Origin of the sequence: Niallia circulans NBRC 13626 (genome assembly GCF_001591585.1) — a bacterium.
Classification (GTDB): domain Bacteria; phylum Bacillota; class Bacilli; order Bacillales; family Cytobacillaceae; genus Niallia; species Niallia circulans.
In genome coordinates, this window is sequence record NZ_BCVE01000027.1 from 1 (window position 1) to 57,671 (window position 57,671).

Genomic DNA, 57,671 nt, shown 5'->3' on the forward strand with positions numbered 1-57,671 from the left:
AAACCCACAAGCTGCATAGAACGCTGCTCCACTAATGACTCTTTATAAATTCTTCACTGCTTTCTCCATTTCCGTTTCACCAGAAACTAAATCAAATGATTTATTAAACACATTTTTTTCTTTTATAGAAGCCATGATTGTCGCTGCTACGTCTTCTCTTGGGATCATTCCTCTTTCTAGATTCTCAGCAGCTGTAACCAAACCAGTGCCAGCATCATTTGTTAATCCACCCGGACGAATAATGGTGTAGGTTAATCCACTCTCCATAAGAATACGATCGGCATAGTGTTTTGCTACATAATATGGTTTAATTTGTTCACTCCAGTTTTCTCGATGATGTGCCTGCAACGCACTAACCATTACAAACCGTTCTACCCCTGCACGCTTTGTTGCCTCCATCATTTTCACAGCACCATCTAGATCAATCAATAATGTTTTATCATACCCCGTTTTCCCACCTGAACCTGCTGTGAATACGACGGCATCACAGCCTTTCACTGCAGACTCTAGCTGTTCCACCGTTTCTTCCAAATTACCTAAAGCAGTTTCTACTCCGATTTTTTCAAACGCTTTCTGCTGTTCTACTGTTCTTACCAATGCTCTAACAGAAAACTCATTACTTTCATGTAATAATGTCACAAGCTGTTTACCTATTTGCCCGTTTGCTCCAACCACTAATACTTTCACAGCAAACTCCTTTCTAATCCATTTTCTACTATTATTTCATCCAATTGCTTCTTTTTCAAATAATACAATACAAAAGAACATGTTGTTTCTTATAATAGGGAAACCAAATATGATAGAATGGATGAATGACTAAATTGAGTGTGAATACAGAGCTCAAAGTCTAAGGCTTATCAAACATCCATCATTTACTTTCAAAGTAACATAGGAGTGTAACTTAAAATGAATAAAAAAGATATAGCAAACATCCGAAAACAATTCAAAATGAATAATGATCTACTTAGAATAACAGATATGTTTAATGTTTATGTCATGAAAGAATCAAGTGATATATTTCATTATCAAAGTCAGCCCTTTGGCATGCTTGATCAAGATCAACAAGAATTATTTTTACATAATTTCAAGAAATTACTTGCTGGTAATTTGGATGAAAAGCTGTTTGAATTAAAGTTTCAAAGAGAGGCAGAAAATAATAGTCAGCTTATTTTACATAAAGGATTACTTAGCTCTGAAACAGAGGATTGGAAAGAGCAAATGCTGCTGCTGGTAGACAAGATGCTTAATAGCAGACAATATGACAAAGATATTGTCATCACATTTATTCGCGGTGAGTATTTAAAGCCAAAGAAGCGCCGCAGTGAAGAGTCTGAAGAAAGTGACCGAGATACAGTTTTCTCTCATCCTTTCATTTTATGCAGTATCAACAACACCCAAGAGCCGAAAAAAGAATTGCTTTTTGACTATGTAGAGAAAGAATTTAAATACAATATTGTTGTTGACCCCATTATTAATCTGAATGCGCCAATGGGTGGATTTCTTTTCCCAAGCTTCACAGATAACGCAGCAGATGTTAATCATATTCTCTATGCTGCCGGCAAGACCCATGAGCCAGATTATCAATTTATTGAAGAAGTTCTCAACGGCGAGGAAATGATGACTGCTCAAGATGATAAAATTGTGTTTGAGGAAATCATTAAAGATGTGACTGGAGATCAATTGAGCACCTCTACTCTTTCCAATGTTTATGAGGAAATTAACCGAATGATTGTCGAAAATGAAGAAGAAGAGGTTCCAAAATTAGACTCCAAAGACGTGGAACAAGTCTTAAAGATGAGCGGCGTAGAGGACATTAGTCCAGAAAAAGTCGAGTTTGCCTTCAAAAAAATTATTGATGATGATAAATATGAATTAAAAGCAAGTAATATCTTGCCAAAATTCACGTCAAAATCGATTAAGATCAGCACCAAGATTGCTAACATTGCCATCAGCCCTCCTGACTTAAGATACGTGAAGCAAATCGAATTTAGCGGCAAACGCTACTTGATGATTGAAGTCGAAGAAGACACCGTAATCGAAGGATTTACAATGATTCCCGAAGCCTTCGGCGGGAGTCCAGAAGAAGACTAAGATTCAAAGAGGCTTCTTCTTTATAAAGAAGAAGCCAATAAATCTATTTTGAACTTACTGCTCTAGTCGCCACTAACGCCTTTATTGACTAGATTGTTTACTTTTATGGTTTTCGCGAATAATCCTGTATAAATAAGAATAGTCCCTACCATTACAATGAAGCCAATGTAGACAGACATCATTGTTGGAATTAAGAATGCCCCGATAATAATACTAGCTCTTGCAATTAAATCTGCTCCACTAAATGATAGGTTGGAAAAAGCAGAGTATGATCCACGTTTATCGCTTGGAATCATATTCGCCTGCTCTGCATTTCGAATCGGTGAATAAATTAATTCGCCCATCGTTGCTATCAAATTAAATAAAACGAGCATGTACCACGTATTTGCCGAAGTAACAGTCACATATCCAATTCCATATATAATAAGACCTGTTATTAAAGCATTCTTTTTATTCATCTTATCTGTGAACCGATTAATAATAAAAGTAAAGCAGACTACGAGCAGCATATTTTCTATATTTAATATACTTAGCATTCGTACCCCAACAATTTCAAAACTCCCAATACGAACTGCTTCAAAAGTTTCAGCAAGGCGAATCCCAATATAACTATTTAATGAAAATTCAGCTGCAAAAATAAAGGTGGAGCCTGTAACCACTTTTACAAAGGCTGTATCTTTAAATGCCACTTTGTAATTGCTGATTAAGTCAACCAAGACATTCTTGTGCTTTTTCTGTAACTGATCTGTGAACTTGTCCTGCAGCCAAACCCCGTAGGCAATTGGAATCAATGTAGATGTGCAAGTCAGCATGATGAATAATTCTTTCTGATGATTCAAATATAAAAGTCCTCCAAGTGCTGCCCCAATAGCCATCGATAAATTAATCAGCCAGTAATCGAGCGCATAAATAGCTTTTCGATTTTCTGGTGTTGTGGAATCAATAATAATCGCATGCATTGCTGGTCGCCCTAGACTGCTTGTGATAATAAATCCAACGTATGCCAAAGCAAACAATACAATTATTTTATTGGTCGGAAATAGACTGATCGTCATGATTAAAAAGAAGAATGCATTCAGCCAGGATGTTATCATTAAAACCTTTTTTCTCGGAAAGCGATCAGAAATATATCCTCCAACTAAATTGATCAAAAATCCGATAACCACAGTAGTGATCAAAAATAAGCCCGCCCAAATTTTGTTTAATTCCTGCGCAAAGAATAAAGCCATAAATGGCATAACTGCTGATGATACCGCCCGATTAAAGAAAGAGGTAATCATCCTAACTTTGATATTTCGCGGTAATTCCTTCCATTTCATGTTGTCTCCCCCTTGTTATTACTGTATATTAAACTAGACGAATAATTCTAAAAATAGACAATTAACAAAACAATGTCCCCTTTTAGGAGGAAAAAGAATGGATAACAAATTACTTACACTTTGGAGATATTATCCTTCTGGCAGTATTCGAATGGAGGAAATTTCTGAAACCTTGCAATTGAGCTCGAAACAAACAACACGTTATTTAAAAAAATGGATGGAGGAAGGCTGGCTATCATTTACACCCGGACGAGGACGCGGAAACATCTCAACTTTGTTATGGAAAAAAGAGGTAGAAACTTCTTACGAGGAAGAAGTTTTAAAGCGATTTGATCTGGAACCAGTAGAACAAACAAGCAAATACTTAATGTATGATTGGTCCACAAACAGTAAAATGAGATTAATGAATAAATTTCACACAAAACTTGGCTTTGTCCAAGAGTCAAATGATAAATTAATCGTACCAAAAAGATATCCTTTCCATTCCGTCCATCCGCTTGAGGCTGGAGATGTCTTCAGTGCGCATTTAGTGGCAAATGTGTTTAATCGGCTTGTCACTCATACAGAAGATGGGAAAGTATTACCTGAAATTGCCCATAGTTGGGATAGCACCCCTTCTAAATTAAGACTCTATCTAAAAAAAGACATTAAATTTCATGACGGTTCTGTTCTGACAGCAAATGATGTGGCCGAATGTCTTGACAAGCTTCGGGCACATGCTTATTACAAAGATTTATGGACACCTGTCGAAAGAATTGAAGTAAAGTCTCCACTTATACTCGATATTCTCCATCCCAATGGATGCAGCTATATCCTTCCTATGCTTAGTATGATGTGTGCAAGCATCTATAGAGAGACGAATGAAAAACTATTGGGCACTGGTTACTTTATCCTGCAACAAAACAGTGATAAGCAGACAACTTTAACTGCTTTTCAAGATCATTTTCGAGAAAGACCATTAATTGATGTAGTAGAATTCATTCAAGTGCCTGAGGATTTTAAAGGAATCTATCATTCTCCTATGGAGGAGAATACCTCTTCCTCCTTCGAAGTAGAAAGCGACTCGGGGTTTGGTATTATCGTAATGAACTCCTGTAGAGATTCTGCTATTAGACAGAAGAAAGTAAGAGATTACCTTCATTGGATTATCGCTAAAAACCGTCATACTATTGGTAACCTAAGTCCAAGACTAATACCGAATGATAAGAGTATAATAGTCGGCCAAAATCAACAGCTGACTATTTCTGAAGTAGAACGGCCAATATTTTCTAAACCAATTGTGATAAGAGGTGCCAGACATACTGCTAATACTACACAATGGCTTGCAGAAATATTCGCAAAAGAAAATATCCCTACAGATATTCAATGGTTTTCCTTTGCTGATATATTAACAAAGCATCCCGAGACATTAAACGTAGATCTTTTCGTACATGGAGAAGTTTTTGAATTCAATCAGGATTTTTCCTTTTACCACTTTTTAATGAATGGGTTTTCCCCACTTTCCCAAATGATAGCAAATAATGAAACACTTACAAACTTAATGGGTAAATATAAGGAAACACCATTTGAACAATGGACAGCTTTAAATCTAGAAATCGAAAAAGAATTGATTAATCAATCGATTATGATTCCCCTTTATTATCAAAAGCGATATATTCCATTTTCAACCGATATAAGCAATATTAAAATTAGCCATTTTGGCTATGTAGATTTTTCAAAAGTGTGGGTTCGGCCGAAGGAATGAGTGGTATAGAAAAGAGACATTCTCAGGATTTTTTTATGCATCGTTTTATTAACTAAGCAAAAACAGCACATAGAGTTCCAGGAGATAAGGCAATATAAAAAGAGAAACTACTGGACTCTATGGAAAGGAACTAAACAGATGAAGATTCGCTTTGGCTATGTGGCTAATGCACTAGGATTATGGGATGCAAGTCCTTCAAAGGCTTTAACCTTCTCCCGATATTCAGCACTCCCTAAACAGGAAGCTACAGAAAAGCTATTAGCTGTTACAGCTCAAAATTTAAAAAATACGAAAAGAATTCTCTATTATAATGCTGCCAATGAAATTCCATTGTATCGCTTATCCAGTTCGTTAGTCCCCTTAGCAACGCATCCAGATGTAAACTGGGATTTCATAACTCCTTTTCAGGAACAGTGGAGAGAACTTGGCCAATTAGTTAAACAATTTAAACTGCGGGTTAGTTTTCACCCCAACCAATTTACGCTTTTTACTAGTCCTAGGGAAGAAGTAACCATAAATGCGATAAAAGATATGACCTTCCATTATAAAATGCTAGAAGCTATGGATGCCCTTGATAATAGCCTTATTAATATTCATATTGGTGGATCCTATGGTGATAAAGAGACTTCTTTACAAAGATTCCAGCAAAATATCCAGCAACTTCCTATGGCAATTAAGAACCAGATGACCCTTGAAAATGATGATAAAACATATAATGTGAGAGAAACACTGATAACCTGTGAGCAGGAAAACATTCCCATGATCCTTGATTATCATCACCATATGGCCAATAAAGAAGATATTGACTTAGCCCTTTATTTGGAGCGAATTTTTAGAACGTGGGAAAATCATAGAATGGTTCCTAAAGTCCATATTTCCTCCCCGAAATCCACTCTGGCCTTCCGTTCTCATGCTGACTTTGTCTCATTTGATTTTGTACAGCCCTTTTTTAAAATGGCTAAAAATCTTAATCAAGATTTCGACGTTATGATAGAAGCAAAACAAAAAAATCTGGCTATGTTTAAGCTTATCGAGGACATTGCCTCTATTAGAGGAGTAAAGAGAGTTTCCGGTGGAACAATAGAATGGTAGGAATGTTTCTCTACATTTGAATACTAACAACGAGGTGTAATGGATGACTATTGTTCGACTTGGATATGTCGCAATGAGCATGATGGTAAAAAATGCATCCCCTTCAAGGACGATGACATTTAAACAGTTTCAAAAAATAGATGACCGGGAAGCAGGCCTTCGTAAGCTGGAACGAATCGCCTTGCAAAATCTCCATAATACGCTTCGGCTCCTAAAACATACTGCTGCTTCCGATATCCATTTTTACCGCCTTACCTCCAGGCTGATTCCATTAGCCAATCACGAAGAGCTTCTTGATTGGGATTATATGAAACCTTTAACAGAGCCTTTAAAGGAAATAGGTGAATTTGCCAGAAAGCATCAGATTAGGATTGATTTTCATCCTGATCACTTCGTTCTCCTTAATTCCAATCAAAAACATATATGGAAGAACTCAATTAAAACTTTAAGATTACACTATTTATTATTAAAGGGAATGAGGATTGATACAACTCATCGCTGTGTTATGCATGTGGGAGGAAATTATAAAGATACCGAAAAATCATTGGAACAATTTATTGATAATTGGATGCTAGTCCCAAACTCTATTCAAAATATGATCATGCTTGAAAATGATGATACCTCTTTCACATTGGAAGATACTCTTTACTTATGCGAGAAATTAGGGATTCCGCTTGTGTTTGATTATCATCACCATCTCGCCCATCATCATAATCCCAATTGGGAAGATAACTGGAGTCGCATTCTTCAAACATGGAGTACATCTCCATTACCAATTAAAATGCATATTTCGAGTCCCAAAGATGAAAAGCATTTCCGTCATCATGCCGATTATATTGATATAGGTATGTTTTTCGATTTCCTAAACCGCATAAAAGGAAGCATTCCTGTTATCGATTGCATGATAGAAGCTAAAAAGAAGGATGAGGCTCTTTTTAAGTTAATAGAAGAAGTGAGCATTAGAAACGATGTAGAAATGATTGATGGCTCTTCTTTCCGTCTTAAATAAAGGAAAGAAGAGCCTAAAATAATTCATTAATTGCCTAGTGTTAACTCTTGTGCAGGTTCGCCATTCCTATTTAAAATTCGAATAACGTCAGGCTGCACTTGAAGGAACACATAATTTGGATCCATTGGGCCTTCAAACCATTGTTGTAATGACTCGTTCCAAAACTGCTTTTTTAATGTTTCAGAATTATTAATAGAGCAAGTTCCAGCTATTTCAACATAAGAATCGCTTTGTCCTTTTTCTTCATAGCCTAACAATACAGAAACATGAGGGTTTTTTTCTATCTCATCCATCTTTTCTGTATCCATTTGAGCGGGCGAGTACAAAGTTAAATCTTCATGGTAGAATGTCATATACCGGGAATGGGGTTTATTATTTTCCACAGATGAAAATACTCCTGTTCGATGACCTGAAATAATGTTAATAACTTGTTTCTTTAAATTTTGATTTGCCATATTCTGCTTTGCTCCTATAATTACTGTTATTTTTCAGCTATTAATGTTCTAAACGATTCAATTCCTGAATGCATTCTTGTACAAGGGTAACTCCTTGGCTCATGGTCGCTCCCCCGCCAAATGCAGCAGTTACGCCTACTGCTTCTAGAATTTCCTGTTCGGAACACCCTTGATCTAAGCATCCCTTTGTATGATAGATAATACAATACTCATCCTGAGCATGAAGGCTAATTCCTAAAGCAATTAATTGCTTTTGCCTTTGAGTTAATGCACCTTCTTCAAAGCAGGCTTCTGTAAAAGCATTATATCTACTTGCAAACTCAGGCATTTTTTGTGTAAAATCACCTATTCCCTTTTTAAACGACAACAAGGTAGATTCTATTGAATTGCTAGCTTCCATTTCCAAACACTCCTTTTTTTGATTAAGCTGTACATCAAACTTATTATAAGTAAACTTCAAACGAATTAATTATCCCTTATTCATTTCCCATAACTTCCATAAAAAGTGATACATAACTGGTGATTGGGAAGGGAAAAATGGCATTATATTCAATGTAGAAAGTGAGTGAATGGAACTGTATAATGAAAATCATGCCTATCAAGCTGGAGACATCGTCTATGTTTTTTACCGAAACCCGCATACCCAAGATGTAGCGAATATCCAAGCAGCCGCTGTTGTAAAAAATCCAGACAATTCTAATGAACTATCTTTATTTCTATACGAAAATTACTACCCTCTCTCAAACGAAGTTGCTGTATATGCTACAGAAGTAGAAGCTCAAGAAGCCTACTATTATTACTATGGAGATGTTTCAGAAGGGAGATTGGAATGATTAAACCCTTCACTCCAAAGCTTGTCTATTTTGAACCGGAAGCATTAGAGTATCCATTAGGGAAAGAACTGCTGGAGAAATTCAAGAAGATGGATATAGAGATTCGCTATACCACTTCCCATAATCAAGTTAGAAATCTTCCTGGCGACAATGATTTTCAACGTTACCGAGTGGCAAAGTCAACGCTTGTTGTCGGCATTCGCAAAACACTCAAATTTGATACATCTAAGCCCTCTGCCGAATATGCCATACCTTTTGCTACCGGCTGTATGGGACATTGTCATTATTGCTATTTGCAAACTACAATGGGAAGCAAGCCATACATCCGCACCTATGTAAATGTCGAGGAAATTTTAGAAGCTGCCGATAACTATATGAAAGAACGTGCTCCAGAATTTACACGTTTCGAAGCATCCTGTACATCTGATATCGTTGGAATCGATCATTTAACCCATACGCTTAAACGTGCCATTGAACACTTCGGGGAATCAGAGTACGGCAAACTGCGATTTGTCACAAAATTTCATCATGTTGATCACCTACTTGATGCGAAGCACAATGGAAAAACCCGCTTTCGCTTTAGTGTCAATGCAGATTACGTCATCAAAAACTTCGAGCCCGGGACTTCTCCTTTGGAAAAGAGAATAGAGGCTGCTGGAAAAGTCGCAAGAGCCGGATATCCCCTAGGATTTATCGTGGCACCCATTTACCTCCATGAAGGATGGGAAGAAGGCTATCTGCATATGTTTGAACGCCTAGATGCTGAGCTGCCCCTAGAAGCAAAGAAGGATTTAACATTTGAGTTTATCCAGCACCGCTTTACAAAGCCTGCTAAAAGGGTAATCCAAAAAAATTATCCAATGACTAAATTAGAGCTAGATGAAGAAAAACGCAGGTATAAATGGGGGAAATATGGAATAGGAAAATATATTTATCAAAAAGAAGAAGAAGAAGACATAAAGGATCACCTGCATTCTTATATGAAAAAATTTTTCCCTGATGCTAAACTAGAATATTTTACGTAAAAAAAGAAAAAGGTCTTTTATGTATGAGACCTTTTTCTCCATTGATTATTATTTTTCCGTTAAACTTCTGGTACCGCCTAACAATGGTAGTCTTTGAGTATGCGGTATCTCTACACTTCCAATCGGAAAAGGATTCCGCGATTCTGGACCATGAAAGTCACTACCTCCAGATACAAGAAGATTAAATGCTTCTGCCATTCTCCCCCAATAGTTTTGTTCCTTATCGGAATGTTTGGAATGATATACTTCGATACCATCTAACCCATAATCAATTAACTGTTGAAGCTGAAATTCATGCTTATAGATACCTGGATGAGCTAGAAATGCAAGACCGCCAGCTTTGTGGATTAGTTTAATGGCATCCTCTGCGGAAAAACTGCCTCTTTCTTCAAAAGCAGCCTTTCCTTTTTTTAAAAGCTGTTCATATGCATCCTTACTGTTCTGAAAATAACCTGCTGATACTAGTTCATCTGCAATATGGGTTCGAACAAGTACACCCTTTCCAACACGAGCAAGGCAATTGTGAAAAGAAATGTCATAGCCAAGATTTCTTAATTTCTCCACTATTCTTTTTCCCCATTGAACTCTATCCTCCACTCTCCAAGAGACATGATCTTTTAATTTAGGATGCTGCGGATCAAATTGATAGCCTAATATATGCAATTCACCTTGAGGACCATCTGTATTAAGTTCAATCCCAGGGATAACCTTTAATGCATCCTTGCTATAAGATAAAGCTTCTTCATACCCAGTTAATACATCATGATCCGTTATCGCAATAATTTCCAACCCTTTTTTGATACTATCCTCTACTATTTCTCGTGGTGTCCAGAAACCATCAGAATAGATGGAATGTATATGCAAATCCATCATGCTTTTCCCTCCTAGTCTACCTGCTCCCTGCCACCACAGCTCTTTCCTCTACTCCACTATATACCCTCAAGGAAACAGCGTCTCCTGGCAGAAATCGTTTTTCAAAAACAGATCCATACACATTAATTGTCTCTTCCCCCACTTGAACGCTATAATGAATTTCATTCCCTTGAAACTGGGCAAACTGGACGATTCCTGTCATCTCGTCTTGCTCTGCCTGGCCAAGCCTCCATTGTTCAGGACGAACAGGGTAAAGATTTTGGGATTTGATCTCCTTTGAAATTCCGATGTCTTTCCAAGAAACATTAGGAAACTCTGCGGGAATAAACCGATCCTCTCCAATCCACTCTCCTTTGATCAGATTGCTCTTTCCAACAAATGTTGCAACAAATACCGACTGGGGATTATTATAGATACTTTCCGGAGTACCAATCTGCTCGATTCTTCCATTATTCATTACAACAATTCTATCAGCCATCGCCAAAGCTTCTCCTTGATCATGGGTAACATAAATAATGGTCGTTCCCAGCTTCCGGTGAATCCTACTAATCTCTCTTCTCATCTCCATACGGAGTTCCGCATCAAGTGCACTTAATGGTTCATCCATCAAAAGAAGAGACGGCTTTGGAACGATAGCACGAGCAAGAGCAACTCGCTGTTTTTGACCTCCAGAAAGTTCAGCCGGATAGCGTGTTTTCAATTGGGTAAGGCCCACCATTCCTAATGCTTCTCCAACTCTAATCTCCTGCTCCTCTTTACCATTTGTTCTGCCAAACCGATGATGCTTAAGAGGAAAGCGAATATGGTCTTCTACTGTCATATGCGGCCATAACGCAAAGGATTGAAAAACCATACTTATATTCCTTTTCTCAGGTGGCACGAGTTTACTAGAGCTTGCTGCTAACTCATTATCTATCGTAATCGTTCCTTCTGTCGGTTTCATGAACCCTGCCAAAAGCCGTAATAACGTCGTCTTTCCACATCCAGAAGGACCTAGAATAGCGATAAATTCACCATTTAGCAATTCTAAGTTAATATTATTTAAGGCTGTAAAGCTTCCATAGTTCTTTTTTAACCCATCAATACTAATCACTCTTCATCACCTTCTTCTTCCAGATTCTTTCTAATAAAACAAATAGAATGCCCATGATCAATACAGATCCCACAATTAAAGTGGAAAATGCCGTTGAGTAAGTGGTGTATCCAGCTTGCTCAAAACTAAAGATAACAACACCTACCGTTTCAGAACCGCTAGACCATAATAAACTGGACACAGTCAGCTCTGTGAGAGCAGTCAGAAACACAAGAGCAGCGCCGCTTAATATACCAGGCATTAGCAAGGGAAAAAGGATGCTTCTCCATTTTGCTAATGCTTTTGCCCCTGAAATTCTTGCTGCTTCCTCCATAGAAGAATCAATTTGCGAAAAGGCAGTCAGGCTTCCCCGCATCTGTAATACCGTAAAGCGAGTGATATAAGCAATAAGCAAAATCCATATTGTGCCATAAACTCCTGGCTGAAAGCCTGGCACCGGCTGTAGCCACATTAAGATAATCGCTAATGCAAATACCGTTCCTGGCAAAGCATAAGGAATAGTTACAATAATTTCTGAGACCCTCACCAAAACAGATGGCTTTTTAAAACGAAGATAGGCAATAACGGTTCCAATTACCATACAAATCAGCATGGTTACCAAGGCAAGCGTTACGCTATTTCCTATCGCAGCTCCCGTTTTAGCATCCTCAAATAATAGATACGAATAATTTTTTAAGGTAAGATTTTCCCATGAAAGGGATAATCCATATGCCTTGATAAAGGATGTAGAAGCCATAACGACTAATGGTAAAAGTGTCGTGAGCAACAGGAACATCCAGAGCACTATTTCCACTGCATTTCGCCAGCCCCTTGGGAGAAAATACCTTGGCTCTATATCTCGTGCTGCTGTTTCACTTACATTGCTTTTTCTTATAATTGCCCATTGGAGGACTGTCCCAAGTAAAGCAATTACACCAAGAATAACGGAAAGAACAGCAGCTCTTGCAAAGGCAGATGGTCCATATCCAATAATCTGTTCGTAAATATACGTACTCAAAACGCGGATATTTGCTGGTATACCAAGAAAAGCCGGAATGCCAAAATTATCAATATTAGATAAAAAAGCAAGAATACCACCACTCGCAATTCCCGGAAGCGCCATTGGAAAAATTACCTTTCGAAAGACAACTCCCCCAGATGCCCCAGAAGTATTGGCGGCATATTTCAGTTCCCTTGGTATCCTGCGAAATACTTCCACACTCATCAAATAAACAAGGGGATAATGGGAAAGCCCAAGAACAAAAATGATTCCTCCCATACTGTACAAATTAACTGATTGATGGAAAAGAAATTGGATAGGGCCGTTTCCTCCAAAAAACTGTACCCACGCAAGGGTTGAGATATACGATGGTATCAAAAAAGGTAAAAAGATGAGTAATTGCAGCCACTTTTTTGTCCTGATATTCAAGTATGCCATGATAAATGCAAGACCTACTCCTAAAATAAGGGAGAGCAATGTGCTTGCGACCGTAATAATAACAGTGTTTTGAATCGTCTTCCACGTTGCCTTTTCTATCATTACTTCCTGATAAAGTTCCAGACTAATTCCTTCTCCAGAGGAAATGCTCAGCCAGACAAGACGCCAAACAGGAAGTAAAAAGATAAAGACAAGCAGCAGAAATCCAGGAATCCCCCACCACTTACGGGAAAAATAAGAAAAGGAGAGCGGAAATAATGCTTCCTTCTTCCTTTCAGAGCTCTGAATAGATGAGTTCATTATGTCCACTCCTTCATAAAAAGTGTTCTATTCACTAATTACTGTTTCAAATTCTTTCTTATCACCATCTCTGGCACGATATAATTCTTGCACATCGGTAGAAAGGACTTTCATTTCATCAATCGTTTTAAGTCCCTCAGGAGCTTCAATTTCTTTGCGAATTGGTGTATATCCAAGCTCGGCAGCAAGCTTTTGTCCTTCCTCGGATAGAACGAAATCAACAAAGGCCTTTGCTGCCCCTAAATTCTCGGCGTCTTTCATAATTCCTATTGGTTCAGTGATAACTGGCACCCCTTCTTCAGGATAAATTAGCTCCACTGGAGATCCTTCTGCTTTCGCGCGTGTAACTAGATAATCTACAACCATCCCATAGTCTTTTTCTCCACCAGCAACACCCTTAAGTACATCGCCATTCCCTTTTGTAACCGTTACATCATTTGCAGCAATATTTTTGTAAAAATCCCATCCTAAGTTATCTTGACGAGTGAATACTCCTAAATTATAGGCAGCAGCACCGGAATATAATGGACTTGGCATAATAATTTTTCCTTTTGCTTCTTTAGAAGTAAGGACATTCCAGCTTGTTGGCATTTCTTTTACTTTTTGCGTGTTTACAACTAATCCAGTTGCCATGACCTTCGTTCCATAGTAAGTATGATCTGGATCCACAAGCTCAGCAGGAATTTCAGCAGCTTCTTTTGATTCATATGCTTTGAGCATATCCTCTTCTTTTAAACTTTCAAATGTTACTGCATCTGCTACCAATAGAACATCTGCTTGAATCTTGCCAGCCATTTTTTCCGCTTTAATTTTTGAAATGACTTCCTCTGTTCCGGAACGGAATGTTTCTACCTTTACATCAGGATATTTAGCTTGAAATCCTTCTACTAATTTAGCAGCATCTGCATCGGGCTGTGAGGTATAAAAATGAAGGGATCCCTCTAGCTTCGATTCTGATGATCCTGTATCTTTAGATGCATTACCGGGCTCACTGTTTTCCTTACTGCCACAGCCTGCTGCAAAAACCATCAATATTCCAAACATTAATACAAGCATCCACTTACGCATAATCTATTTCCTCCTCATCTGTACTAGCAATATTTAAATGAGCAAACCAACGTTCAATTTGTTCTTTTTTTCTTCTATGAAATGTTCTAAACTCAATCGGTGATATGGTCACAAAGCCTGTTCTCAACAAGGTGTAATCACTATCTGCATTAAGGTCCTTCATATTGTGAAGCTGATCCTTCAGCCAGTAGTACACTTGTCCATGTGGATCATTCAGTCCAACATATGAATATCTGGCAACATCCATATCCAGAGGGACAATACGTACTCCCTTATAAACTTCCCTTGAAAGGTATGGTAAGTTCACATTAAGAAAAACTCCTTTTGGAATCTTGTTTTGCAGAAGTACTTCCACAATAGGATAAAGCAGCTTTTTTACTTTCTCATAATTGATATCCATATCAGAAAAGGCATTTAATGATACTGCTACAGCTGGAATTCCATAAAGCAGCCCTTCCACCGCTCCAGCCATGGTGCCTGAATAATAAAGATCACGCCCTAAATTTGGTCCAAGATTTATTCCTGAAACAACAAAGTCTGGCGACTCTTTCATCAGCACTTCTATTCCAAGCTTGACGCAATCTGCCGGAGTTCCATTAACAGCCCAGCACCCTTTTACACCAGGAAAAAGCGGTAGTGGTTTTGCTTTTAAAGGAACTCTTAATGTTATCGAATGACTGACAGCACTTCTTTCCTGATCTGGGCAGGACACATAAACATCTGCAAAATGCTGAAGCACTTCAACTAGAGCCTGAAGACCTGGAGCGAAAATACCATCATCGTTTGTTACGAGCACTTTCATTGCGGTACCCCCTTCATCATTTCCAGGCTTTTTAAATAATGAAGATTATGATTCCACCAGTTTAAACTTTCTGATGCATCAAAGCCCTCTACTACAACAGGAAGATCATTTATCGATATGAATTCATTCAGCATATTTCTATCCAGAATACCCATACCAAGAGGAACATGCAGCTGAGCTCGTGAATTGTCACTAATATGAACTTTGTCCACATTTATTAACTGAGCAAAGGCTTGCTGTGGAGTTCCTTCTGAAATATGAGCAACGTCAAAGGTTGTTTTCAGTTCCGGTAAGAAGCTCGCGATTAATCGATTCATTATTTCCGGAGCTGTCACGAATTCCTTTGTCTTTACCTCCATCAATTCTATGCTTAAGGTTTTCTTGTACCGCTTTGCTGTTTCGATTAATGTAAAGATGGATTCCATCATGAAAGCTTCGTATATTTCCTGTTTTATCTGCGGAAGTGTCAACCTCCCCGGATGAAACGTTATCGAGTCTGCCCCTATCTCATCTGCTAACTTAATAGAATTCCGTATCTGCTTTACAGAGCCTTCTCTTATTTCTTTTTCTAAAGAACTAATATTTAAGTCCCAACTCGCCGCATGCATAGTTAGGTTGATAGACTGATCCCGATTCGCTTCACGAATTTTGTTTGGATCTGTACCGTGAAACCACACATGTTCTGCCCAAATTTCTAATCCTGATAACCCGCTCTGCTTAGCAAGCTGGACCACTTGATCTACCGGATAAGCCCAAGCTAGTGTGGACGCAAAATGCATAAAAGTACCTCACTCCTTTTGATTACATTAATTTCTCTATTAATTTAAATTTTAGAAAACAAATATAAAGCTACATTAGGGAGTAGTGTAAAGAAATCATTAAATAAAATTCTGTTTATTTAAGATGAAGGGATTGATTTTACAGGAAAAAAGCAAGCTTTTGTAAAAGAAGCGTAAATTATTTACATTCGATTAAAATACACAGCAATTTATGTAGGAGAAACTAACATAGGTTTGAAAAGACCTAGGAAGATTTCTAATAGCTAAGTAAAAGCAAAATTATTCTAAAGAAAAAATGCCTCTCCGAATAGGAGTTGCTTCAGCTTGTTTGTTTTTCTCTGTTCCCTTTTTCCTTTCCTCCTCTTCCTTTGGGGCATAGAGAACGCTTTTCTGCTTGCTTTAATATTGAAAAATAAATAAAACAGAAATTGTGCTTGTAAATGCGGATTTTGTTCGAGGTTAACGAAACTTATTGATTTCGTTATTCGTATAGGATAGTAAAAATAGCGAATGGTGTTGATAACGATGTTTAAATCTGAATTAGTCAATTTAGTTTTGAAATTTGTTTGTTATGCTCTATTTATGCTTTTTATTCTCTTTAGTGTTGTTGATTATTGGTTAAAAATTGCTTTTGTCGTTCTTATTATCCCTCTATGGGTAATTACGGATGTTATAAAATATAGAAAAAAGAAAGAAAACCATGAATTTTAAAAATAAAAATGCCTGCTACCACTGGCTAATCGAACAATCCGATTCTACCAGGAGTAGAGGCATTTTTTCTAATTTATAATTTCATTAAACATTGGCCCAAATTCCAACACTCTTAATTTTCTTATATTCAGGCTGCCAAACTGCATCAACCACAGCCTTTGTTACATCCGTAATCTCGGCTCTTGCAATTCCTTCCTCTATAGCCGCTTTTGCGACTTCAACTGCCACATAGATAGATACATCATGTAATTTCTCAATCGAAGGAAGTAACGATGCCCCTGGTTGGTTCGTTTCGCACATCTCGGCTACCGCTTTGGCGGCTGCGGCAAACATTCCTTTGGAAATAATTTGCGCTTTTGCAACAATAGCTCCAAGCCCTAAACCCGGGAAGACAAATGCATTATTCGACTGCCCGATTTCATAAGAAACACCATTATATTCTACATCAGCAAACGGACTTCCAGTCGCAATTAGTGCTTTTCCGTCCGTCCATTTAATTAAGTTTTCCGGCATTGCCTCAGCAAGATTAGTAGGATTGGACATCGGCATAATGATAGGACGTTCTACATGCTTTGCCATTTCTTTCACGATTTCTTCCGTAAAAGCACCGGCTTGGCCAGAAGTACCAATTAGGATGGTTGGCTTCACCTTTTTAACTACTTCCATTAAAGAAATGATCCCATCCTCATTTCGATTCCATTGCTTGACTTCTTCTGCTCTTCTTACATAAGGCATTTGAAATTTCAAAACATCTGGTGTTTCATCTGTCAGTAATCCTCGATAGTCAATCGCCCAGAAACGCTCATATGCTTCTTCTTTAGTAAGTCCTTCCAGAGCCATTGTATCAACCATTTGGTCTGCATTGCCGATTCCTGCAGCCCCTGGGCCAAAGACAACGATGCGCTGATCTTTCAATGCACCGCCTGTTACTTTTAATGCAGACATAATCGCTGCAAGCGTTACAGCACCTGTTCCTTGAATGTCATCATTAAAAGTAAGAATTTTGTCCCCATATTTATCCAAAATATTGCGGGCGTTCACATTGCCAAGATCCTCCCAATGAAGTAGTACTTCTGGGAAAAACTTTCTTGCGGTATGAATGAATAAATCAATAAATTGATCATAACGTTCTCCACGAACACGGGCAAACTTATTACCAATATAAATAGGGTCATCAATTAAGGACTGATTATTCGTACCAACATCTAGTACAACCGGCAGAACTCGGCTAGGATCAATACCAGCAGCAGCTGTATATACCGCTAGTTTTCCTATTGCAATATTAATACCACCTACTCCTTGATCTCCAATACCAAGGATACTTTCCGAATCAGTGACAACAATTAAATCTATATCATTTTTGGCTTTTCCTAGATTACGAAACGCCTTTTCCACCCCTTCCAAATGATCAATGGAAAGATATAATCCTTCTGGACGATGGTAGCTATGAGAGTAAGACTGGATAGCATCACCGACAGTCGGTGTATAAACAATCGGCAGCATTTCTGCAAGATGTTCCTTTAAAAGTCGGTAATATAGAACGACATTTCGGTTATATAAGTCATTCAGTAAGCCATTTTTGAAAAGGTTGGTGGTCCGCATTAAATATTGCTCATAGACTCTATTTACTTGTTCATCAAGCGTAAGTACTTGGGGCGGTAACAGACCGTCTAGACCAAGGTCTTCCCTTTCCTCTTTTGTAAAAGCTACTCCTTTATTTAAAAAGGGATTAGAGAGAATTTCTTTTCCTTTTAATGTTGTGATAATTACATTATCTGACACAGTCATTGTGGGTGATCCTTCTTTCTATTTAAAATGATGATCAAAAGATCGCTTTCTTTTGTTCCTATGTTATTACTGTTTGTACTTTCTCACTAGTTTATTTAACTTAAATTCATTATTTTGTAACTAAATAATGCAGTACTCCTTTTTACCTGTCATGCTGCACTCGCCATCGATTTTTTAGTCTTCTTTCTTTGCGACCTTTTAAATACATAGCTAACAATAATCGGACAGATAATGGCAGATACAACACATGCTGCTGCAACTTGAGCAGTAGCTGCTGGGGCTATAGAAGATAAGGTCGGATCTGCGGCTGCAACCACAGCTGGTGTAGCGACAGCATTCCCAGCAGTAGAGCCTGTTGCTAAGCCAACAATTGGATTTTCTTTAAATAATTTCAAAAGAAGATAAGCTCCAATTCCTGTAAATGCGGCTATTAATCCTAGTAATAATCCAGGTCCTCCTGCTTCTACAATGGTTCTAAGATCCATTCCTGCTCCTAATGGGAAAGAAAAGAATGGAATTAATAATAATTTACTGCTACCAAGAAACTTTCTCATGTCCGGATCAATATTTCCCAAAATCATTCCAATCAAAATTGGGATTAAGACACCTACAAGTGCCTGGAAAGGAATGGCTGCAAGTCCGGATGCTCCTAGTGCAACTAGCGTGAAAAATGGTCCGTCTTTTAAAGAAAATAATGCATATGCTCCTACATCTGTTTCATCACCATAGGAAGAAGCAAGCGATGCATATAATCCTCCATTCGCATTTAATAGGGCTGCAAGAATTGCCAATGGTGATAACCCTAATATTCCAGCAGGTCCAAAAAACATGGCGACTGCAATCCCTATCCCTGCCCCTACTATAAATTTACCTGTTAGTAAGATGGCACCCTTTTTGATTGCCTTTGGGGCAAGTTTGAAATTAATTTGTGAACCAATCAGAAACATAAATAAAGCAAGAATGGTGGATGATGCTTCCTTGCTGAATAAAGCTGTTGTAAAATGGCCAATTTCTAAAAATTGCGGAAAAAATGTGTTAGTTAATACCCCTAAAAATAACGGTACAACCATCATACCACCTGGAATTTTATCAAGTGTCTTCTTAATTGGAATATGCATTTTAATCCTCCTAACAAAGTTTTTACTCCCTATCGACTTCATTTGAGCCTTTATCAATACGTTTGAGATTGTTATGCTCAAACTGCTTTTGTTTTTTACAAGTTCATCTTACTCCCCTGTTAAACGCTTTCATAGTTTATGAAAGTTTAATAATTCTTTTTGTAAATAAAAAAAGTAAGCAGCCTTCATACTGCTTACAAAAAGTTTTTTATTCTGTGTTCTTTTAATCGATTATATTCATGTTGATAAACAGGTCTTCCAATCGTTCCATAGATTACCTTAACTTCCAGTATTCCTAAATCTTTTAAGAAATTTAAATACTTTCTAGCAGATACTCTTGATATACCTACTAAGTTCGCAGCATCATCGGTCGAAAAGGGTTCCTCTTTTAATTTTTGAACTGCTTCCCATACTTGTTTTAACGTATCCTTTGTTAATCCCTTCGGCAATTCTTCCACTGTCACAGTTTCTTCTCGATGCAAAAGAAGCGCATCCAACTCTTGTTGACTAATGGAAGCTTGCTTATTGGTAATCCTAGTTTGTTCTAGATAAGTTGTCAGTGCTGTGTTAAATCTTTCAAACTCAAATGGCTTTATTAAATAATCGACTACACCATGTCTTAAAGCCTTCTTAATGCGCTCAAGATCAGAAGCAGCTGAAATCACGATAACATCAATAGCAAGATCATTTTTTCGTAGATAAGCTAATAGCTCCAGTCCAATCTTACCAGGCATAAAAATATCTAAAAGGATAAGCTCTATTTTTTCTTTTTTTAATAAAGAAATCGCATCATCTACTGAATTGGCGGTTGCAGTTAAATGAAACCCATTGATTTGAGAAAGGTATCGTTTATTAATTTCTGCTACCATCGGATCATCTTCCACAATCATCACATTAATCATTTTATTCATCCTCTGCTTTATATGGTATATATACGGCAAAAGTGGTGCCCTTTCCAGGCTTGGACGAAATAATAAGTTCCCCCTCTAGCCTTTCAATCGCCATTGCCAATAAATACAATCCAAATCCCCGATTATTTCCTTTAGTAGAGAAGCCTTTATCTAGCACTTTATTTTGAAGGGCATTCGTCATTCCTATTCCAGTATCTTTCACTTCGATGGTTAAAATTTCTTCTGCATAATCCAAGGTAAGATCTACCTTTTTGTTTATGCTGTCTACCATTGCCTCTATTGCATTATCAAAGATATTTCCGATAATCGTAATTAGTTCATTTGTAATCTCCGGGTCTGCTGGTTTTGGAAGGATATTTTCACAAGCAAAGGAAAGGGAAACGCCTGATTCTCTAGCAAAACTTAGCTTACCAATCAAAAACCCAGCAAGTACAGGATCTTGAACCTTCTTCGTAACAAAGCCTACCTCTGTTTCCCGGTGATTAACCGTTTCACTTACATAATTAGCAAGGGTTTCATATTGTTCCGTACGAACTAAACCAAGGATAACATGGAGTTTATTCATAAACTCATGCGCCTGAGCACGGAGCGCATCCGCATAATTGCGCACCCCTGTCAGCTGCTCAGCTAATTGCTGAACCTCTGTTTTATCACGGAATGTGGCAATAGCCCCAACTACTTGATTTTCTACCACTACAGGAACTCTATTTACCAAAATGGTTACCCCATGCAAGTTCTGCTCTTGATCCAAATCCATTTCACCGGATTTTATAATGCGTGTTAACCGAGTTTCTGGTAAATAATCTTCAATGTTCCTTCCAATAGCATCCTCCCCAATGCCCGCTTTTTGAAAAAGCTTACTAGCTGCCTTGTTCACAAGCGTGATTTTTCCCTCTTGATCAATGGCTATAATGCCTTCACGCACAGACTGCAGCATCGAGCTTCGTTCTTCCAGAAGCTTGGCAATAGCAAAGGGTTCGAGCCCTAACAGAATTTTTTTGAAATATCTCGCCAGCACTACAGCCCCAATTATGCCAATGAGAATTCCTATTAATGTCCCTATTCCAATCCCCATCCGTCCTTTGTGGACAGCTTCTGTTACACTCTTTAAAGAAATTCCTACTGCCACTGCACCAATTTGCTCTTCCTCAGCGTTTTTTATTGGCGTAAATGCCCGCATCGATTTTCCAAGCGTTCCTTTGGAAATAGAAACATATTCCTTTCCATTAAGTACTGGTCCTTCATCCCCTCCACTGAAATGCTTTCCAACTTTACTAGATTCCGGATGGGATAGACGGTTTCCGTTCATATCCATCACCACAACAAAGTTCACATTCGTTTGTGCTTTAATTTTATTGGCAAACACCTGTACATCTTCTGTATTTTCTCTGCCTTCAAGAACTTCTATTACTTGCGGAGTTATCGCCATCATCCTCGCAACATTCAGTGCCTTCTCTTTCTGTGTTTCTTCCACGCTGGAGGTAATACTATTACTGATAATCAAATCCGTAATGCCAAGAGACAATGCAACAACTATACATACAAAAATAATAATGCTAGCTTGTAAACTGAATTTGCCTTTTTTCATATTCTCCTCCAAAGTGTTATAGGGTTAATTGTTTTAGTCATACGTAAATAAAAAACTGCTGCGCTCAAAAAGGGATAGAAGCAGACTCCATTCTCTATCATAAAGGCTATCATTTAATAAAAGAGTTTCTATCTGTTGATATATATGGCCATGAAAACTAAAAAACCTTCCCCTGTTAAGAGAAAGTTTTTTTAATTTATTATATACTTAAATAAGCTATGGGGCCTTTTTGTAATTAAAAAAAGTCCTTCCTTACAACAAAGAAATGCTGTCATAGGTTGGTTTTGTTTTCATAAAAAATGATAAGTGTTCTTTTAAAAATGCCACATAACGGTCAATCTCTTCTACTGTAGAGTATGGCGAAATAGTGAAAAATTTATGCGCATATACAGGGATTTGCTTGTTTGAATTTGCTGCTTTTACTAGGCACTGCTTTTTTGTATTTCCAAAGAAGATCGTATCTCTTTCAGCACCGATTATTTCTGCAAACGCATCATTAAATTGATTAATTTCAATCATTTCCTCAGCAGTTAAAAGACCGTTCCTTTCTTCTATCCATTTTGGCTCTTCTGGATAAAAACGGAAAGTGGTAATCGGTGAAACCTCATTCGTAATGGCAGCATTCGGGATTTCTTTTGTCAGCGTCTCTCTAAATTTACTATTCACACGAATATAGTTAGCTAGCAGCTTTTGATAGCCCTCCACACCAAATGCTAATAACGATGCATAAATTGCTAACGCACTTCCCATTCTCGAACATTCTAATGTATAGCCTGTATGATAGCTGCCGTAACCACGATTGCCAACATAAGGAGTTTCCTCTTCGTCTAAATCAACATACTTAAGACTCTCTCTGTTTTTAACCAAAAATAAACTCGTAATATACGGTGTTTGTCCTAGCTTATGGAAATCAAATACCATACTATCAGCAAGTTTGATTTGTGTAAACTTCTGTTGATAGGATTGCAAAACTTCCTTAACATCTTCTGCCAATTGAAGAGGATTTCTCTCAAAATCATAATTATTAAAAAAGGTATACATTCCTCCCATCGCTGAGTCTGCATGAATATAGAGCGGGCTTAAACAATGTCTGCGTTCTAACTCCTCCGCAAGCTGCTTAATTCCCTTTATGTCATCGATTCCAAAGGTATCTGTTGTACCCATTGTTGCCAGAATATAAAGAGGCACCCCACCTTTTGCAATAACCTGTTCTATTTTCTCCTTTAAATCTTCAAGATTCATAGAATGATCTTGGTTCACCTTGACTCGAACCATATTTTCTACCCCAATTCCGGCAGCTTCTACCGATTTATATAAGCTGTAGTGAGATAGCTCCGAACAGAAGCAATAAAGATTTTTCGGAATGCCCATTAGGTTAGAGGAAGGAGCATAACGAGCAATAGCGAGGCGTAAAGAATTGAAAACAGCCCCTTGTCCTCCCCATGTTGTATAGCCCGCACTTAAATTTTCGTCATATCCGATTAATTTAGAAAGCATACTTGTGATTTCCACCTCAGCTGTAGCTGCGGCTGGACCTTCTACATCCCAAAGGTTATTGCCATTTACAAGCACCATGACTAAATTACCTATGATACTAGCAATATTCGGCAAAGGTGCTGCATTTGCCACATAATTACGATTGACATAGCGATGACCTTCTACCAATTTTAGAAGCTCCTTGATTACTTCATTGATCGACACACCTGCTTGAGGAACATTCGCATTTTGAATCACACGATTATAATAATCCTCTGTGTACTCTGGCATTTCTCCAAGTGTTAATTTGTCAGGATCCTTTAATTCATCTATTTTTGTTAAAATTGTCTTAAAGTAGGACAGCAATTCCTCTCGTTGAAAGTCATTTCCGTCCATACTAGGAAACAATTCTTGTATTTCCTTCATTATTTGACCTCCTGAATGCTTCTTATTATTTAACAAAGTAATAATCAACCTGATAGGCCTGCTGCGTCTAAGATAACGATAATTAGGACAATAGGAACAATGTATTTCAACAGGACGTAAAAAATACATATTCTTACCCTGCCAATCCTATTTTTGCTCTCCATTGCTCTTGTTGTGACATAATTACTCCCTTTCCACTTTTGCAGCATATACTCCCTTCTGCTAGAGACAAAAGTCCAAATAAAAAAGTCCACACGAAAGAGGACATAAAAAAGCAATATATTGCTTATTAGCAAATATCCAGCCTTTTTTGGCAACCCGGCTGCCATGGAAATTGGCCCGCAGCTTTGCGTCCTCATGTTTCAATGAGTTTGCTATTTTCAAAGGAATATAACAAAATACTGTTATTTACGTTAAAAGTGGAATGAAAGTAAAAGCTTCTCACAAGTTTGATTACCGATGAGAAGCTTTTTTTCTAGCTTAAACCGCTACACTAACATCACCTTCAGCATGTGGGTTTTGTGCTGATTCTTGATTCCACGTAGATAATAGTTTATCCACATCATTTTTCAATTCTAAAAGATTTTCGGCTTCTTGTACTAAATTTTGAATTGTTTGTAATTCATCATCGCTGATTTCGATTAATTCCTCAAACATTTCAACCGATTCCCGTGAGATAGAAGCTATCTGTACAATTGTTGCCATGATTTGTTGAGAAGCTGACGATAATTCTTCTGTACTTGCAGAAGAATTTTCATTATTTTCCGCAATAACCTTTGTCGTAGACAAAATCTGTTCAAACATTGTTCCAACCTCTAGAATGTTCGTATTTGTCTCTTTGAATTCTTCTGTGCCCTGCTGCATTGATTTGACAACTATATTCGTTTCTTCTTGAATATTTTTCACAATATTGGATACTTCTGAAGAGGACTGACGGGACTGTTCAGCCAATTTTCGTACTTCGTCTGCTACAACAGCGAATCCCTTACCGTGTTCACCAGCCCGAGCTGCTTCTATTGCTGCGTTCAATGCCAATAGATTAATTTGTTCAGAAATCCCTGTAATTACTTTTACGATTGTACCAATTTCTTTAGACTTTTCACCAAGATTATTTATCGCATGAAAAGTCGTATTGATTGTTTGGTTAAATTGCTTCATTTTCACTAAAGAGTCCTTTAACTTTTCGTCTCCCTCTTGCGTTAATTCTAACGTAGTATTGGACTGTTCAGAAATTTGATTGGATCTTATGGACAAATCTTCAATCGCCTGAGCCATTTCCTCCATTGAAAGGGCGCTTTCCTCTGTAGCGACTAATTGTTTCTGCAAACCTCTGCCAACCTCATCAATTGCAGCTCTTACAATGTCCGCCTTTTCCATCGCGTATTCACCGATCTCCGTTAAACTTTCTCCCTTTTTATGTACGTTTTTGGAAAAAGAAAAGAACTTTCCCCTCACATGCTCTAAAAATTCAATTACTTGATTAAAGGTAGCATGATAAGAACTTGCTCCTTCTACTTTGCTGCTCATATTACCTGCCGCTATTTCTTTCATCCCGTTCATTATTTCTTTATTAATATGAGGATGGTTTTTCAATGTAAAATATCGATAAGCAAAATACACGGTGGTAACCAATAAGATAACAATAATACCTAGCAATATAGCCTCCATAATAAATAACTCTCCTATTTATATATTTGTTTAGACATTTGAAATTTTAAAGTTCTTTCATAATGATATATGTGCCGTCTGCGATTGTTGCAGGAATATCTTTTAATCTACTATTTTCTTGATATCTATGAACAATATAATTTCCTTTAACATCTTTATATTTTTTCATATTGTGATATTTTTCCATTACACGTATAGACTTAGGATTAGTTGCTTCTCCAACAACAGCCTTTAATCCCTGTTCAGATGCTTTCGTTATTAATTTATTTCCTAATTGCTTAATAATTTCGTGACGCTCGTGTTCAGCAGTTACTCCTAACATAAATAAATGAAGTATCTCGCCATCCTGCAGTTCTTTTCCAGTACGCTGCTTATAATCTTCCATAAAGCGTTTATCTACATCTTCAAGAACATGTAGAATAACATTCATATCTAAAAAGGTGCCTTCAAATACATCTTCCCCAATAATCTCTGGCGCATTAGTATCTCCAGCAAGAACACCAACAACCTTTTGATTATTATCTATAGCGACTGCACAATATCCCTGCTCCACAGTAGCATCTATATAATCTTTCGTGAACTGATAGAAATCATCATAGCCTATATTTAATTGACCAACCATTGGCTCTTGAACCCATTTCCCAGCTATATCTACTCCAATAAATGAGCTTGCAAGACAGTCAGCAGCCTTTTCGATTAGATCCGTTTGTTCCTTTGTTATAATTTCATATTTATACGACATTTCTACCTTTTTCACTTCATAACTCCCCTTCAAATCCGATTAAAAACAGCTTTCTATTTACAACCTGGCATTACTTAGAATGAGATGCACGATCAATAAATGTACCTGCAAAATCAATTCTTTCTAGGGCATTTCTAATTTGCACTTGGGCAATTTTAGACGAAGGTTTAATTACAAGAACATCCTTAAAACCTAAGCTAGAGTAAAATTGCATTGTTTGTTCTAACTGAGGTACCACCTTTGATGGAACGGGCGTTTGATGAGTACCATCCACGACAAAAGTATAGTCTTTTTTGGATACTTTACTTATCGTATCCTGTAAATCAACCATATACCCCTCTGCGTCTTCCTCTCTCATCAACCCATGTACCTGTACACGTACTTCTTTTGAGTTTTCATCTATTTCCATTTTATACTTCTTTTTGTCTACAACAATCATCTCGAATCTCCTTTTCTATAAGTTTGTTTAGTTTATATTTTTTATTGTTCTCCCACGAATCCAAAGTAAAAATAAATAGCTATCCTAATACATAAATAGGGATAGCCAAATAATTGCTTAAAGTATACCTGGCAACCCGACTATCATTATCCAAGAGGATTTTAGACTCGTAGCTTTGCGTCCTTACCTTTCGATAAGTTTGCTTTTTTCAATTTCAGGAAAACAATAGTTCTAATAGCATGTATACATATTACTATTCCATTATAAGGAACTTGTCATTTTTTGTCGATACCAGGATTTTCTCTTCACATAAAAGAAACAAAAAATAGGTCTAATTACCTTGTGATTTCCAAACGATAATATTTGAAAATTCTCTCTCCTTGCGTATATAGTTAAAATGTATAAAAAACCCAATAAAGGAGTGAAGTTATGGGATTAAAAAGGAATTGGGCAGGTAATTATCAATATAGCACGACGAACTGGCACGAACCAGAATCAGTGGAGGAAATTCAACAATTAGTTTTAAAGTTAAAAAAGCTTCGTGTAATTGGAACTCGCCACTCATTTAATAACATCGCAGATTCAGACGAGAATATCGTCTCTTTGCAAAAACTGAATAAAGTTATTGCTATTAATAGGGAAGAAAAAACAGTAACTGTAGAAGCAGGAATGAAGTATGGAGATCTATGCCAAGTGCTTCAGCAGCATGGCTATGCCTTACATAATCTTGCATCCCTACCACACATTTCGATTGCTGGAGCTTGTGCCACAGCAACACATGGTTCAGGTAATCGCAATCAAAATTTATCTGCTGCAGTTTCCGCTATGGAAGTCGTTACAGCGGACGGTAGTATCATAACTTTTTCAAGAGAAAAGTCAGAAGAGGAATTACATGGTGCAGTCGTTGGATTAGGAGGAATTGGTATTGTTACAAAACTAACCTTAGCTATTCATCCAAGTCATCAAATGCGGCAAGATGTTTATGAAAATCTTCCATTCGCTCAAATAGCTGATCATTTTGATATCATTTCTTCCAGTGCTTATAGTGTCAGTCTGTTTACAGATTGGCAGAACGAAACATTTAATCAAGTGTGGTTAAAGAGCAAGCTGACAAATGACCAGACTTTTTCACTAGGTGATGACTTTTACGGAGCAAAAGCAGCCAAAGAAAATCTTCATCCAGTACGAGGAGTCGCTGCAACTAATTGCACGGCACAGCTCGGTGTTCCAGGAGATTGGCTTGACCGCATGCCACATTTCCGAATGGACTTCACTCCAAGTAAGGGACAAGAGCTGCAAAGTGAATATATTTTCCCGCGAGAACATGCCTATAACGCTCTTTGTGCCCTTAGTGACATTCGTGAATACATTGCACCCCTTTTATTTATTTCTGAAGTGCGGACAATTGCGAAGGACGAACTTTGGTTAAGTCCATCCTATAAACAGGATTCCGTCGCTATTCATTTTACTTGGCAAGATAAGTGGAAAGAAGTTCAGCAAGTACTCCCGCTAATCGAATCCAAGCTCGAGCCTTTTCAAGCAAAGCCACATTGGGGGAAGCTATTTACTACTGCCCCTTCCAAAATACAATCGCTATATGAAAAAATGCCCGCATTCCAGCATTTACTTATGAAGTATGACCCACAAGGTAAGTTCCGCAATACTTTTATGAATAGGTATATTTTTAACGAACAGAATTGAATCCGTTTACAATAAAATGTCGCTAGGCTGCTTCTAAACTAAAAAGCAATGGATGCTTAATCTATTGCCCCCATTGCTTTTTAGAAAATATAAATTTTTTCATCCTAAATCTCAATAATAATCGGAAGAATCATCGGCTTTCTCTTTGTTTGATTAAATAAATACTGGCCAACTGATTTTTTAATATTTTGTTTCATTACATTCCATTTATGAATATTCTCTGATTGCAAGTCATTGACAGTCTTTTTGACCAAACGGTTTACTTCCTTCAGTAATTCATCAGAGTTACGGGCATAAACAAATCCCCTCGTAATCGTATCTGGGCCAGAAATAATCTTCCTGTCGCCCTTGCTGATGGTGATAATAACAACAAGCATCCCATCTTCCGATAACTGCTTTCGATCTCTTAACACAATATCGCCAACATCCCCAACACCCATCCCATCTACATATGTGTCTCCTGCTGGGACAAAGCGTGTTTGACGGGCTACTCCATTTTTGATATCGACAACTTCTCCATTTTTAATAATAAAAGTATTCTCTTTTTCCACTCCCACTGATTCTGCTAATATTCGATGATGGTAGAGCATACGAGATTCTCCATGAATGGGAATGAAGTAGGTTGGTTTCATTAAGGTTAACATTAGCTTTAAATCTTCTTGATAACCATGACCGGAAACGTGCATACCGGTTGTACTGCCAGAACCATAAATTACTTTTGCCCCAAGTTGAAATAAATTATCTATGATTTTAGAGACGTCTTTTTCATTTCCAGGGATTGGAGATGCTGCTAGAATCACGGTATCCCCCGGATATATTGTAACATCGCGAAAGTTCCCACTTGCTAAACGTGACAAAGCAGCCATTGGTTCTCCTTGACTACCTGTACAGAGAATGGCAACTTTTTCTACTGGCAGTTGATCTACTTGACTGACATCAATTAACATTCCCTCCGGCATATGAAGATAGCCACGTTCTATAGCAACGTTCACCACATTTACCATACTGCGGCCAAGCAATGCTAATTTACGATTCGTTTTTATAGCAGACTCTACTACTTGTTGTATTCTATTAACATTCGAAGCAAATGTCGAAATGAAAATTTTCCCATCTGCTTTCATAAAGGCTTCATCTAAATGAGAACCAACCATTTGTTCAGAAGGAGTTAACCCCTTTCGTTCTGCATTTGTGCTCTCTGATATTAATGCTAAAACTCCCTGCTGCCCGATTTCCGCCATTTTATGTATATCAGCATATTGGTTATTAGCCGGGGTTAAATCAAATTTAAAGTCACCTGTGTGAACAATATTTCCTTCTGGGGTGTGGAAAACAACTCCAAGACAATCTGGGATGCTGTGACTTACCTTAAAAAAGGAAACTTGCACTTCTCCAAACTCTAGCTTGGAGCTAGAATCAATAGTTATTAATTTTGTCTCTCCGTTTAGCTTATGCTCATTGATTTTAAGCTCTATTAAACCTAAGGTAAATCTTGTAGCATAAATAGGAATGCTTAATTTCCTTAGAATATAGGGGATTCCACCAATATGGTCTTCATGACCATGGGTAACGATTAAAGCTTTTATTTTATCTTGATTCTCCTCCAAATAGGTTATATCTGGAATTATTAAATCAATACCCAATAAGCTTTCATCAGGAAATTTCCCTCCACAATCAATAACAAAAATTTCATCCTGATATTGAACGACATACATATTTTTTCCGATTTCATTTATTCCGCCTAATGCAAAAAACGACAAAGCATTCTCATCCACTTTCATTATTCTCCTCCTTATCGCACTAAATATTGTTATTATTTCTTTTTTATTTAGCTTTCATGCAAAAAGAAGAGAAACACATCTATTGCTTAAGAAACTTTAAAGAAAAGGCTCCTGCAGAAAAAGAAAAAACCCCAATAAGGGGTCTTAATCCAAAATTCACTATTTTAAGTTTTTTATGCCAGTTTCTAATACTTCCATTTGCCATAACGTTTGTTCGTCTGTTATGGTCTTATCTTCCCCATTTATAATCGCTTTGTATAAATCATCATACACTCTTCCATAATCGCCGTTTACCGATTTCACTGTTTCTTCATGGATTGTCCCTTCATCATCAATGTAGGTTAATACTCCATAGTGTTTTATCGTATCTATCCCGAAATCTTTATTATCCGGCATGTAAAATAATTTTAAATGTTCCTCTTGACGATCTTTTGTTTCTTTCACAAAACATCCCTTTTTTCCATGAACGACAAAGCTTGGTCTTTCTTTCAATCTAAAATAACTAGACTTTACAGACACTTTCATCTTCCCATAATATAAATCTAAATCAAAATAATCATTCATTCTTCCTTGTCCTAATAATTGCCTTACATCATAATGAATATGATCAGGTTTGCCAAAATAGCTGATGACCTGATCAAGCGTATGGCAGCCATGTCCATATAAAAATGACTCCGCAGGATTAAAAGTCTCTGCAGATTCTGGCACTTCCGGACGGTAATAATCATAATGCATTTCCACTTCCAGCAAGTCCCCTAATTTGCCTTCTTCGATGACCTTCTGCACAGTCAGAAAATCACTGTCAAAACGTCTATTTTGATACGCCTGCACAATTAAATTCTTTTCTTTCGCCAATGCAAATATTTCTCTGGCCTGCTGGGCAGTTTCCATAAAAGGTTTTTCAACTAAACAGTGTTTATTATGTTCTAGTGCTAATTTAGTGTATTCAAAATGACTGTCATGTCTTGTGCAAATAACAATTAATTGAATGTCTTTATCATTTAATAATTCATTTAAATCAGATGTATAATTGACTCCTGCAATTCGATCCCAGCTTTCATGCTTTGGATTTCTTTGATAAATTGTTTTTACCTTGATATTCTCTCTTTGTAATACAAACGGCAGATGATATCTGTTTGTGCTTTTCCCATTTCCAATATAACCAATAGTAAGCATAGCAGCCTCCTAAAAATTTATTTATTATACTATTTATCCCATTTTTCTTTCTATTTGTCATGTGAAAAGCACCTCCTAAAAAAATCATACTAGGAGGTGCTTTTCTCTTTTATATTGTCTTACTTACATTAAGTGAATTAGGTGGAATACAATACCTACCACGAATAAGCCAAGAATCATAACGATTGGAGAAACTTTCTTTCTAAGCAGCCACATACAAAGAAGTGTTAACAATAATCCAGCTAAACCAGGAATTAAGCTATCTAAGTTACTTTGTAATGTTGTTACTTTTATTGGATCTAATGAAAGACCAGCAGCTTGCTGTTCCAAGGCGGTTTTAATCCCCTCTGCTCCAGCAGGTAATTTATCCCAATCAATATAAGCACCTTCATCAAGCTCTACTGACGATACTACAGGGGTAAATTTGACCGATACCCACCGGTTTACGAGTGCACCGAGGATAAACATCCCGAGAATCGATGCCCCTTTTGTAATGTTTTGCAGCAACCCACCAGATAAGTCATCCGTAATTTTTGAACCAGCTTTGTAGCCAACTTCTTGTGTATACCAAGTGAATCCCATGCGGATAAGGTTCCAAGCAAAGAAGTAAATAATTGGTCCAAGAATATTACCAGTTAAAGCAAGAGAAGCAGCCAAAGCACCAAGGATTGGCTTCACTGTAAACCAGAAAACTGGATCTCCAATACCAGCTAATGGTCCCATCATTCCGACTTTAACCCCTTGAATTGCTTTATCATCCACTGGTGCTCCATTGGCACGCTCTTCTTCAAGCGCTAATGTTACACCAAGAATAGGTGAAGCGACATAAGGATGTGTATTAAAGAACTCTAAGTGACGTTTTAGCGCTTCCGCACGATCTTCTTTTGATTTATATAATCTTTTTATTGCAGGAATCATGGCGAATGCCCAACCACCGTTTTGCATACGTTCATAGTTCCAAGAACCTTGAATAAACGTGGAACGCCACCAAACCGAAATACGATCTTTTTTTGATAATTTAAATGCTTTTTCCATTTTCTGTCCCCTCCTTCTTAGTAATTATCGATAATATCGCCTAGTGGATCACCAGTGTTCCCATTTCCGCCATTACCAGAGCCGCCTTTGTTAGAAAGCGCAAGATAGATAAGAGCAAGAGCCACACCGATAGCCCCAAGACCAATAAGTGTAATTTGTGAAACAGTCGCTAATACGAAACCAATCGCAAAGAATGGCCATACTTCTTTTGTAGCCATCATGTTAATAACCATTGCGTAACCAACAGCAACAACCATTCCCCCGCCGATTGCTAAACCGTTTGTCAACCAATCTGGCATAGCTGTAAGTAAGTCACTCACAGGACCTGCCCCAATAGCGATAATTAACGCAGCTGGTATAGCAATACGTAATCCTTGTAAGATGATCGCAAAAATATGCCATAGTTCAACTTTTTTAATGTTTCCTTCTTTCGCCGCCGCATCCATCAAATGCACCAATCCTGTTGCAATTGTACGAACGATGATAGTTAATAATAAACCAGCAACTGCAAGTGGAACTGCAATCGCAATGGCAGAGGATACACCGGCATCCCCTTGACCGCTTAAAACTAAAATAATGGCAGATGCAACTGATGCTAATGCAGCATCCGGTGCTACGGCAGCCCCAATGTTCGCCCAACCTAAAGCGATCATTTGAAGGGTACCACCTAAGATAAGACATGGTACTAATTCTCCTGTAACTAAGCCGATTAACGTACAGGCAATGATTGGTTGGTGAAAGTGGAATTCATCCAGGATTCCTTCAACACCAGCTAAAAACGCTACAATAATGACTAATAATATTTGAATCATATTCAAATCCATGTTTATTAATCCTCCTTTTTCTTTGATATTCGGATTATTTTCGTCTATTTAACTCTTCTTGTGCTTTCTTGATTATTTCATCCATATTACCTTTTGAATCATTCGGAACTTTACGTACATCGAAGCTTAAACCAGCTTCTTTTAACTTCGCAAATGCATCAATATCGTCTTGGTTAAAAGCTAACACCTTATTCGGTTGAACTTTACCAGGTGAGTGTGCCATAGAACCTACGTTGATTGTCTTCAATGGAACACCACCCTCAACTGCTCTAAGAGCATCCTGTGGATTTTCAAATAGTAGTAAAGCGCGTTGACCACCAAAGTGTTGATCATCTTTTGCAAGTTCGATCATTTTTTTCACTGGAACAACATGTGCTTTTACTCCTGGAGGAGCAGCTTGTTGGATTAATTTCTTACGAAGTTCATCCTTCGCTACTTCATCAGAGACAACAATAATACGGGTAGGCTGTGTCGTTTTTGTCCAAGCCGTTGCTACTTGTCCATGAAGTAAACGAGAATCAATACGTGCTAACACATATTCAAATTTCCCAGGAGCACCTGCACTTACTGGCTGAGCAGTCGTATTAGCAGCTGTTTCTGCTGGTTCTAAAGCTTCAGGTCTTACTTTAACTCCTTCTTTAGCTGTTCCTAAAATATGTGCGGCAATTTCATGTGCAGTGTTCATTGTAAAGCGTGATGCATAAGCTTCAATCAACATTGGTAAGTTCATACCAGCAACAATTGCCCATTTTTCATTGTGTTCTTCAAACAAGCTATTGGCTTGGTTGAAAGGAGTTCCACCCCAAAGATCAACTAAGAATAGTACTTCGTCTTGGTTATCGAAAGAGGCGATTGCTTCTTGCATTTTTGCCTTTACATCTGCAGGTCCTTCGCTTGGCATCAATGTAACAGCTTTTACATTTTCTTGCTCTCCGAAGATCATTGCTCCAGATTGCAAGATACCACTGGCAAATTCACCGTGACTAGCAATGATAATTCCTACCATCTTTTTACCTCCCATTATTATTTTTACAGCTATCAAGCTGCATTTTTCCAACTCATCTAAAGCGATTACATATAAGCGATTACAGTGTTTGATAAAAATAAAAAAGGCATGAGTAAAAAGTCGATTTAAATGAATTTATAGGTATAGAATGCCCCTATTCTCTTCATTCAATCATACTTTTTTACTCATGCCTGATCGAATCAGTAACACGTAAAATAATGACGATAGTTATTCAATTTATTCTGTAAACGCTTTAAACGGAGTAATTAATATCCTTCTGCTTCACTTTAGTAAGCTTGCAAAAAAATTATAGCACACTGGATTTTCTCTTTCAATAGGGAAATTTATTTTTTTGATTCCGCTATCATTTTCTTAAAACCTCTCTCAAAAACAATGCTGAGATTCCTAATTGCAATATATTTTTTTCCTCTATCCTTTCTACTGCGAATCTGTTATTTTTTCGACTTACCCGTTAATCCGCGTTTAATAACATCAAAGAAACTCAACGATTGAACCATACGCTTCGGATCAACATACTCACGAATTGCTCGTAAAACTTTTTTCGGGTCTTTAGAAGAAAATGTATACGTCCCATTTCGTTTCGTTTGGATAGAATAACGCGGGATCCATTTCCCCTTGAACATGATGGAAGCAATTACATAATCTACCTCTTCCCAAGGAATCTGGATAAACTTGCGAGCATCACGGCTATTAAAGAATTCAAAGCCCTTGTCCCCAATCATAATCTTCCCATATTCTGAGATTCCTGTGTGTGAAGTTGCATTCATAACTAAATCGACTTTTGTATTAATTGATTGGACCATTTGTTTACTCCATTTCTATCTTTTAATACTAATAATTATACGTGTTTTTTTGCTTTAAGCAAATACTCTGGGAGAGTTCACATTAACTTAAGAATTTAGATTATGCAATTAAGAAGCTATTGTATTCAGCGGTATCTTTAGAATTACTAGCAAATAGTTTTGATGATGTTGATCAAATATTGGAAGTGGAATGCTCCAATCTATATGTTCACGGATAATTATTATTTCCGAACGTATTTAAAAAAAGTTTGAAATCATGCGTGCCGATTTTACAACATCGACACGCATGGAGAGTATTTTTAGGGCTGTCTATTTGACCATAATAGGACTAAAATTGGTTTCGCTTTTTTCTTTTGATCAGGAAATGAGGAATTAATATCAGATACGATATGCATAAAATACAAATCATAACCAAATCGCTATCTTGTTTATTTTTCAGCCTTCCTCAATCGGTGATGATCCATTAGAGGGTGCTCCTAAATGTCTCTACAATATGCTCTACTGTAAATCCATATTCCTCCATTAATCTATTTGCTGGAGCGGATGCACCAAAATGATCAATGGTAATCATTCTTCCATTATGTCCAATATATTCTCTCCAACCTAAACTAGAGCCTAATTCGATTGCCACACGTGCAGTTATATGACTAGGAATCACCCTTTCCTTATAATCTGCTGGTTGTTGTTCAAAAAGATCCCAGCTTGGCATACTTATAACAGAAACATATATGCCTTCCTTTTCTAACACTTCTTGTGCATCAAGAGCAAGGGTTACTTCTGAACCCGTAGCAAGTAACAGACCAACTACTTTTCCTTTTGCTTGTGATACAACATAAGCGCCTCTTTTTACCCCTTCATACACTTGTTCTTGATCAGCCTTAAGAGTTGGAAGATCTTGGCGAGTTAACACTAAAGCAGTCGGATGGTCTTGACTTTCAAGTGCTAAGCGCCATGCTGCCGCCGTTTCCTTCGCCTCTGCTGGCCTAATGACTGAAATACCAGGCATTGCCCTTAATGCCGCAAGATGCTCGATTGGCTGGTGTGTCGGCCCATCTTCCCCGACTGCAATACTGTCATGTGTAAATACATAAGTAACTGGTAACTTCATCAGTGCGGCTAAGCGAATCGCTGGGCGTAAGTAATCAGAGAAAACAAAAAAGGTTGCTCCAAATACTTTCACTCCACCGTGAAGAGCCATCCCGTTTAATGCGGCACCCATTGCAAATTCACGAACACCAAACCAAATATTGCGTGCTTCATAACCATCTAACGCAAAGTTCTTTTCCGATGAAATCAAAGTTTTATTAGATCCTGCAAGATCAGCTGAACCACCGATCATTTGTGGAATGGCATTTGCTGCTGCATTTAATACTCTTCCTGAAGATTCCCTCGTTGCTATTTTTAATCCTGATTCAAATATAGGCAGATCCTTTCGCCAGTTTATAGGAAGTTCGCCTTTTACAGCACTCTCAAATTGCGCTGCAAGTTCAGGATAGGTTGCTTTGTACTCCTCAAATTGTTCATTCCACGCTTGCTCTATGGCTTTTCCTTTTTCTCTGATACTCGCAAAATGCTTTTCTACTTCTTCTGGTACAAAAAATGGTTCTTTTGCTTCCCACTGATAAGCCGCTCTCGTTAATTCAATTTCTTCTTTCCCAAGAGGTGCACCATGACTCGCCGAGGAACCAGACTTATTAGGTGAACCAAAACCAATTGTTGTTTTAACCTCAATTAAAGTAGGTCGTTCTAAATCTGTCTTTGCTTCTTTCACTGCCTTTTGGATAGCTTCAATATCATTACCATCTTCTACGCGCAGGACTTGCCATCCATATGCTTTAAATCGATCTGCTACACTTTCAGAAAAAGATAGATTGAGATTCCCGTCTAGTGAAATATCGTTAGAATCATATAGCACAACTAAACGACCTAGCTTTAAGTGCCCTGCTAGGGAAGCTGCTTCCGCAGATACCCCTTCCATTAAATCCCCATCGCCACAAAGACTATATGTAAAATGATTTATTATATGGAAATTCTCCTTATTATACCTTTCAGCTAGATGACTTTCTGCCATTGCCATACCAACCGCCATCGCGATACCTTGACCAAGCGGGCCTGTTGTCGCTTCTACTCCTTCTGTATGTCCATATTCAGGATGTCCAGGTGTTTTGCTTCCCCATTGACGGAAATTCTTTAAATCCTCAATCGTCAGCCCATATCCGAATAGATGAAGCATACTGTATAGCAGGGCTGAACCGTGACCAGCCGACAGGATAAAACGATCACGATTCAGCCATTTAGGATTAGCAGGATTTATATTCATTTCTTTTGCCCATAACGTATAAGCCATTGGAGCAGCCCCCATTGCAATTCCTGGGTGACCAGAGTTCGCTTGTTCAATTGCGTCAATGGATAATAATCTAATAGTGTTAATAGCTAATTGGTCAATCAATTGGTTTGTAGTCAATTTAATAAAGCTCCTTTATTTTTTAAATTGTTTGTTTTTCTGAATATCTATTATTTATTTAAAAGGATTTTACAATGTATAAAGAGGCGGGTTTCCTTCCCCCACCCCTTTAAAAAATTAGGATTCTACTTCTTTCCCAGTCATGTCCTTGTAATCTTGACACATAATTTCCCATGACTTTTCAATATCTTCATTTACTCCAAATAAGCCACTGCGGCCGACGATATAAATGTCAGGACCAGCTTCATCAATTCTCTTAAATGTTTTTCGACTAGAGGAACCATCCATTTCAATAACATATTGATATCCCTTTTTGTCTCGTAATTCTCTTAATGCTACAATTTTATCTAATGTGCTTTCGATAAAACGCTGCCCGGCAAACCCTGGATCCACTGTCATAATGGTTATTTTATCTACTAATTCAATATATGGAAAAATTGTTTCAATAGTCGTTTCTGGATTCAGTACTACTCCAGCTTTTAACCCAGCATCATGTATTTGATCAATTAAACGAAAAGCTAAACCATCAAGTACTTCCGCATGCATGCAAATCCATTCACACTTTAAATCAACCAATTGTTGAACCCAGAAACTTGGATTTGTAACCATAAGATGGGCAGACATAGGTAAATCACTTATCTTCCGTACTTCCTCGATAAACCAAGGGGATAAAGTAATATTCGGCACATAATGCCCATCCATAATATCAATATGATAAGAATCTACATGCTGATTTAAAAATGTGATTTGTTCTTTAAATTTATCTAAATCCATAGTCATTAAGGATGGTGAAAATCCTACTTTTTTCATCATTTGCTCAACCTCCACAAACCTGCTATTTTCTTTAAATTAATGCTCTTTTTTTAAACCAAACTTATTAACTAATAAAACTTAGCTTTACTGGTATATCAGTTAATGGTCCGTGCATTTAGTTAAAGAATTTGTATATCATCTAAATCAATATCTTCCTCTTCCACTTCTACTTGTTCGTCTTCTTTTACGTTTTTCTTAATTAAGGCAAGCGCTAATCCTGTAACGACTACATTCACTAGAATAGCTGCAACACCCGCCCAAGGATTGGACATAGTTGGTAACATAAATACGCCGCCAAATGGTACTGTTGCATCTGCTCCTAACACCATTGTTACTGCTCCGCCAGCTGCTCCTCCAATGGCTACAGCTGTTACAGTACGAACGATATCATTCATAACAATTGGGATTACCCCTTCAACGATATTAACAACACCCATTGGCACCGCTGACTTTAATGTCTCTACTTCTGATCGAGTATAAATATTTTTCTTAAAGACTTTTGCAATAAAGTAAGCTAATCCAAATCCAATTGGAGTTGCTGTATTTACTAATTGTAAAGCTGTGATCGGCCCATTAATTCCTTCTGCCTGCATGGTTAATACGAAGGCAAACACAGTCTTGTTAATTGGACCGCCAAAGTCAATTCCGCTCAATAGACCAACAATTCCGCCGAATACTAATAAAGAGGAGGTTCCTAAACTGTTTAATGCATCTGTTAATAAGGATGTAAAGGCAGCAATCGGGATACCGATAATGTATACCATGATTAATCCACCAATAATGGATGTGAAGAATGGAACAATTAGGGTTGGCATTAACCCTTTAGCCCAGCTAGGAACTTTAAAATGTTTTATAATTGCTATAGCAAGATAACCTGATAAAAATCCTCCCAAAATACCACCAATAAATCCAGCACCAATCGCGTTAGCAGTTAAACCAATAATGAATCCTGGAGCTATTCCTGGTTTACCAGCAATGGAATAAGAAATCCCTGTTGCAATAACGGCAGGTAATAACCCTAAACCTGCTCCACCCATTGTTGCTAATGCATCCCATATGTTAAATTCCCCTTGTACTAAGGTACCTTGACTAGTCCCGCCAAAAGCCATACCAATTGCGATTAAGAAACCTGCTCCACAAACAATTGGAATCAAAAATGAAATTGCTGTTAATAAATGGCCTTTTAAATTTAATTTTTTTACTCCACTCATTATTAACCCTCCTTTTAATTAAAGACCTCTCTCCATAAATTTCTTAGCTACATAAAGCTTCTTTCACATCTTCCGCATTTTTGGATTGCAGCATCTTCTTAATGACTTCATCATTTCCTAGTTTTCTAGCAAATAATGATAATAATTTCAGATGACTTTGTGCTCCGTCATCGTTTCCAACAGCAAACAGAATGATTCCTTTTACACCCTTTCCATCGAGGCTCTCCCAAGCAATTTCCTCTTGCGTTATACCAATGGCTACCCCTATTTTTTCAACAGAATCGCTTTTACCATGAGGAATAGCAATATAATTGCCTATCCCAGTCTGTCCGATTGCTTCTCTCGCATAAATATCCTTTGTGAACTCTTCGATATCTTTAATGTACTTGTTTTCAAGTAACACCTCAGCTAATTCCTGAATAGCTTCTTCTTTACTTTTAGCGCTCATGTTGGTTTTGATTGTATTTATATCTACAATGTTGTTTACTTCCATCATTCTCTCTCCTTTTACGATTATTTCTTTTGACTTACAACCTCTGCTGCTTTTTCAATTAGTTTATTTGGTGATTTAACAGCTATCTCTGTGGTGACTTGGATAATTCGCTTTCCGTCAAACCGTTCTCTTCCTGCGATTTTGACATCTGTAGCCAAAATTACGATGTCTGCTTCAGCTATTTGCTGTTGCGATAATTCATTCTCTATTCCAATCGTTCCTTGTGTTTCAATATGAATTTCATGACCTGCCTTCTTTCCAGCATTCTCTAATTTTTCCTGTGCGATATACGTATGGGCAATCCCAACTGTGCAAGCTGCAACTCCAACTATTTTCATGATTATTCCTCCTAATATCCTATAATTTCTTCGCTGAATTCTTCTTCTTCATGACTTTTCAATAAGCGGTTTAGATACTCTTCATCTGCAAAAGATCGGATAAATGAAGAGATGCGTTTCTTTATATTAACGCTTTCATTTTTCTTTAATAAAATAATAATCACTAGACAGATATCTTTTGACTGATCCCATGTTATGATTGGATTTACTAAACGGATAAATAGAATTTGACTTTTCTTGAGTTGATCACTTTCAATATGTGGCAGCATTACATGCTCTGCGATTAACGTACTGCCTATTTTATCTCTCTCATTTAATTGATGGATCACTTCCTCTTTTGATATAGGATTATCTTGTGAAACAATCTTAGAAATAAAAGAGTAGATTTCTTCTTTTGTTTTTAATTCACAATTAAAATAAACTTGATAGATTGAATTAATATCCATGGTAAATTTCCTCTATTTTTCCCTGAAGTCTCTTCTGATCATCCATTGTAAACATTGCACTCACTAATAAATAAGGAATAGCTACTTCTTCCTTCATATGAACTGTACTTAAAATCAATTCAGCATCTGAGTACTTCTCTTTTAATATCTGTGTATTTCGTGATGCCACTACATCCACTATTTCTAACTCGGGGAATTTCTTGGAAACCTTTGCTCTTAGAAGTTCTGAAGTTCCAATTCCCGTTGTACACATGATTAATGTTTTGATTGGATGCTGATATTGTCTCGTTTCCAGCGCCTTTGCAAAATAGAGGGTGATAAAACCATTTTCATCATCATTTATCGCTGGTAAGTTGAATTTTTCACTAATCGATCCAGAAACCTTCCTTACCCCCATAAATACTTCTTCATACGTCAACTTAATCTGACTTAACAAATTATTTTTAACCCGAATCTTGTGCTCCAATCGATTCAGCATTGGTTTAATATGATTGGCTAAATCGACAAATATAGACTGACACTGGCTGTCTATATCCATTCCTAAGCTGGTGCTCATTCCTTCAATATAGGCCTTCGTTACTCTAATCACTTCTGATGAAAAAGTAGAAGTAATAGCATGCGATCCCTGCATTCTTGATGACACTAGATATTGATAAAGAAAATACACTTCCATATCTGGCAAAGGACTGTTCAAATATTTCTCGATATTCTGCACAATCATCTTAGCAAGCGGATACAAAATATCTCGCTGCATGTTTTCCATTTCTTTAGAAGAAATCTCATCAGTAAATAACCTGATAGGAACTTTCCTTGATCGGCTCAAAAGTATATATAAATGAGAAAAAATATTCACATTATATGGATAAGGAATCGTTATGTTTAAATCCTCTTCCATCTTTCTCAATTGCTCCAATATAAATAAGACATCGTATTGATTAAAATTCAATTTCGGATTCCGCTTTAAATCATCAATATCAATAATATGAAAGATCTCAATAATATCTTTAATTGCCTTCCTAATATTCACTTCATCCCCAAGAATGGCTAAAGTTCTATTTTTTCGCTCTAAAACTAAATTGTATTTTTTTAGCTCTTCACTCATTATTTGTTCATCATTAAAAGCAACAGAGTCTCCTACATAATAGTCACTAAATAAATGATAAACATTTATAGGTTTCGGCGAAGACAATAATAGTTGTTCCATTATTCGTTTACGTCTCTCTTGAGGAGAAAACTGCATTTTCTTGTCTTTATAATTGCTTTTTTGTGCATGAATAAATTTTTCGTAATCTAGTTTATATCCTCTCCCTCTTTCAGATATGATTAAAGGGCCATCCTCGTACTCGTCATTAATTTTATTTACTAAACGATAGACTGTTTTTTGAGAAACATTTAGTACTTCAAGGAGTTCCTTCGAAGTAACATATCCTTGAGTCTTTGAAAGAAACAGTAACAGATCTTGTTCATAATTACTTTTAGAACTCATCTCCTTGCCTCCTTGCTATTATATTAACCTATACAATAACATACGCTTCGCTGGAAAATGACCGTTGCAACGGTCATTTTTTCATAGAATCTCTAGGTGATTTCTTTCCATCGTCAGACTGACAAAGCATTATGCATAAATGGTTTATGGTGGACAAAGCCCATCTACACCTGTAGTGTGTTTATTCATGTTATAAAAAGAAACAGAGACGCCTAATAAGTTCAGCGAACTTATTAGGCGTCTTTTTTTTAAACATTGATACCGTCATATCCTTTCTACAGGAAGATTCCTTTTTAGTAGCTTAAATTTCTTAAGATCACCAAAAATACAAAAATAAAATAAACCCTGCCATTTGGCAAGATTTTATTTATACTAATTCTTTTAAATTATGAATGTAAATCCTGCGAATTTTTTCTATTTGGTTGATATAGGGTTTTCATCTTCTTCCATGTCCGCACAACTTTGATTAATAGCAAATTCTGTTCCTTTCATTATATAATACCATTCCTAAAATTGGTCCTCCAGATGCACCTATTCCAGTCCATATTACATACGCTGTTCCCATTGGATTTCCATTACATAGGCAAGTAAAATAAAACGTAAGCCAAACCCTGAGCTAAATAAACCAACTATAGTCTAGAAGTTCTCGTCAACATACTTCTTTATTGATCATCTCTTACTCTCCTTTCTGCGGATAAGTTTTGTACTGTTCATTTAAGTTGATTTTTGTATAAAATTTACTTTCTATTAAAATAATTACAACTTATAATGTATTTAAAACTATACTAAGGAGAAAGAAATGAATTATGAAAACATCTACCCCATGCCCTAACTGTAATAAATCTCTTACAATCGAACATTTTGAAGATTTTCCATCACCATTTAATATGAAATGCCCGCATTGTAAGGCCAAGTTAAAAGAAACGAAGATGACACCAATATTAATTTTAGTAGCAATAATCATAATTCCTCTCTTTATTTTACTTGGTGTCACTGTCAAAAACTTTTTAACTAACTTCTTTCCTGTTGTGGAAAAAATCCCCACAGCAATAATTTTCCTAGCATTTTGCTATCCCGTTTATGCTTTATATGAAGCTTTCAATGCTGTTATTATCTTTAAAGGGAATCTCCAATTAAAAAAACGTCAGTAATAATAGAAGCGTGAATTCTCTCACGCTTTTTGTATTAAATTAGAGCTTTTCTTTCCGATTGCACAGCTGTTATCTACTTTCCTTACGTTTAACTATTAGCTTTCGTCCATCACATATTTCCGTATCTAATTCTTGTTAATTTCATGAAAACGATGTCTTCATTTTCTATATCAAACAAAAACACCATACTCCCACGACATCGTCTAAAACCTTAGCCAACTTTACTCCTCCTTGCTTCACTTTAGTTATCTGTTTTCACTTCATGTCGAATCTTTTAGTTTTTTGTGGAATTCTATTCCTTTAATAATTCCAGTATTTGATATACCATAAATATACTTATTACGTTTGAAAGGCGGTGAATTCATGAAAAAAAATCTCTTGAAAATTACAATGGTTTTTGGATTAATTTTCTCTGTGTCATCACCAGTATTTGGTTCAGATGTGAAACCAATGATTTCTGACTGTGGTGGTTCAGAACATCCAGTTCCGTGCTGGGCTTATTAAATTTTGTACAGTAATACATTGGAACCTTTATTGATTTACTTTTATGAAACAATTATGCCTTTCCTTCTCTCCCTCCCGAAGGATTAAAAATGATGATATTCCTTGATGCAGCCAAAAGCTCGAATCTCCAAATGACTATGTAATTTTCTTAATTCTTGCCTATACCTAGATTGCGGGCTGGAGGATTATAAGCCTTTAAGTGGAAAGGTATTGACTTTGGAGAACATACCATTAACGCCAGCTATCCACAAACAATTAACCCCTCATTCATTAAGACATACACACTTTTCTTTTAGCAGAAGCAGGAAATGAATTACTTCAAATCATGGACCGGTAGGAACATACACATTACTAATGACAGAAAAAAAGAAGCCTCCCAAAAGCTTGGTGAACTGATGAGAAGCCTATAAAGTGATGGAGTTTTTCCATCACTTTTTATTCCTTATAAATGTTCTATTCTTTAATGAAATACTATTTTAGCATGTCAAAAATCCAGTTACACTACTGTTGAGATGTTAAAAGCTCTATAAATATAGTGGTCAAGGGGCTACCAATTCAACCTTAATTCTATCCGGATCTTCAAAATAAACCGCGTAATGTTTTTCCCCTCCTGCATAGGGATGTTTGTCGGTATAAAGGATCTTAACACCCTTTCGTTCTAACTTTCTTGTCATATCGTCTATTTGTTGACGAGAACTTGCGTGGAATGCCAAATGGTTTAGTCCTACCCGACATCTATGGTAAGGTATGTCCATAAACCGTTCTTCTGCTTGTACGAAAACAATATATGTCTCTCCAATTTTCCAGCTATGTCCACTTTCCCACGACTGAAAAGACTCATATCCTAATTCCTCTAAAAACCACCCCCAAAAAGCGATTGAACTTTTCAAATTTGAAACATATATTTCAATATGGTGAATAAGACCTTTTGACAATAGATGGCCTCCTTTTCTAATCTATATCGATTATTTTATCAGATAATTTTAGAGTTACAATTATTTAAAAACAACATTCTTTGAGAATATCCTTAGAAAAATATTTTATTTGTTTTTTGTTGGTTAAAATTGGGCAAAGCTAATATTCCTTTTTAAAATGCTCTCTGCAACTCTTCTCATCTCCGACCATCCATTCTTACATGCCTTTTAGTTAGGAATGAATTATCCATTGTTTTTTAACTGGAAGCTTCATATTACAAATACATGCTGGCTTTTTTATAATAAATTACGTTATCTACATACTTTTATAAGACAGAAGGAATAATGTTGGAATAATGAAAATAAATAGGAAGTTAGCCATAAGGAAGTTTAAAATATGAAATCTCAGATAGGTGTAATAAGAAAGGCTAAAGGATTAATGCAGAAATATGTTGCTCAACAGGTAAGAAGTTCTCATCAGCAATTGAACGATTTTGAAAATAATAGGGATTACCCTTGAATATAAAAGGCTTATAAGATCACTAAAATACTTAATCATATTGTAAATAACTTGTATATTTTGGAAGACTAAAAACCCTCTGCTAGTGTTGCTGATCCAACCAAGATGCTCCAATTTCCAAATTTCTCCTACAAACAATAAACAGTCATCTTTTACGATGACTGTTTTGCTATACATATAATATCCAATTACTTATTACCTTCTATATATTCTAATATCTGTTCTCTAAATAGTTTAAATACTGGATTTGTACTTTCCTCATATATTCTTACTATTTTATTTATGAATTGTTTATCGTTTGTTAACTCATAGGTTATTAAATACCATGCAGATCTTCCTGCTTCATTTGAAATAATTTCATTTTCACTTTTTATTAAAACTAATAAATTCTGAAGTTGTTCATTAAGAACTTTTCCATCTTCACCATATAATTTTTCATAAGCACTGATACCATTTAAAACATCCGTAGTATCACTACTTTTTATTAGTTCTCTGGCTTCTTCTAAGGTGAAAACGATAGCACCATCTACTTCTTCCTCCTCTTCCTCATATATGTACAAATTATCTAACATTTCATCAAATGAATCGAATAAGCGGATAAATTCATTTTCCTCTGAAAATATGTAAATTACACTTGGATTAGAAGAAGACTCATTATAATCTAATGCTAGCCACTCATGACCCTCTCCACTAAGTATTATTATATTTTCTCGTTCAATTTGCCATTCTTCCACAAAGTATTTCGTTTGAAATATTCCCTCACCCTGCTTAATTCCAAATAAATACTCTATTATAATATAATTGTCATCTTCCTCATGATTCTGTTTGAATGGTAGCGCATTATATTGTAATGTTCCACCATTTTTAATTTTTAATAAATCAATATATGATTTAGGTAATTTTACATTAAAATGTTTTTCTGCAAGTATAATATCATCTTGAACTAAGTCATCTAACGTATAATCATTAGCCCCACCCTTCCAAATATTCATATTTTTTCTCCCTCTTTTTTTAAAAATTGTCCGTTCATACTTTCTTTCCTCCCTTCCTTACTACTTACTAATAGGAGTTTTCTTTATTATAGATAGATATTCCTTTCTGTAGCTTCGAAATAAAGATTGATTAAAATATATTTGCTTTTTATTTTATCAAAGAATACAAAAAATCCATTTTGAAGAAAGATTATTCAAAATGGATTATCTATTAATAACTCTTTGACTTTTTTATAAGAAATTTTCGCTCCCTATTGAACTATTTAATTATCACTTCTGCTAGATTTTGTTAAGGCGTCTTTTCCATACATACGTTAAGGTAATAAAGATGTAGATGAAAAGTGTTATGATCGTTACGATGATGGATGTCGTGAGAATGATTCCAATCAGGATCATAATTAAAGCGATAATCGCAGCCCAAGTCGTATATGGGAACCATTTAACTGAATAGGCGCTTGTTTTTCCAGGCTGTTGTTTACGTGATTTCAAATGGGCGAAGGCAATGATCAACCAGATGAATAATACGGTATATCCCAGTGATCCCATCAGAAAATCGAAGGTCTTGCTTCCAGCAAATAAGGAAATCAGTACACCGCCAAATAAAGTAGAAGTACAAATTAATATTGCAAAAACAGGAACTTTCTTCTTCGATAAACTTGAAAAAATTTTCGGAATGCGGCCGTCCACGGCTTGCGTATATAGAACGCGGGATGAACCATACAATCCAGAATTCATCGATGAAATAATCGCTATTAGAACAACGGCGTTCATAATATGGTCAGCACCTGGAATCCCTATCATTTGAAAGACCATCACAAACGGACTTTCAGGCACCCCGTTTACTTCGTTCCAAGGCATTAAACTAACAATGATAAAAAATGGAATGATATAGAAAGAAATGATTCTGACCAATGTACTCCGAACGGCTTTTGGAACTACTTTTTCGGGATTTTTCGTTTCTGCCAATGTGACCCCGATAATTTCTGTCCCGCCATATGAATAAATTACCACCAGCATCGCCGTGATTAAACCAGTTGATCCATTCGGAAAGAAACCGCCATGATCAGTCAAGTTAGAGAAACCAACTGCTGTATGATCACCAAAAGTAACGAGCAGCAACAATAATCCAGCCATGATGAACACAATGATGACGGTTATTTTAATTAAAGCAAGCCAGTACTCCGTTTCAGCAAAAACCTTTACTGATAGCAAGTTGATTGCTGTAACTAACACCGAAACAGCTAATGCCAGTATCCAGATTGGATATTCAGGCAGCCAATATTGAATGAAAATAGCCGCAACGATTGATTCGGCCGTGATGTTCAATACCCACATTTTCCAATAGATCCAATCAAGGAAATAGGCAGGATACTTTCCTAAAATAGATTGGACAAGATCCCTGAATGTTCTTGCACCGCTATTACGGACCGCCATTTCAGCTAAACCTTGCATGATGAATAATAGAATGATGCCCCCTATCAAGTAGGCAATTATTGTGGATGGACCTGCCATATCAATTGCTGAACTGCTTCCTTTAAATAAACCTGCCCCAATGGCTCCACCTAATGCCATCATCGTAATATGCCTTGAAGTCATTGTCCTTTGTAAATTCCGTTTATCCGTTTCCATATCCTAACCTCCAAAAAAATCATAAAAGGCATATCGTCCCTTCTTCATTTGATTATGAAGAAAGAGACGATATGCCTTAAGCTTACCGCGGTACCACTCTTATTGGCCCTTTTCGAACCCTACTTTAAAAACCTTGTAACGAAGGTCAATCGTTAAAACCAGGAATAGATGAACTCTAATCTTTCGCTTTACCACTCCCAGGCAAGTTCAAAGTATCATTGGACTGCGTTGCACCAACCCGCAGCTCTCTTAACCGAATAATGAGCTTTTACTACTCCTGATCTTTGCGTTGTGAAAATTATATCTGAATATTTTTTATAATATCCAATACTATACGGACAATACGTGAATTTGTCAATATTTTTTTCAAGATAATAAATTAAAAGAAACAAATCATAAGAAAAATGTGGTGACATAGTTATATAAATAAATCAGGAAAATACTATCTAAAATATAATCTGATGCCTAATCCCCGGGAAAACTTGCAAGCGGCAACAAGTAAAGCTCCCCGGTTAGTGACTAAGTCAATTCTTCACAATCTTTCTTTTGGAAAGAGAAAGATGACCTTCACCTTGAAAATGATGAGTTAAAAATATTCCTTGATGCAGCTAAAAATTCGGAACATCCAGATGACTATGTAATTTTCTTAACTCTTGCTTGGACTGGATTGCGAGCTGGGGAATTATTGACCCTTAAATGGAAAGATATTGAATTTGAAGAACATACCATTAATGTTAATAAAACGTATTATAATACAAAGAACTTTCAACTACTTCCTCCAAAAAAAGGATCAATTCGAAAAATAGAAGTGGAAGAAGTTAATAATACACTAAAAAACATCAACTTCCCCAAAAGAAAATAAAACTACAATTAGGGAAAGACTATTATGATAAAGATTTCGTTTTTGGAAGACTAAATGCGCCTTATTTTGGTTATCCACATTTTATTAAGACAATTGAAAATCGAATGGAGAGCTTATTAAAGAAAACGCCAGATATCCACAAAAAAACATTAAGCCCTCATTCATTAAAGCATACACACACTTCTCTTTTAGCTGACAGGAGTTGAATTACTTCAAATCATGGATCGATTGGGACATACAGAAGATGAAACAACTACACAAATTTATCTTCACATTACTAAAGACAGAAAAAAGAAGCTTCCCAAAAGTTCACAGAACTCATGAGAAGCCTCCGTTATAAACCTCTATGTTAGCAAATCATTCTCATCTTACCAACAAATCCTTATCTATCAAGGGTTCAAGGGGTAGATTACATCATGCCGCCCATTCCGCCCATGCCACCCATGTCAGGCATTGCAGCACCTTGACCAGCTGGTTCTGGCTTGTCAGCAACTACAGCTTCTGTTGTTAAGAACATAGCAGCAACTGAACCTGCGTTTTGTAAGGCAGAACGAGTAACTTTAGTTGGATCAACGATACCAGCTTCGATCATGTTTACCCATTCGCCGTTAGCAGCGTTGAATCCTGTTCCCACTGGTTCGTTTTTCAATTTCTCAACGATTACGGATCCTTCTAGACCTGCGTTGAATGCGATTTGACGAACTGGTTCTTCGATCGCGCGTAGAACGATGTTGATACCAGTTGCTTCGTCGCCTTCTGCTTGGATAGCAGCTACTTTATTGTATACGTTTAGAAGTGCTGTACCACCACCTGCTACGATACCTTCTTCCACAGCAGCGCGAGTAGAGTTTAGAGCATCTTCGATACGTAGTTTGCGTTCTTTTAATTCTGTTTCTGTTGCAGCTCCAACTTTCACTACTGCTACACCGCCAGAAAGTTTTGCAAGACGTTCTTGTAATTTTTCACGGTCAAATTCAGAAGTAGTTTCTTCTAATTGAACACGGATTTGGTTTACACGTGCTTGGATATCTTCTGTTGAACCAGCACCTTCTACAATTGTAGTAGTCTCTTTTGTGATTACTACTTTTGCAGCGCGTCCTAAAGATTCAATAGATGTTGTCTTAAGCTCTAAGCCAAGATCTTCTGTGATTACTTGACCACCTGTTAAAACAGCGATATCTTCTAGCATTGCTTTACGACGATCACCGAATCCAGGAGCTTTAACAGCTACTGCAGTGAAAGTACCGCGAAGTTTGTTTAATACTAATGTAGCATTCGCTTCGCCTTCAACGTCTTCTGCAACGATTAATAATGGTTTACCTTGTTGAACAACTTGCTCTAACACTGGTAAAATTTCTTGAATGTTTGTAATCTTTTTATCTGTAATTAAGATATATGGATTTTCAAGAACAGCTTCCATTTTATCTGAGTCAGTTACCATGTAAGGTGATACATATCCACGGTCGAACTGCATACCTTCTACTACGTCTAGCTCAGTAGTGAAACCTTTTGATTCTTCGATTGTGATAACACCGTCGTTACCAACGCGTTCCATTGCTTCAGCAATTAATTGTCCTACTTCTTCATCTGCAGAAGAAATAGCAGCAACTTGTGCAATAGAAGCTTTGCCTTCGATTGGTTTAGAGATAGCTTTTAATTCCTCAATCGCAGTTGAGATTGCTCTGTCCATCCCTTTGCGGATACCCATTGGGTTAGCTCCAGCAGTAACGTTTTTAAGTCCTTCGCGGATCATTGCTTGTGCTAGAACTGTTGCTGTTGTTGTACCGTCTCCAGCAACATCATTTGTTTTGCTTGCTACTTCTGCAACTAGTTTTGCACCCATGTTTTCGAATGCATCTTCTAATTCGATTTCTTTTGCAATTGTTACACCATCATTTGTAATAAGTGGTGAACCATATTTTTTTTCAAGAACCACGTTACGTCCTTTTGGTCCAAGCGTTACTTTAACAGCGTCTGCTAGAGCGTCTACCCCACGCAGCATTGCACGGCGAGCTTCTTCACTAAATTTAATATCTTTAGCCATTTTGAAAAACCTCCTCAAGTATTGTTATCTCATGTATTTTTATAATTCAGTAATCTCTTATGTTAAAATAAAGTTAGCCAATAATAGCTAAAATGTCGCTTTCGCGAAGGATTAAATATTCTTTCCCTTCGTACTTCACTTCAGTACCAGAGTATTTTGAGAAGATAATGCGGTCATCAACAGATACTTCAAGCGCAGCACGTTCTCCGTTGTCTAGTACACGACCAGTTCCTACAGCTACTACTTTACCTTCTTGAGGCTTTTCTTTAGCAGAGTCTGGTAATACGATACCACTTGCAGTTTTTTCTTCTGTTTCAACAAGCTCAATAATAATGCGATCTCCTAATGGCTTTAACAAGTGAAACAACCTCCTCAAATTATATACAAATTTTTTATTATTAGCACTCAATCACAATGAGTGCTAACACAATTATTATATTAATTAATCTTTTCTCAGAATGCAAGAGACAAGACTTATTTTTTCGTAAATTTTTTTCTAGTTTCTTTTGCCCTTACAAAGTATATACCTTTACGCCTTAAATATTCATTCTTTCTATTATTTTAGTTGCTACTATTTGAAACAAGACACTCCTTATTAGTAGAATAGAAAGTATGATTGTCTGTTATCTTCAATATAATATGAACAGATCAGCTTAGATATAATTCCTATGTCACAAACTTTTAAACCATATTTATTTAAAGGAGCTTTTATTTTGAAAAAAGAATATTGGATTATCATAATAGCTTACATTGCCATGCAGCTCTCTACTTTTGTTGGAGTTCCTGTTATTCTTTTTATCGCTGGTTTGCTTGGGTATAACCCAGCATCTAAAGCGATTCAATTCCAATCTAACGTTATTTGGTTGATATTTAGTTTTGTCGTTACCCTTATAATCTGTCTTTTTCTGTTAAGAAAAGAAATGAGAAATCCAATGCGTTCCGATATGATGAATATTCCTTCTTCTATCGGCTGGGCAATCGGGGGCATTTTTCTATCTTTATTTGCACAAACCTTCGCAGGCATAATCGAACGACTATTAGGCATAGAAGCTGGATCGGAAAACACAGAGCAAATCATGCAGCTTATTAATGCTGCACCTCTTGTCATTATCGTAGTAAGTATGATTGGACCCATTCTCGAGGAAATTGTGTTTCGTAAAATTATTTTCGGTTCCCTATATAAGCGGTTCGGATTTTTTATCTCTGCACTAATTAGCTCCCTTATCTTTGCGGTTGCTCATAGAGATTTCTCCCATATTCTACTATATGCAAGCATGGGATTTACATTTGCTTTCCTATATGTGAGGACCAAAAGGATTCTTGTGCCAATCTTCGCCCATGTCGCAATGAATTCATTCGTAGTTATCATGCAATTAAACTATGATAGAATTATCGAATGGCAGGAAAAGTACTCAGGCGTCACACACTTTATTGGAGGATTTTTATAAAATGAGAAGATCACCGCTATTTTCAGGAGTTCTATATATTATATTCGGAGCTTTCTTTATATACTTTGCAGTACATGATTTACAACGAAACCAAGAATGGGGATTTTATACATATTTACTAGTCATCCTCGCGACCTTTGATATCGGTTCAGGAATTAAGCTAATCAATTTTCACTTTTTCCTGAAAAAAAACCAACGCGACACTAAAAAACCAAAACAATAATCAAGTCCGTTGGCTTCTGTTGGAAATCAACGAGCAAAAATTTCTCAAAAAAATGCGTGTATAAGAATGTAGTTCCCTCTACACTCTTATACACGCATTTCCTTTTTATTCTTCCGTTTCCTCAGCCTCTACTTCTACTTCCGCATCCGGAGTAGGATAATGTTTTAAGAAATAAACAAGAGATTGCAGCTCTACTGCTAAGTCAATATGATGAACTCGTACATTTGATGGCACATTTAGACGAGCAGGAGTAAAGTTCAATATCCCTTTAATATTACTTTCCACTAAACGATCAGTAATTATCTGAGCAGCACTTGCAGGAACCGTTAATATCGCCACTTCTACTCCATTTTCTTGCAGAACTTTCTCTAGATCATCCATATGATGAATCGGCACATCGTTCACTAAAGTGCCAATCTTTTCTTCTATCACATCGAATCCCACTTCTATTTTTGTGTTATTATTTTTTAAGAAGTTATATTTTAAAAAGGCAACCCCCAGATTACCAACACCAATTAAAGCAACCTTTGTTAGTTCATCTTGATCTAATGTTTTACGGAAAAATGACAATAAATAGTTTACATTATAACCATATCCTTTTTTTCCAAGAGCACCAAAATATGAAAAATCCCGTCTTATCGTAGCAGAATCAACCTTGACTGCTTCACTTAATTCAGCGGAAGAAACTCTCTGCTTTCCCGATGAATGCAAGTTTTTTAAAAAACGATAATATAATGGTAACCGCTTCGCTGTTGCCTGCGGTATTTTCATTACTTCATTATGCATACTTATCCCCTACCTATATTTAAAAATTAGCAGTTATTTCTACTGCTCTCTTTTGTAATTGCCGCTTTTTCCACCCGATTTCTCGACTAAATAGGTGTGCCCAATTACCATCCCTTTATCCATGCTTTTACACATATCATAAATAGTTAACGCTGTGACAGAAGCAGCAGTTAAGGCTTCCATTTCCACACCCGTACTCCCAACTGTCTTTACCGTTGCTGAAATAATTAGGTGGAAAAATCCTGCCTCTTCTTCCCATCGAAACGATATATCGACACCCTTCAACATAATTGGGTGACACATAGGGATAATATCAGCCGTTTTCTTAGCAGCCATAATTCCTGCCACTTGCCCAACAGCTAAGACATCCCCTTTTTTGATTTCTAGATTTGTGATTTTCTGATAGATTTCTTCCCTTACTTTAATGCTAGATTGAGCAACAGCTATGCGAACGGTTTCACTTTTTTCTGAGATATCAACCATTTTTGCACGGCCCTCATGATTAAAATGTGTAAACTCCCCCATAATAACACCTCTAAGCAAAATGATACACTATTTTAAAGAGAATGTGTATTTATTATCACTTTTTTCCCATTTCACCTTTATTGCAGTATAACGTATTTTTAGGTTACACTTATGGTACATAATCCCCTGAGGTGAAGAAATGATACTATTACAAGTAAATCAGCTAACCAAGCACTTTGGAGCTGAACTTATCTTATCAAATATAAAATTAGAAGTACAAGCAAGAGATAGAATCGCTCTCGTGGGAAGAAATGGTGCTGGGAAGTCTACCTTATTAAAAATAATTGCTGGACAACTGTCTCATGACTCTGGTGAAATCATAAAACCGAAAAATGTCGAAATAGGCTATCTCGCCCAAAATACAGGGCTGGAATCAAGTCTTTCCATTTGGGATGAGATGTTAACTGTATTCCATGAACTTCAAATAAAAGAGAAGCATTTAAGAAAACTGGAACGACAGATGTCGGATCCTGGCACTATCGAGAACCCAGATGCTTTTGAGAAAATTTTAAAAGAATATGACAATCTGCAATACGATTTTAAGGAAAGTGGCGGCTATCAATACGAAGCAGATATACGTTCCGTTTTACACGGACTTAACTTTAATACATTCGATTACAGTACTAAAATTTCCTCTTTAAGTGGTGGCCAGAAAACAAGACTGGCATTAGCTAAACTGCTTCTTACGACACCAGATATTTTAATTCTAGATGAGCCGACTAACCATTTAGATATTGAAACACTTTCCTGGTTAGAGCAATACTTGCAAGGCTATAAAGGAGCCGTATTAATCGTTTCCCATGACCGTTACTTCCTTGACAAAGTAGTAACACAAGTCTATGAAATATCTAGACATCATATTCAAAAGTTTCTCGGTAACTATAGCGGTTATCTTGAGCAAAAAGCAGAAAATTATGAGCGTGAAATGAAACTTTATGAAAAGCAGCAAGATGAAATTGCCAAACTAGAAACATTTATTCAAAAAAACTTAGCACGTGCATCTACTACCAAAAGAGCACAAAGCCGTAGAAAGACATTGGATAAAATGGAACGGATGGATCGTCCAGACGGAAATGAAAAATCAGCTTCTTTTGGGTTTGAAATTACAAAACAAACAGGAAATGATGTTTTAAAAATGGATGATCTTTCTATTGGTTATAAAGATAATACTGTATCCAAACACATATCCTTCCAAATAAAACGAGGAGATAGTGTGGCATTAGTCGGACCAAACGGTGTTGGTAAATCTACTTTATTAAAGACAATTATTGAAAAGCTGCCAAAGCATGCTGGCTCCATTTCACTTGGATCAAATGTAATGATCGGCTACTATGATCAAGAACAAGCGGAATTGACATCAAACAAACGCGTATTAAATGAATTATGGGATGATTTTCCACTAACTCCTGAAAAAGATATCCGAACAGTACTTGGTAACTTCTTATTCTCAGGTGATGATGTTTTAAAAACAGTTAACTCATTAAGCGGCGGGGAAAAAGCGCGTTTAGCATTGTCCAAATTAATGATGGAAAAACCCAATGTATTAATATTGGACGAGCCAACTAACCATTTAGATTTAGATAGTAAAGAAGTACTTGAAAATGCTCTAATTGATTATCCGGGCACCATTTTATTTGTTTCACATGATCGTTATTTTATAAATAGAATCGCAACAAAAGTGATTGAATTAAGTGCAGAGGGATCTACAGAATTCTTAGGTGACTACGATTATTATGTGGAAAAGAAGTTAGAACAAGCAGAGATTAAAGCATTGGAAGCAACGGCTTCTATTCAGGTTGAACGTGACAATGGTACAGAAGACAAAACATCTTACCAGATGGATAAGGAAGCCAAAAAGCTAGAAAGACAAAGAATAAGAAGAATTGAAGAAATTGAAACAACGATCGAAGAACTAGAACTAAAAGTATCGGAACAGGAAAATCTCCTATGTGAACCTGAAATTTTTCAGGACCATGCCAAGGTTTTAGAACTAAATAACAGCCTTGAACAGTTAAAAGGTCAAATTGATCGTTTGATGGATGAATGGACCGAATTGTCAGATAAGTAAAAAGTACTGGGTATGCCAATACCCAGTACTTTTTTTCCACATTATTATCCACATATTAAAGAGTTATTATATAAGCTTTCCACATATTTACCCACATTATCCACAAGACAATAATAAGTTATACACATTATCCACATTTTATGTATATAACATCATATTTATTCACAATTACTCTTTTCTATGCATATAAGTAAAAAGGCTTATTCCTTTTCATTGTGGATAGTTATATCTAATCCTGGATTTCCGTTTAAATCCAATTGTGCCCGCTGTCCTTTTTCGAAGAAAATGGTACCGGCTGCTGCAATCATTGCTGCATTATCTGTGCATAAAGATAATGGAGGAATGGTTAACTTTACAGATTCTAACTGTTCAAATTTCTCTGCAAGTACTGTTCTTAAACCCTTGTTAGCAGCAACACCGCCCGCTAATACAACTTGTTTTACCTTGTATTCCTTTGCTGCTTCCATAGTCTTTGAAACTAATACATCCACTACACTTTCCTGAAAACTAGCAGCCAAGTCCTCTGGTCTAATAACTTCTCCACGTTGTTCAGCGTTATGCACAGTGTTGATAACTGCAGATTTTAATCCACTGAAACTAAAATCATACGTGCCTTCTATCCATGCCCGTGGCAGCTTTACGGCTTTTGGGTCTCCCTCGCTTGCTAATCGATCGATATGAGGACCACCTGGATAAGGAAGCTGGAGCGTTCTTGCGACTTTATCATATGCTTCGCCAGCCGCATCATCCCTTGTTTCTCCAATAACCTCAAAGTGACCATGCTCTTTCATTAATACTAATTCGGTATGACCACCAGAAACCACAAGCGCTAATAAAGGGAATTCTAAGTTATCCACAAGTCGATTAGCATAAATATGCCCAGCAATATGATGTACACCAACTAAGGGGATATCATGTGCAAAACTTATTGCTTTAGCTGCATTTACACCTATTAAAAGAGCACCGACTAAACCAGGACCTTCCGTTACAGCAATAGCATCTATGTCCTCATAGCTTATCTGTGCTTTCGAGAGGGCCTCTTCAATCACAAGCGTAATCTGCTCCACATGATGTCTTGAAGCAATTTCTGGAACTACTCCGCCAAATCGTTTATGACTTTCTATTTGAGAAGAAACAATATTAGAAAGGATTTCTGTTCCGTTTTTTACAATAGAAACAGCCGTCTCATCACAGCTTGTTTCCATGCCCATTATTATTACATTATTATTCTTCATAATTTCACCCACATTACTAAAGCATCTTCTAGATTATCTGTATAATACTTCTTTCTAATTGCTCCATTTTGAAATCCAAGTTTTCTATATAAATTTTGTGCTACTTTATTTGTTACACGAACTTCTAGTGTCATAGTAGTTGCACCAAGCTTCCTTGCTTCATCCATAATCTTTGTGAGCAGCATTTCACCAAGTTTTTTCCCTCTAAAATCAGGCAGAATAGCGATATTTGTAATATGTGCTTCATCTACAACAATCCACACACCACAATATCCAACAAGCTCGTCTTCATATTGGATGACAATATATTTTGCAAACCGATTTTGGGTCAGCTCATTATAAAAAGCCTCTTTGCTCCATGGAGTACTAAAAGAAATCGTTTCAATTTTAAAAACATCATCGATATCC

53 protein-coding genes, 2 pseudogenes, 2 riboswitches and 1 other annotated feature (1 of these 58 running past the window's edge) are annotated in these 57,671 nt (G+C 36.8%); of the genes and pseudogenes, 13 read left to right on the top strand and 42 right to left on the bottom strand.

The annotated features are described in order from the left end of the window. Positions 1-42: 42 nt before the first annotated feature. The gene (locus tag BCI01S_RS21810) at positions 43-687 is read right to left on the bottom strand and encodes an SDR family oxidoreductase (protein WP_047943370.1); all 645 of its coding nucleotides are present in this window, start codon (positions 685-687) and stop codon (positions 43-45) included. Positions 688-906: 219 nt separating this feature from the next. Between BCI01S_RS21810 and BCI01S_RS21815 the strand changes: the two genes are divergently transcribed. After that, on the top strand, positions 907-2,091 hold the full coding sequence (locus tag BCI01S_RS21815; RefSeq protein ID WP_061801086.1) for a DUF4317 domain-containing protein: 1,185 nt from the start codon (positions 907-909) through the stop codon (positions 2,089-2,091). Between the two features lie 62 nt (positions 2,092-2,153). Here BCI01S_RS21815 and BCI01S_RS21820 read toward each other — a convergent pair whose 3' ends face one another. Continuing rightward, entirely contained in the window at positions 2,154-3,410 is a 1,257-nt protein-coding gene (locus BCI01S_RS21820) for an MDR family MFS transporter (RefSeq protein ID WP_061801087.1), read from the bottom strand. A gap of 97 nt (positions 3,411-3,507) precedes the next feature. On the opposite strand from BCI01S_RS21820, the gene BCI01S_RS21825 reads away from it, so the two are divergent. The 3 genes from BCI01S_RS21825 to uvsE (BCI01S_RS21835) all read left to right on the top strand — a co-directional run bounded on the left by BCI01S_RS21825 (position 3,508) and on the right by uvsE (BCI01S_RS21835) (position 7,255). Then, complete coding sequence (locus tag BCI01S_RS21825; protein ID WP_061801088.1) at positions 3,508-5,154, top strand: ABC transporter substrate-binding protein; 1,647 nt, start codon at positions 3,508-3,510, stop codon at positions 5,152-5,154. 138 nt (positions 5,155-5,292) lie between these two features. Continuing rightward, the gene (gene uvsE / locus BCI01S_RS21830) at positions 5,293-6,246 is read left to right on the top strand and encodes a UV DNA damage repair endonuclease UvsE (RefSeq protein ID WP_061801089.1); all 954 of its coding nucleotides are present in this window, start codon (positions 5,293-5,295) and stop codon (positions 6,244-6,246) included. A gap of 43 nt (positions 6,247-6,289) precedes the next feature. Then, positions 6,290-7,255 (top strand): UV DNA damage repair endonuclease UvsE, encoded by a 966-nt coding sequence (uvsE, locus tag BCI01S_RS21835; protein ID WP_061801090.1) that lies wholly within the window; start codon positions 6,290-6,292, stop codon positions 7,253-7,255. Between the two features lie 26 nt (positions 7,256-7,281). Here the strand turns inward: uvsE (BCI01S_RS21835) and BCI01S_RS21840 are convergent, their stop codons facing one another. Together BCI01S_RS21840 and BCI01S_RS21845 are read right to left on the bottom strand one after the other, a co-directional pair. Then, the gene (locus BCI01S_RS21840) at positions 7,282-7,710 is read right to left on the bottom strand and encodes a pyridoxamine 5'-phosphate oxidase family protein (protein WP_061801091.1); all 429 of its coding nucleotides are present in this window, start codon (positions 7,708-7,710) and stop codon (positions 7,282-7,284) included. Positions 7,711-7,750: 40 nt separating this feature from the next. Further along, the gene (locus tag BCI01S_RS21845) at positions 7,751-8,116 is read right to left on the bottom strand and encodes a carboxymuconolactone decarboxylase family protein (protein WP_061801109.1); all 366 of its coding nucleotides are present in this window, start codon (positions 8,114-8,116) and stop codon (positions 7,751-7,753) included. Positions 8,117-8,279: 163 nt separating this feature from the next. Here BCI01S_RS21845 and BCI01S_RS21850 point away from each other — a divergent pair, with 163 nt between their 5' ends. Continuing rightward, positions 8,280-8,543 (top strand): transcriptional regulator SplA domain-containing protein, encoded by a 264-nt coding sequence (locus BCI01S_RS21850; protein WP_061801092.1) that lies wholly within the window; start codon positions 8,280-8,282, stop codon positions 8,541-8,543. Then, complete coding sequence (splB, locus tag BCI01S_RS21855) at positions 8,540-9,568, top strand: spore photoproduct lyase (RefSeq protein ID WP_061801093.1); 1,029 nt, start codon at positions 8,540-8,542, stop codon at positions 9,566-9,568. Before BCI01S_RS21850 ends, splB begins: the two co-directional genes overlap by 4 nt. A gap of 48 nt (positions 9,569-9,616) precedes the next feature. On the opposite strand, the gene BCI01S_RS21860 is transcribed toward splB, so the two are convergent. The 15 genes from BCI01S_RS21860 to BCI01S_RS21935 form a co-directional block, all read right to left on the bottom strand. Beyond that, complete coding sequence (locus tag BCI01S_RS21860) at positions 9,617-10,441, bottom strand: PHP domain-containing protein (RefSeq protein ID WP_061801094.1); 825 nt, start codon at positions 10,439-10,441, stop codon at positions 9,617-9,619. Positions 10,442-10,457: 16 nt separating this feature from the next. Beyond that, positions 10,458-11,534 carry an ABC transporter ATP-binding protein gene (locus tag BCI01S_RS21865; protein WP_061801095.1) on the bottom strand — a complete coding sequence of 359 codons (1,077 nt, stop codon included), beginning with the start codon at positions 11,532-11,534 and terminating at the stop codon, positions 10,458-10,460. Then, positions 11,527-13,251: an ABC transporter permease gene (locus BCI01S_RS21870; RefSeq protein ID WP_061801096.1), complete on the bottom strand. Its 1,725-nt coding sequence runs from the start codon at positions 13,249-13,251 to the stop codon at positions 11,527-11,529. The genes BCI01S_RS21865 and BCI01S_RS21870 overlap by 8 nt, the downstream gene beginning before the upstream one ends. Positions 13,252-13,278: 27 nt before the next feature. Then, a complete protein-coding gene (locus BCI01S_RS21875; RefSeq protein ID WP_095259352.1) occupies positions 13,279-14,319 on the bottom strand; it encodes an ABC transporter substrate-binding protein in 1,041 nt (346 codons plus the stop codon). Further along, positions 14,312-15,121, bottom strand: a complete 810-nt coding sequence (surE, locus tag BCI01S_RS21880) for a 5'/3'-nucleotidase SurE (RefSeq protein ID WP_061801097.1) — start codon at positions 15,119-15,121, stop codon at positions 14,312-14,314. Before surE ends, BCI01S_RS21875 begins: the two co-directional genes overlap by 8 nt. Further along, on the bottom strand, positions 15,118-15,900 hold the full coding sequence (locus BCI01S_RS21885) for a sugar phosphate isomerase/epimerase family protein (RefSeq protein WP_061801098.1): 783 nt from the start codon (positions 15,898-15,900) through the stop codon (positions 15,118-15,120). Before BCI01S_RS21885 ends, surE begins: the two co-directional genes overlap by 4 nt. Positions 15,901-16,695: 795 nt before the next feature. After that, positions 16,696-18,399, bottom strand: coding sequence for an NAD-dependent malic enzyme (locus BCI01S_RS21895; RefSeq protein ID WP_061801100.1), 1,704 nt, complete (start codon positions 18,397-18,399; stop codon positions 16,696-16,698). A gap of 149 nt (positions 18,400-18,548) precedes the next feature. After that, the gene (locus BCI01S_RS21900; protein WP_047943353.1) at positions 18,549-19,517 is read right to left on the bottom strand and encodes a 2-keto-3-deoxygluconate permease; all 969 of its coding nucleotides are present in this window, start codon (positions 19,515-19,517) and stop codon (positions 18,549-18,551) included. 194 nt (positions 19,518-19,711) lie between these two features. Beyond that, positions 19,712-20,419 (bottom strand): response regulator, encoded by a 708-nt coding sequence (locus BCI01S_RS21905; protein ID WP_047943352.1) that lies wholly within the window; start codon positions 20,417-20,419, stop codon positions 19,712-19,714. A gap of 1 nt (position 20,420) precedes the next feature. Next, a complete protein-coding gene (gene dcuS / locus BCI01S_RS21910) occupies positions 20,421-22,016 on the bottom strand; it encodes a DcuS/MalK family sensor histidine kinase (protein ID WP_047943351.1) in 1,596 nt (531 codons plus the stop codon). A gap of 252 nt (positions 22,017-22,268) precedes the next feature. Further along, on the bottom strand, positions 22,269-23,918 hold the full coding sequence (locus BCI01S_RS21915; RefSeq protein ID WP_061801101.1) for a pyridoxal phosphate-dependent decarboxylase family protein: 1,650 nt from the start codon (positions 23,916-23,918) through the stop codon (positions 22,269-22,271). A 44-nt stretch (positions 23,919-23,962) separates the two neighbouring features. After that, positions 23,963-24,127, bottom strand: a complete 165-nt coding sequence (locus BCI01S_RS25470) for a hypothetical protein (protein WP_156485485.1) — start codon at positions 24,125-24,127, stop codon at positions 23,963-23,965. Between the two features lie 100 nt (positions 24,128-24,227). Continuing rightward, positions 24,228-24,304, bottom strand: a riboswitch (cyclic di-GMP riboswitch). A gap of 94 nt (positions 24,305-24,398) precedes the next feature. Further along, complete coding sequence (locus tag BCI01S_RS21925; protein ID WP_047943349.1) at positions 24,399-25,586, bottom strand: methyl-accepting chemotaxis protein; 1,188 nt, start codon at positions 25,584-25,586, stop codon at positions 24,399-24,401. Between the two features lie 46 nt (positions 25,587-25,632). Next, entirely contained in the window at positions 25,633-26,343 is a 711-nt protein-coding gene (locus BCI01S_RS21930; protein ID WP_235844557.1) for a hypothetical protein, read from the bottom strand. 55 nt (positions 26,344-26,398) lie between these two features. Continuing rightward, the gene (locus tag BCI01S_RS21935) at positions 26,399-26,767 is read right to left on the bottom strand and encodes a hypothetical protein (protein WP_047943348.1); all 369 of its coding nucleotides are present in this window, start codon (positions 26,765-26,767) and stop codon (positions 26,399-26,401) included. Positions 26,768-26,894: 127 nt separating this feature from the next. Next, positions 26,895-26,981: riboswitch (cyclic di-GMP riboswitch) on the bottom strand. A 215-nt stretch (positions 26,982-27,196) separates the two neighbouring features. Here BCI01S_RS21935 and BCI01S_RS21940 point away from each other — a divergent pair. Then, complete coding sequence (locus BCI01S_RS21940) at positions 27,197-28,468, top strand: FAD-binding protein (RefSeq protein WP_061801103.1); 1,272 nt, start codon at positions 27,197-27,199, stop codon at positions 28,466-28,468. A gap of 104 nt (positions 28,469-28,572) precedes the next feature. Here the strand turns inward: BCI01S_RS21940 and BCI01S_RS21945 are convergent, their stop codons facing one another. The 14 genes and pseudogenes from BCI01S_RS21945 to BCI01S_RS24990 form a co-directional block, all read right to left on the bottom strand. Further along, positions 28,573-30,246: a ribonuclease J gene (locus BCI01S_RS21945; protein ID WP_047943346.1), complete on the bottom strand. Its 1,674-nt coding sequence runs from the start codon at positions 30,244-30,246 to the stop codon at positions 28,573-28,575. Positions 30,247-30,405: 159 nt separating this feature from the next. Then, complete coding sequence (locus tag BCI01S_RS21950) at positions 30,406-31,422, bottom strand: oxidoreductase (RefSeq protein ID WP_047943345.1); 1,017 nt, start codon at positions 31,420-31,422, stop codon at positions 30,406-30,408. Positions 31,423-31,545: 123 nt separating this feature from the next. Further along, positions 31,546-32,457: a PTS system mannose/fructose/sorbose family transporter subunit IID gene (locus BCI01S_RS21955; RefSeq protein WP_047943344.1), complete on the bottom strand. Its 912-nt coding sequence runs from the start codon at positions 32,455-32,457 to the stop codon at positions 31,546-31,548. Between the two features lie 17 nt (positions 32,458-32,474). Next, on the bottom strand, positions 32,475-33,281 hold the full coding sequence (locus BCI01S_RS21960) for a PTS mannose/fructose/sorbose transporter subunit IIC (RefSeq protein WP_047943343.1): 807 nt from the start codon (positions 33,279-33,281) through the stop codon (positions 32,475-32,477). A 34-nt stretch (positions 33,282-33,315) separates the two neighbouring features. Further along, positions 33,316-34,287, bottom strand: a complete 972-nt coding sequence (locus BCI01S_RS21965) for a mannose/fructose/sorbose PTS transporter subunit IIA (RefSeq protein WP_047943342.1) — start codon at positions 34,285-34,287, stop codon at positions 33,316-33,318. A 452-nt stretch (positions 34,288-34,739) separates the two neighbouring features. Then, complete coding sequence (locus tag BCI01S_RS21970) at positions 34,740-35,111, bottom strand: DUF956 family protein (protein WP_047943341.1); 372 nt, start codon at positions 35,109-35,111, stop codon at positions 34,740-34,742. Positions 35,112-35,574: 463 nt separating this feature from the next. Next, a complete protein-coding gene (tkt, locus tag BCI01S_RS21975) occupies positions 35,575-37,575 on the bottom strand; it encodes a transketolase (protein ID WP_235844558.1) in 2,001 nt (666 codons plus the stop codon). A gap of 117 nt (positions 37,576-37,692) precedes the next feature. Further along, entirely contained in the window at positions 37,693-38,385 is a 693-nt protein-coding gene (gene alsE / locus BCI01S_RS21980; protein WP_061801111.1) for a D-allulose 6-phosphate 3-epimerase, read from the bottom strand. Positions 38,386-38,507: 122 nt separating this feature from the next. Next, complete coding sequence (locus BCI01S_RS21985; RefSeq protein ID WP_047943339.1) at positions 38,508-39,599, bottom strand: PTS fructose transporter subunit IIC; 1,092 nt, start codon at positions 39,597-39,599, stop codon at positions 38,508-38,510. Between the two features lie 43 nt (positions 39,600-39,642). After that, positions 39,643-40,092, bottom strand: coding sequence for a PTS sugar transporter subunit IIA (locus BCI01S_RS21990; RefSeq protein ID WP_047943338.1), 450 nt, complete (start codon positions 40,090-40,092; stop codon positions 39,643-39,645). 20 nt (positions 40,093-40,112) lie between these two features. After that, entirely contained in the window at positions 40,113-40,430 is a 318-nt protein-coding gene (locus BCI01S_RS21995; RefSeq protein ID WP_047943337.1) for a PTS fructose transporter subunit IIB, read from the bottom strand. An 11-nt stretch (positions 40,431-40,441) separates the two neighbouring features. Beyond that, entirely contained in the window at positions 40,442-40,876 is a 435-nt protein-coding gene (locus tag BCI01S_RS22000) for a PTS sugar transporter subunit IIA (RefSeq protein WP_061801105.1), read from the bottom strand. Continuing rightward, positions 40,866-42,362 carry a BglG family transcription antiterminator gene (locus BCI01S_RS22005; protein WP_047943335.1) on the bottom strand — a complete coding sequence of 499 codons (1,497 nt, stop codon included), beginning with the start codon at positions 42,360-42,362 and terminating at the stop codon, positions 40,866-40,868. The genes BCI01S_RS22000 and BCI01S_RS22005 overlap by 11 nt, the downstream gene beginning before the upstream one ends. Before the next feature lie 487 nt (positions 42,363-42,849). Beyond that, a pseudogene (locus BCI01S_RS24990) lies at positions 42,850-42,986 on the bottom strand (SMR family transporter); the annotation flags it as partial. Positions 42,987-43,168: 182 nt separating this feature from the next. On the opposite strand from BCI01S_RS24990, the gene BCI01S_RS22010 reads away from it, so the two are divergent. Both BCI01S_RS22010 and BCI01S_RS25475 read left to right on the top strand, forming a co-directional pair. After that, on the top strand, positions 43,169-43,513 hold the full coding sequence (locus BCI01S_RS22010; protein WP_061801106.1) for a YcnL family membrane protein: 345 nt from the start codon (positions 43,169-43,171) through the stop codon (positions 43,511-43,513). Between the two features lie 363 nt (positions 43,514-43,876). Continuing rightward, positions 43,877-44,017 (top strand): hypothetical protein, encoded by a 141-nt coding sequence (locus BCI01S_RS25475; RefSeq protein ID WP_156485486.1) that lies wholly within the window; start codon positions 43,877-43,879, stop codon positions 44,015-44,017. Between the two features lie 539 nt (positions 44,018-44,556). Here BCI01S_RS25475 and BCI01S_RS22015 read toward each other — a convergent pair. From BCI01S_RS22015 to BCI01S_RS22025, 3 genes are all read right to left on the bottom strand, one after another. Then, positions 44,557-44,952 (bottom strand): VOC family protein, encoded by a 396-nt coding sequence (locus tag BCI01S_RS22015; protein ID WP_047943333.1) that lies wholly within the window; start codon positions 44,950-44,952, stop codon positions 44,557-44,559. Positions 44,953-45,639: 687 nt separating this feature from the next. After that, positions 45,640-46,443, bottom strand: a complete 804-nt coding sequence (locus BCI01S_RS22020) for an SMI1/KNR4 family protein (RefSeq protein WP_053215736.1) — start codon at positions 46,441-46,443, stop codon at positions 45,640-45,642. Between the two features lie 279 nt (positions 46,444-46,722). Then, positions 46,723-48,072, bottom strand: a complete 1,350-nt coding sequence (locus BCI01S_RS22025) for an amino acid permease (RefSeq protein ID WP_061801107.1) — start codon at positions 48,070-48,072, stop codon at positions 46,723-46,725. A 59-nt stretch (positions 48,073-48,131) separates the two neighbouring features. Next, positions 48,132-48,366 (bottom strand) — a binding site (T-box leader). 289 nt (positions 48,367-48,655) lie between these two features. On the opposite strand from BCI01S_RS22025, the pseudogene BCI01S_RS26395 reads away from it, so the two are divergent. Continuing rightward, positions 48,656-48,934: pseudogene (locus tag BCI01S_RS26395) on the top strand (tyrosine-type recombinase/integrase); the annotation flags it as partial. Positions 48,935-49,343: 409 nt separating this feature from the next. On the opposite strand, the gene groL reads toward BCI01S_RS26395, so the two are convergent. Together groL and groES are read right to left on the bottom strand one after the other, a co-directional pair. Further along, positions 49,344-50,978: a chaperonin GroEL gene (gene groL, locus BCI01S_RS22030; protein ID WP_047943331.1), complete on the bottom strand. Its 1,635-nt coding sequence runs from the start codon at positions 50,976-50,978 to the stop codon at positions 49,344-49,346. Positions 50,979-51,051: 73 nt separating this feature from the next. Then, a complete protein-coding gene (groES, locus tag BCI01S_RS22035) occupies positions 51,052-51,336 on the bottom strand; it encodes a co-chaperone GroES (RefSeq protein ID WP_047943330.1) in 285 nt (94 codons plus the stop codon). A gap of 355 nt (positions 51,337-51,691) precedes the next feature. On the opposite strand from groES, the gene BCI01S_RS22040 reads away from it, so the two are divergent. Next, positions 51,692-52,426 carry a CPBP family intramembrane glutamic endopeptidase gene (locus BCI01S_RS22040; protein ID WP_047943329.1) on the top strand — a complete coding sequence of 245 codons (735 nt, stop codon included), beginning with the start codon at positions 51,692-51,694 and terminating at the stop codon, positions 52,424-52,426. Position 52,427: 1 nt separating this feature from the next. Continuing rightward, a complete protein-coding gene (locus tag BCI01S_RS22045; protein WP_047943328.1) occupies positions 52,428-52,649 on the top strand; it encodes a YdiK family protein in 222 nt (73 codons plus the stop codon). A gap of 105 nt (positions 52,650-52,754) precedes the next feature. Here BCI01S_RS22045 and BCI01S_RS22050 read toward each other — a convergent pair whose 3' ends face one another. Next, positions 52,755-53,435, bottom strand: coding sequence for a redox-sensing transcriptional repressor Rex (locus BCI01S_RS22050; protein WP_047943327.1), 681 nt, complete (start codon positions 53,433-53,435; stop codon positions 52,755-52,757). 39 nt (positions 53,436-53,474) lie between these two features. Then, the gene (gene moaC / locus BCI01S_RS22055; protein ID WP_047943326.1) at positions 53,475-53,960 is read right to left on the bottom strand and encodes a cyclic pyranopterin monophosphate synthase MoaC; all 486 of its coding nucleotides are present in this window, start codon (positions 53,958-53,960) and stop codon (positions 53,475-53,477) included. 139 nt (positions 53,961-54,099) lie between these two features. On the opposite strand from moaC, the gene BCI01S_RS22060 reads away from it, so the two are divergent. Continuing rightward, complete coding sequence (locus BCI01S_RS22060) at positions 54,100-56,028, top strand: ABC-F family ATP-binding cassette domain-containing protein (protein WP_047943325.1); 1,929 nt, start codon at positions 54,100-54,102, stop codon at positions 56,026-56,028. Between the two features lie 200 nt (positions 56,029-56,228). Here BCI01S_RS22060 and tsaD read toward each other — a convergent pair whose 3' ends face one another. Both tsaD and rimI read right to left on the bottom strand, forming a co-directional pair. Next, positions 56,229-57,263, bottom strand: coding sequence for a tRNA (adenosine(37)-N6)-threonylcarbamoyltransferase complex transferase subunit TsaD (gene tsaD, locus BCI01S_RS22065; RefSeq protein ID WP_061801108.1), 1,035 nt, complete (start codon positions 57,261-57,263; stop codon positions 56,229-56,231). After that, positions 57,260-57,671: the 3' portion of a ribosomal protein S18-alanine N-acetyltransferase gene (gene rimI, locus BCI01S_RS22070; RefSeq protein WP_047943323.1), read on the bottom strand. The gene runs 35 nt beyond the window's last position; 412 of the gene's 447 nt are visible here — the last part of the coding sequence; its start codon lies beyond the right edge, outside the window; it ends in the stop codon at positions 57,260-57,262. The genes tsaD and rimI overlap by 4 nt, the downstream gene beginning before the upstream one ends.

Excerpts from the sequence above, each read along its gene's own strand:
- BCI01S_RS21815 (WP_061801086.1), top strand. The coding sequence starts at position 907 with ATGAATAAAAAAGATATAGCAAACATCCGAAAACAATTCAAAATGAAT.
- BCI01S_RS21820 (WP_061801087.1), bottom strand. The coding sequence starts at position 3,410 with ATGAAATGGAAGGAATTACCGCGAAATATCAAAGTTAGGATGATTACC.
- BCI01S_RS21825 (WP_061801088.1), top strand. The coding sequence starts at position 3,508 with ATGGATAACAAATTACTTACACTTTGGAGATATTATCCTTCTGGCAGT.
- uvsE (WP_061801089.1), top strand. The coding sequence starts at position 5,293 with ATGAAGATTCGCTTTGGCTATGTGGCTAATGCACTAGGATTATGGGAT.
- uvsE (WP_061801090.1), top strand. The coding sequence starts at position 6,290 with ATGACTATTGTTCGACTTGGATATGTCGCAATGAGCATGATGGTAAAA.
- BCI01S_RS21840 (WP_061801091.1), bottom strand. The coding sequence starts at position 7,710 with ATGGCAAATCAAAATTTAAAGAAACAAGTTATTAACATTATTTCAGGT.
- BCI01S_RS21850 (WP_061801092.1), top strand. The coding sequence starts at position 8,280 with ATGGAACTGTATAATGAAAATCATGCCTATCAAGCTGGAGACATCGTC.
- splB (WP_061801093.1), top strand. The coding sequence starts at position 8,540 with ATGATTAAACCCTTCACTCCAAAGCTTGTCTATTTTGAACCGGAAGCA.
- BCI01S_RS21860 (WP_061801094.1), bottom strand. The coding sequence starts at position 10,441 with ATGATGGATTTGCATATACATTCCATCTATTCTGATGGTTTCTGGACA.
- BCI01S_RS21870 (WP_061801096.1), bottom strand. The coding sequence starts at position 13,251 with ATGAACTCATCTATTCAGAGCTCTGAAAGGAAGAAGGAAGCATTATTT.
- BCI01S_RS21875 (WP_095259352.1), bottom strand. The coding sequence starts at position 14,319 with ATGCGTAAGTGGATGCTTGTATTAATGTTTGGAATATTGATGGTTTTT.
- surE (WP_061801097.1), bottom strand. The coding sequence starts at position 15,121 with ATGAAAGTGCTCGTAACAAACGATGATGGTATTTTCGCTCCAGGTCTT.
- BCI01S_RS21885 (WP_061801098.1), bottom strand. The coding sequence starts at position 15,900 with ATGCATTTTGCGTCCACACTAGCTTGGGCTTATCCGGTAGATCAAGTG.
- BCI01S_RS21895 (WP_061801100.1), bottom strand. The coding sequence starts at position 18,399 with ATGACTGTGTCAGATAATGTAATTATCACAACATTAAAAGGAAAAGAA.
- BCI01S_RS21900 (WP_047943353.1), bottom strand. The coding sequence starts at position 19,517 with ATGCATATTCCAATTAAGAAGACACTTGATAAAATTCCAGGTGGTATG.
- BCI01S_RS21905 (WP_047943352.1), bottom strand. The coding sequence starts at position 20,419 with ATGATTAATGTGATGATTGTGGAAGATGATCCGATGGTAGCAGAAATT.
- dcuS (WP_047943351.1), bottom strand. The coding sequence starts at position 22,016 with ATGAAAAAAGGCAAATTCAGTTTACAAGCTAGCATTATTATTTTTGTA.
- BCI01S_RS21915 (WP_061801101.1), bottom strand. The coding sequence starts at position 23,918 with ATGAAGGAAATACAAGAATTGTTTCCTAGTATGGACGGAAATGACTTT.
- BCI01S_RS25470 (WP_156485485.1), bottom strand. The coding sequence starts at position 24,127 with ATGCTGCAAAAGTGGAAAGGGAGTAATTATGTCACAACAAGAGCAATG.
- BCI01S_RS21925 (WP_047943349.1), bottom strand. The coding sequence starts at position 25,586 with ATGGAGGCTATATTGCTAGGTATTATTGTTATCTTATTGGTTACCACC.
- BCI01S_RS21935 (WP_047943348.1), bottom strand. The coding sequence starts at position 26,767 with ATGATTGTTGTAGACAAAAAGAAGTATAAAATGGAAATAGATGAAAAC.
- BCI01S_RS21940 (WP_061801103.1), top strand. The coding sequence starts at position 27,197 with ATGGGATTAAAAAGGAATTGGGCAGGTAATTATCAATATAGCACGACG.
- BCI01S_RS21945 (WP_047943346.1), bottom strand. The coding sequence starts at position 30,246 with ATGAAAGTGGATGAGAATGCTTTGTCGTTTTTTGCATTAGGCGGAATA.
- BCI01S_RS21950 (WP_047943345.1), bottom strand. The coding sequence starts at position 31,422 with ATGCTTACTATTGGTTATATTGGAAATGGGAAAAGCACAAACAGATAT.
- BCI01S_RS21955 (WP_047943344.1), bottom strand. The coding sequence starts at position 32,457 with ATGGAAAAAGCATTTAAATTATCAAAAAAAGATCGTATTTCGGTTTGG.
- BCI01S_RS21960 (WP_047943343.1), bottom strand. The coding sequence starts at position 33,281 with ATGGATTTGAATATGATTCAAATATTATTAGTCATTATTGTAGCGTTT.
- BCI01S_RS21965 (WP_047943342.1), bottom strand. The coding sequence starts at position 34,287 with ATGGTAGGAATTATCATTGCTAGTCACGGTGAATTTGCCAGTGGTATC.
- BCI01S_RS21970 (WP_047943341.1), bottom strand. The coding sequence starts at position 35,111 with ATGGTCCAATCAATTAATACAAAAGTCGATTTAGTTATGAATGCAACT.
- alsE (WP_061801111.1), bottom strand. The coding sequence starts at position 38,385 with ATGAAAAAAGTAGGATTTTCACCATCCTTAATGACTATGGATTTAGAT.
- BCI01S_RS21985 (WP_047943339.1), bottom strand. The coding sequence starts at position 39,599 with ATGAGTGGAGTAAAAAAATTAAATTTAAAAGGCCATTTATTAACAGCA.
- BCI01S_RS21990 (WP_047943338.1), bottom strand. The coding sequence starts at position 40,092 with ATGGAAGTAAACAACATTGTAGATATAAATACAATCAAAACCAACATG.
- BCI01S_RS21995 (WP_047943337.1), bottom strand. The coding sequence starts at position 40,430 with ATGAAAATAGTTGGAGTTGCAGCTTGCACAGTTGGGATTGCCCATACG.
- BCI01S_RS22000 (WP_061801105.1), bottom strand. The coding sequence starts at position 40,876 with ATGGATATTAATTCAATCTATCAAGTTTATTTTAATTGTGAATTAAAA.
- BCI01S_RS22005 (WP_047943335.1), bottom strand. The coding sequence starts at position 42,362 with ATGAGTTCTAAAAGTAATTATGAACAAGATCTGTTACTGTTTCTTTCA.
- BCI01S_RS22010 (WP_061801106.1), top strand. The coding sequence starts at position 43,169 with ATGAAAACATCTACCCCATGCCCTAACTGTAATAAATCTCTTACAATC.
- BCI01S_RS25475 (WP_156485486.1), top strand. The coding sequence starts at position 43,877 with ATGAAAAAAAATCTCTTGAAAATTACAATGGTTTTTGGATTAATTTTC.
- BCI01S_RS22020 (WP_053215736.1), bottom strand. The coding sequence starts at position 46,443 with ATGAATATTTGGAAGGGTGGGGCTAATGATTATACGTTAGATGACTTA.
- BCI01S_RS22025 (WP_061801107.1), bottom strand. The coding sequence starts at position 48,072 with ATGGAAACGGATAAACGGAATTTACAAAGGACAATGACTTCAAGGCAT.
- groL (WP_047943331.1), bottom strand. The coding sequence starts at position 50,978 with ATGGCTAAAGATATTAAATTTAGTGAAGAAGCTCGCCGTGCAATGCTG.
- BCI01S_RS22045 (WP_047943328.1), top strand. The coding sequence starts at position 52,428 with ATGAGAAGATCACCGCTATTTTCAGGAGTTCTATATATTATATTCGGA.
- BCI01S_RS22050 (WP_047943327.1), bottom strand. The coding sequence starts at position 53,435 with ATGCATAATGAAGTAATGAAAATACCGCAGGCAACAGCGAAGCGGTTA.
- moaC (WP_047943326.1), bottom strand. The coding sequence starts at position 53,960 with ATGGGGGAGTTTACACATTTTAATCATGAGGGCCGTGCAAAAATGGTT.
- BCI01S_RS22060 (WP_047943325.1), top strand. The coding sequence starts at position 54,100 with ATGATACTATTACAAGTAAATCAGCTAACCAAGCACTTTGGAGCTGAA.
- tsaD (WP_061801108.1), bottom strand. The coding sequence starts at position 57,263 with ATGAAGAATAATAATGTAATAATAATGGGCATGGAAACAAGCTGTGAT.